Source organism: Mycobacterium heckeshornense, from assembly GCF_016592155.1.
Lineage (GTDB): Bacteria > Actinomycetota > Actinomycetes > Mycobacteriales > Mycobacteriaceae > Mycobacterium > Mycobacterium heckeshornense.
In genome coordinates this window covers 570975-628248 of sequence record NZ_AP024237.1, presented here as the reverse complement: position 1 = coordinate 628248, position 57274 = coordinate 570975, and the positions used below count along the sequence as shown (strand labels likewise).

Genomic DNA, 57274 nt, shown 5'->3' with positions numbered 1-57274 from the left:
CGAAACCGGCCGCTTCACCGGCCGCATACAACCCGTCGAGTGGGGTGCCGTCGGCTTTGAGCACCCGGGAATCCAGGTCGGTTTCCAATCCGCCCAATGTCTTTCGGGTCAAGATGTGAAGTTTGACCGCTATCAACGGGCCCGCCTTCGGATCGGTGAGACGGTGGGGCGCCACCACCCGCCCCAGCCGGTCACCCCAATAGCCGCGGGCGGCGCGGATCGCGGTGATCTGGCTGTCCTTGCTGAACCGGTTGGCCACTTCGCGGTCGCGGGCGGTGACCTCCGCGGCCACCGTCGCATAATCCAGCGGCACCACATCGGGAACGGTGTTCATGGCAGTGACCAACTCGCGCAATGAATGAGCGGTGACGAAGTCCACGCCGCGGTCGACGAACGCCTGCACCGGACCCGGCGGGCCGGATCCGGCGCGCGAGCGTAACAGCTGGCGCACACTGCGTCCGGTGAGGTCGGGATTTTGCTCTTGGCCCGACAGCGCGAATTCCTTTTCGATGATCTTGGCGTTGAGCACGAACCAGGTGTAGTCGTAGCCCGACCGGGCGATGTACTCCAGCGTGCCGAGCGTGTCGAATCCCGGATACAGCGGTGCCGGCAGCCGCTTGCCGGTGGCGTCCAGCCACAACGACGACGGTCCGGGGATGATCCGGATACCGTGCCGCGGCCAGATCGGGTCGTAGTTGGTGATGCCCTCGGTGTAGTGCCACATCCGGTCCCGGTTGATCACCCGGGCGCCCGCCTTCTCGGCGATACCGATCATCCTGCCGTCGACGTGTGCGGGCACACCGCTGAGCAGTTGCTCGGGCACCCGGCCCATCCGCTGGGGCCAGTTCTGCCGCACCAGGTCATGATTGCCGCCAATGCCGCCGCTGGCGACGATGACCGCAGGCGCGCGAAATTCGAAGTCATGTATCACCTTTCGGGACGACGGCACCCCTCGCGGTTGATCGGAGGGCTCCAGCACGCTGCCCCGCACCCCGGTCACCGCGCCATTCTCGACGATCAGCTCGTCGACCCGGTGGCGATGCGCGAAGCGCACCGCCGAGCGGTCCCGCAGTTGGCGGGCGAAGATCTCGACCAGCGCCGGCCCTGTGCCCCAGGTGATGTGGAAACGGGGCACCGAGTTGCCGTGCCCGCGAGCGTCATACCCGCCGCGTTCGGCCCAGCCCACCAGCGGGAAAATCCGCAAGCCCCGAGCGCGCAACCAGCTGCGCTTCTCCCCTGCCGCGAAATCGACGTAGGCATAGGCCCATTGGCGCGGCCAATAGTCCTCCGGCCGGTCGAAGCCCGCCGTACCCAGCCAATCCTGCAGCGCCAGCTCGTGACTGTCGTGCACCCCGAGGCGGCGTTGCTCGGGACTGTTGACGAAGAACAGCCCGCCGAATGACCAGAAGGCCTGCCCACCGAGGTTGGCGGCGTTTTCCTGGTCGAGGATCAACACCCGCAGGCCCCGGTCCGCGACTTCGCAGGCGGCGACCAGCCCGGCCAGCCCTGCCCCGACGATGATGACGTCAGCGACTTGCCCCGCCGACCCGGCCGCGGTTTCGCTCATGCCGCTACAGGGTAGTGACCGGGGCGGTCAGGCGGCGTCCGGAACCGCCTGATCGGGCCGCCACTCGTACACGGTGGGCGTGCAGCGGTGCAGCAACGCCAGGTCCACGGCGTCGAGCATCGCCTGCAACGGCCCGGGCTTGCGCAGATGACGGGCGGCAACAGCGACCCGGACAATGCCGCCGCGGCGAGCAACACGCTCGGCCGAAAGCACCAACATCCGACACCACCACGGCTCGGTCAAAAAGCCCTCCCCGATGCCGAGCACCCGGGCGCGCACCGTGGTGTGACGGACCAAGTCGGTGATCCCGTGCAGCTCCGCTAACAATCGAAAACCATTGCGAGGCAAAGCCTTGACTGTACCCGGTGAAGCCAGCCAGCGCGGCGGTGCGAATAGTCTGGTGCGTAGCCCGAGGTGCTCGAGCACCCGGTCGGCCGCCATCAACCGCAGGTTGGCTTCGTGGGCCGGCAACGTGGCGAACTCGCCGCGGCGCTTTTTGGTGGCGGCCTCGTCGTAGCCGTGCAACACGATCGCGGCACCACCGGCGCGGCGGGTGGCCAGCCACTCAACGGTTCCCGGATCGCGGTCGAGCCGGTAGCCGCCCTTGAGCCGCGGTGCCACCAGCAACGACACCGGCACGCCCCGGGAATCCATCTGTGCGCAGAACGCGTCGACGTCGGCCAGGGTGTGCTCGCCGATCCCGGAAACCGAGACGATCAATTTGCCAGACACGCCACCAGTCTGACGATTCCAGGTTTCTGGATGGTGACGAACACGCAGACAACCGGCGTCGAAGCGGCCACACCGCGCGCTGGTGTGCCAACACGGTCCCGATTGCCGCGGGCCACCGGCGGGCAACCCAGCGCAAACTAGCTTGATCAGCTAAGTGCCGCTACGCTCGTCTGGTGCATCGCGCCGTCATGCCCAACCGCCAGCCGACCACCGGCGAACGGACCGATCCGGACAAGCTCGACGCCGGGCTCCTGCGGACCGCTGGCGTGTGCGCGATGGCCGTGGTGATGGCGATCCTGGACACCACGGTCGTCGGTGTCGCGCAACGCACCTTCATCACCGAATTCCACTCCACCCAGGCCGTCGTGGCATGGACGATGACCGGCTACACACTCGCGCTGGCCACCGTGATCCCGCTGGCGGGTTGGGCCGCCGACCGGTTTGGCACCAAGCGACTGTTCATCGGCTCGGTGCTGGCGTTCACGCTCGGCTCGTTGCTGTGCGCGATGGCACCAAACGTCGCGATGCTCATCACCTTTCGGGTGCTACAGGGCCTGGGCGGCGGCATGCTCATGCCGCTGACTGTCACCATCCTGACGCGCGAGGCCGGGCCTGCGCGCATCGGCCGGCTGATGGCACTGCTCGGCATCCCGATGATGCTCGGCCCGATCGCGGGGCCGATACTGGGCGGCTGGCTGATCGACGCTTACAGCTGGGAGTGGATCTTCCGGATCAACCTGCCGATCGGGGTGAGCGCGGTTGTCCTTGCGGCGCTGACCTTTCCCAGGGATCGCACAACGCCGTCCGAGACGTTCGACTTCGTCGGCATGTTGTTGCTGTCGCCCGGCGTGGCCGCGTTCCTCTATGGGGTGTCATCCCTGCCGGCGTACGGCACGATCGCCGAGCCTCACGTGTGGGTACCCGTGGCCGCCGGGCTTGCGCTGATCGGCGGATTCGTGCGGCACGCCCTGGGCACGGACAACCCGCTGATCGACCTGCGGCTGTTCACGAATTCGGAGGTCACCACCGCTAACTCGACGCTATTGCTTTTCGCGGCTGCGTTTTTCGGTGCGGTGCTGCTCATTCCGAGTTGCTTTCAGCAACTGCTGCAGCAGACCGCGCTGCAGTCCGGGTTGCACATGATGCCCGAGCGGCTCGGGGCGCTGCTGACGATGCCGATCGCCGGTATCCTGCTCGACAAGCGCGGCCCGAGCAAGGTGGTCCTGGCCGGTATTACGCTGATCGGCGCCGGCATGGCCACCTTTGCCTACGGTGTGGCAACACACGCGGGATATCTGCCGGTGCTGTTGGCGGCGCTGCTGCTGATGGGTATGGGCCTGGGTTGCACGACGATGCCGTTGGTAGCCGCCGCGGTGCAGTCGCTTGCGCCGCATCAAATCGCCCGCGGCTCGGCGCTGGTCCATGTCAACCTGCAAATCGCGGCGTCGATCAGCACCGCGGTGATGTCGGTGCTCTTGACCAGCCAGCTCGACCACAGCAAAGAGCATGCCTACACAACGGTGTTCGTGGTGGCTGCCGTCTTGGCGGTGCTGGCCTACATCCCCGCGGCGTTTCTGCCGAAGAAACCGGTAACCGCGGCGCCGGGCCTGCCGCCGATGGTGACGCCCTAACCTTGTTGAGCTTCGAAGAGCATCCGCGCGATCCGCTCAACGGTCGTCATCGGATCGACGACCTTCACCCGGGCGCTCACCGCGTCGTTGAGCCACAGCATCGAGAACCCGTGCACCAGTGACCACGCGGCCAGTTCGGCACCGCCCGGGTCGGCACGGGCCTTGGGATCGCGCAAGCTGGCCACGCCGCGGGAAAGTTCTTCTGCCGCCGCGGCCTCCGCAACGGCCAGCCTTGGGTCGGAAGCATCCACCAACGACTTGTCGAACATCACCCGGTAGTGGCCCGGATGCTCCAAGGCAAAACGCACATAGGCCAAGGCCGCATCGACGAAGCTGTGCCGGGCGCCGATTAATGCTGCGGCCAGCATTTCGAACCCCTCGGCGGCCAGCGCGGTAAACAGGCCACGCCGATCGGCGAAGTGGTGCGCGGGCGCGGCGTGCGACACCCCCGCTGCGCGGGCCAGCTCGCGCAGCGACACCCGATCCGCGCCCCGCTCGGCCACCAGTCGGGCTGCCTGAGTCAAGATCACGGCCCTCAAGTCGCCGTGGTGATACGTCGGCCGGCTCACGGCGACCACCCTACCGAACTATCTTGACAGTGACTAGATGGCGACCGTATGCTCAGCTCCGACCCCGAACTTGTCAGTGTCTAGATTGGAGCGACGAGATGGCCCCGTTGATCACGCTGCTGGTGGCCGCGGTCGCGGCCCGGGTCGTCGGCTGGTTCGGCGCCGAGTATCTCGACAGCTGGCCCACGGCGCTCGCGGTCGGCCTGGCCGCGATGTTCCTGTTGACGGGTGTGGCGCACTTCGTGCCGCCGCTGCGCCGCGACCTCATCGCGATCGTGCCGCCCCGCCTGCCTGCGCCTCGACTGCTGGTGACGGTGACCGGGGTGCTGGAGTTTGCCGGCGCCGCAGGCCTGCTGGTGCCCGCTACCCGGGCGGCTGCTGCGGTGTGCCTGCTGGTGCTGATGCTGGCGATGTTCCCGGCCAACGTCTACGCAGCCCGGATGCCCAACCCGCCCAAGTCGATGACGACGCGGCTATCCCTGCGCATCGCTCACGAGATCGTCTACCTGGGTGCTGCCGTAGTGGTCGCGATCGGCGGCAGCTAGCAGCCACGCGTACTGGAACGCCACCTCTTTCCACCGCTCGTAGCGCCCGCTGATACCGCCGTGGCCGGCGCTCATCTGCGTCTTCAATAGCACCGGGTTGGTGTCGGTTTTGGTGTGCCGCAACGCCGCTGCCCACTTCGCGGGCTCGACGTAATACACCCTGGTGTCGTGCAGCGACGTCATCGCCAGAATCGGGGGATAGTCCTGCGCAGTGATGTTTTCGTACGGCGAATACGATTTGATGTAGAAGTAGACGTCACTGTCGCGCAAGGGGTTTCCCCACTCGTCCCACTCGGTGACGGTCAACGGCAGGGACGGGTCGAGCAGGGTGGTCAGCGGATCGACGAACGGTACCTGCGCCAGGATGCCGGCGAAGAGCTCGGGCGCCATATTGGCCACCGCGCCCACCAGCAGTCCACCGGCGCTGCCGCCCAATGCCACCAGGTTCTGCGGTCGGGTTACGCCCGCCTCCACCAGATGCCGCGCCACCGCCACGAAGTCGGTGAAGGTGTTCTTTTTTTGCAGTAGCTTGCCGTGCTCGTACCACAGCCGGCCCATCTCACCGCCGCCGCGGACATGGGCGATAACGAACACCATTCCACGGTCCAGCAGGGACAGCCGCGCGATGGAAAAGCGCGGGTCCTCACAGATCTCGTAGGCGCCGTAGCCGTATAGCAGTGTAGGAGCCGGCAATTCGATGCCCTTGCGGTGGACGATCGACACCGGGATCCGGGCTCCGTCGGCGGCGTAGGCCCAGTCCCGGCGTTCGACATAGTCCTCGCGGCGGTAGTCACCGAGCACCGGCTGCTCGCGCAACAGGGTGCGCTCGCCGGTGACGAAGTCGACGTCGTAGATCTGTACCGGGGTCAGAAACGACCCCGCTCCGATCCGAAGTTTTGGTGAATCCCAGCTCGGGTTGGGACCCAGCCCGGCCGACATCAGCTCAGAGTCGAACCTGATCTCTTCCGGCCGCCCGTAGCCCCCGTCGGGCTGCACGGGCCACAGCTGGATGCGCGGCAACGCCGCGCGCCGGTAGCTGACCACCAGATGGCTCGCGAAGGCGTCGACCGCGTCAAGCCGCACATCGTCGCGGTGCGCGATCAATGTGCGCTGGGCGGTGGGATCGTCGACCGGAGCCTCGGCGAGGGTGAAGTTGATCGCACCGTCGTTGTGCAGGATCAAAAACCGGTCCTGGCCACCGACCACCGCATGCTCCACCGAATACTCGACGCCGTCGCGTCGTGGCAGCACGGTGGTGAACTGCGCATGCGGGTCGGCGGCGTCGGCATAGCGCACCTCCGAGGTGATGGCGGAGCCGGACACGATCAGCACATAGGCGTCGCTGCGCGTGCGCCCCACCGCCAGCCAAAACCGTTCGTCGGCTTCGTGATACACCTTCTCACTCGGCAAACCCGAGTTGAGCCGATGCCGCCACACGGTGTCGGGCCGCCACGCCGCGTCCACCGTCACGTAGTACACCGTGCGATTGTCGGTGGCCCAGGTCACCCCCGCGCCGATGCCGGTAATCTCGTCGGGGTATCGCTCGCCTGTGCGTAGGTCCTTGAACCGCAGGGTGTATCGCTCGTCACCGACGTGGTCGACGGAGTATGCGAGCACGTTGCCGTCCGGGCTGACGGCGGCGGCGCCGAGCGCAAAGAAGTCGTGACCCTCGGCTTCGACGTTCTCGTCCAGCAGCACCTGCTCGCCGGGGATCTCGGTGTGTTCGTCAAAGATCGGCGGATTCCAGTCATGCCGATCACGCACGGGGCAACGGCAGTGGACACCATACTGCTTGCCTTCGTAGCTGCGGACGTAATACCACCAGTCACCGCGACGGGTCGGCACCGACAGGTCGGTTTCTTTGGTGCGCGCCTTGATCTCGTCGAAAATCTGTTGGCGCAGCGGCTCGAGGTGCGCCGTCATCGCGTCGGCGTAGGCATTTTCCGCTTCGAGGTGCGCGACGACTTCAGGGCTGGATTTGTCGCGCAGCCACTCGTAGGGATCAATGAAGACGTCGCCGTGATACACGCGGCGAGTCTCAACCCGTTTGGCCACTGGGGGCAGCGCAGGTGGGCGAGCCATATTGCGCCGCTCCTCCTCATCGCTGCGCTCTGCATCGTCGCCGGCGCTCATGCCGCGGGGCCAATCCAGTCGTCGAAGCGCAGGCCCGAAATTCGTTCGTAGGCGTCGATGTAGCGGGCACGGGTCGCATCGATAATATGCTCCGGCAACGCAGGCGGAGGCTTCGAGCCGGTCCGGTCCCAGCCCGATTCCGGGCTGGTGAGCCAATTGCGGACGAACTGCTTGTCGAAGCTGTGCTGCACCACCCCTTCTCGGTAATTTTCGGCCAGCCAGTACCGCGACGAATCCGGTGTGAACACTTCGTCGGCCAGCACGAGGTTGCCATGATCGTCAACGCCAAACTCGAACTTGGTGTCCGCGATGATGATTCCCCTCTTCAGTGCATGGTCGGCGGCCTGAACGTAGGTTTGCAGCGTACGATCACGCAGCTGATTGGCGCGCACCGCTCCGACCATCTCGATTACCCGTGCGAACGGAATGTTTTCATCGTGCTGTCCCAGTTCGGCTTTCGTCGCCGGAGTAAACAATGGGGTCGGAAACCTGCTGGCCTCAACCAAGCCTGGTGGCAACGGGATGCCGCAGAGTTTGCCGGTCCTTTGGTAGTCCACCAGCCCCGAGCCGGTCAGGTAGCCGCGGGCCACGCACTCTACCGGAACCATCTCCAGCTCCCGCACCACCAGCGCGCGTCCGAGCACCTCGTCGGGAATCCGCGGGTCGTCAGGTGGCCCGGCCAGATGATTGGGGGCGTCAACCAGGTTGAAGAAGAACACACTCATCGCGGTCAAAACACGGCCCTTGTCCGGGATCGTGCTGTCCAAGACATAGTCGAAGGCCGAGATCCGGTCGGTCGCGACGAACAGCAGGTGCTTGTCGTCGATGCGGTACAGCTCACGAACCTTGCCGCTGGCCAGGTGCTGGTAGTCGGACAAAGCGGGACGCATCGCGCCAGCCTATCCGGCAGCTGCGCGAACCAACACTGTGCTGGGATCGAGATTATGAGATTGCGCTACCTGCCCTACGCCACCAGACCCGGCCGGTTGCTGGCCCAACTGTGCAGCGATATCTTCGTCGTCCTGTGGACGGCCGCATGGGTGCTTGTCGGCGTGGCAGTGCACGCCGCCGTGGCGGCCATCGCTGGAGTGGGCCGGCAGGTCAACAGCGGCGCGCACGGCATCGCCACCAATCTGCAGTCGGCGGGCCATAGCGCGGAACGTATCCCGCTGGTGGGCGGCGCGGTCAGCAAGCCGCTCACCGCAGCCAGCGACGCGGCCCTCGACATCGCCGGCGCCGGCCACAACCTGGACACCACTGCCAGCTGGTTGGCCGTGCTGCTGGCGCTGGCGGTGGCCGCCCCGCCGATCCTGGCGGTGGTGATGCCGTGGCTATTCCTGCGGCTGCGGTTTTTCCGGCGCAAATGGACCGTGACCGCGCTGGCCGCCACGCCCGCCGGCGAACAGCTGCTCGCGCTGCGGGCCTTGGCCAACCGGCCGCTGCGCCGGCTGACCGCGGTCGACGCCGATCCGGTCGGCGCATGGCGCCGCGAGGATCCGGTCACGATCGCCGGCCTGGCGGCCCTCGAGCTGCGGTCCGCGGGACTGCAAACCCGCTAGGACGGCGGTCGGCAAGCCGCTGTCGATCCGCACCTGCTGCCGTGGCATCGCATACGACCCCATGGCCAAAAGCCAGGAATCCCGCACCGATTAACGCCGTCAGCGCCGCAGCAGCACGCGCGGCACGTGTAGCAGCCCGGCGACCACCACGACCAGCCACGCCGCCAAGGCGTTCCAGAAGAAGACCAGCGAAACCGTTTGCAGCGAGCGCACACCAAGCTCGAGCGCCATGGCATAGGTGGCCGCTGAGTACATGCCCAGCGGAAACACCATCGCCCACCACACACCGGCAAACTGTAGTGCCGCCGGCCGCCGGCTGATGTGGTGCAGCCCGAAGTAGATCAGCGGAGGAATCCACAAGGTGGCCACCAGCCAGCTCACTTGCGTGATTGCACGTACGCTTCCGGCCAGCCAGCCGGTGGCCAGCTGGTGGATGTAGTCGCCGGCCAGTGTCGCAATGGCCAACGCGCCCATCAGGATCCAGCTATCCGGCTCGAATCCGTCGCGTTGTCGTCGCTCCCCGACAGCACGCCGCAGGATCAGCGCAGTCATCACACCGTAGAGGCACATCGCCGCAACCCACAACGGTATGGCGATCACCAGCCACCAGCGGTGACCGGTGTAATCGGCAAGCAGCACCATCATGATCACCAAGCCTGAGGTGGCCACGCTGGCCAGTTCCCAGGCGCCGTGCGAGCGGTCCCGCAGTGCAGGCCACGCAGTGCCCCACATGTTGCGCGCGGTGATCAGGACCAGCGCCAGCCAAGCCGACAACGCCACTGCGCCAAGAATCTGGGCAACCGTCACATGGGCAGCCACCCGGCTGCCCACTACCGCACATGCGGCGACGAAGCTAAACAACCGCAGCGTCACATCAGGATCGGCAACGTCCCAAACGGCGATCCGTCGTTTGACGGCGGCGGTGGCGAGCACCAAGGCGACAAGCACCAGCAAGGCGAGCGTGGCCAGCACGTCGAGCGTCTCACTGAGCAACCGATACTGATGGCTGCGTGCGGCGATCGACAAGACACCGGTCGCCATCACCGCCGCGAAAACGTCTGGTGTCAGCTCGATGTTGCTGAACCGCAGCGTCACGACGGGGCGAGCAGTTCCACGACCAGATGCCGGATGCCGGTGTGCCGGTTGCTGCGAGCCCATTCGACCGGTGCCGCGACGCGCACCGCCTCGAAGCGCGCCAGCAGCTCCTCGAATAGCACCCGTAGCTCCAGCCGGGCCAGATTTGCGCCCAGGCAGTAGTGCACGCCTTGGCCGAATCCTAAGTGCGGATTGGGTTTTCGAGTGATATCAAATTCGTCGGGTTGGTCGAATACATTGGGGTCGCGGTTGGCCGAGCCTTCCCACACCAGGACTTTCTGACCGGCGTTGATCGGCTGGCCGCCCAGGGTGACTGCCCGGGTGGCGGTGCGCCGCTTCGACGGCGACGGCGACGTCCACCGCACCATCTCTTCGATCGCCGTCGCCAACAACTCGCCGTCGCTGCGCAAGCGGCGCCACTGCTCGGGGCGTTCGGCCAACGCGAGCAGCCCGCCGGCGATGGCGTTGCGGGTGGTCTCCGCGCCCGCGCTGAACAACAGGTGGAAGAACAGGTACAGCTCGGCGTCGGACAGGCAGGGCGCCGCAGGGTCATCGATGGTGGCGGTCACGACCGTGGAGAGCATGTCGTCGGCGGGTTGGGCGCGTTTGCGCGCGATCAGCTCCTGCCCGTAGGCATACAACTGCGACCCGGCGTCTTCGACATTCAGCCGCGGCATGGACGCGGTGCGCGAAGCGCCGAAATCGAATCCGGGCTCGACCGCCTCGAACAGCCAGTGCCGGTCGGCCTCCGGCACTCCCAGCAGAATGCAGATCATCTGCATCGGCAGCTCGGCGGCGATATCGACGACGAAATCGAACGCCACACCCGGGGTAACACGGTCGAGCAGCCGGCGCGCCCGCCCCCGCAGATCGTCTTCGACGCGCCGGATCATCCGCGGCGTCAGCCCCGAGCTGACCAGGCGGCGGATGTGCGTGTGCCGTGGGTCGTCCATCATGTTGAGCACTTGGCCAGCGATGGGCAGGTCTTGCAGCACCGTGCCGCCGTACGGTCGCTCACCGCCGGTCACCGACGAGAAGGTCGAAGGATCACGCAGCACCGCAAGGGTTTCTGCGTACGTGGCCACTGACCAGAAACCCTCTCCGTCGGGTGTGTGCTCGGTCGGCTCATGCCAGAACACCGGCGCTTCGCGGCGATGGATCGCGAACAGGTGATGGGGAAAACCGTTGGCGAAGTTGTCCAGGTCGGTGAAGTCGATCTGGGAGAGCGCAACCGAGACGGTCATGGCCTACAGAATCGCACCCGGAGTGTACTTGGCGGCATCCGGGTAGCGGCTGACCAGCGCATCGACCTGCGCCACCACCGCGTCGACCTGGTCGTCGGCGGCGCCGACGAAGGTCTGCCGGTCGGCCAGCACCGCTTCCAGCGCGCGGCGGTCCAGCGGCAACCGGGGGTCGGCGGCCAGCCGCTCCAGCAGCTCGGGCTCACCGCCGTCGCGCATGGCCAGTGCGGCCGCGACGGCGTGCTCGCCGATCACCTCGTGCGCCGACTCCCGGCCCATGCCGGCGCGCACCGCGGCGATCAAAACCTTGGTAGTGGCCAAAAACGGCAGATAGCGGTCCAGCTCGCGCTGGATCACCGCGGGGTAGGCCCCGAACTCGTCGAGCACCGTCAAAAAGGTCTCGATCTGCCCGTCGACGGCAAAGAAGCTGTCCGGCAACGCTACTCGGCGCACCACCGAGCACGACACGTCACCCTCGTTCCACTGTGCACCGGCCAGTTCGGCGGTCATCGCCGCGTAACCGCGCAGCACCACTTGCAGACCGTTGACCCGTTCGCAGCTGCGGGTGTTCATTTTGTGTGGCATCGCCGAGGATCCGACTTGTCCGGGCGCAAAACCCTCAGTGACCAGCTCGTGCCCGGCCATCAGCCGAATGGTATGCGCCAGCGACGACGCGCCGGCGCCCAACTGCACCAGCGCAGATACCACGTCGTGATCCAGCGAGCGCGGATACACCTGCCCGACGCTGGTCAAAACCGTTGAAAAACCCAAAGATTCAGCGACGCGCCGCTCGAGTTCGGCCAGCTTCGCCGCATCCCCGTCCAACAGGTCGAGCATGTCCTGCGCGGTGCCCATCGGGCCCTTGATGCCGCGCAGCGGATAGCGGTCGATCAGCTCACGCAGCCGGGTCAACGCGATCAGCGTCTCCTGCGCCGCCGAGGCGAACCGCTTACCCAAGGTGGTGGCCTGGGCGACGACGTTGTGGCTGCGCCCGGCCATCACCACATCGCGATAGGTCAGGGCCCGTTCGGCCAGCCTCGCCGCGACGGCCACGCCGTGGCTGAACACCAATTCCAACGACCTGCGGATCTGCAGCTGCTCGACGTTCTCGGTGAGGTCGCGGCTGGTCATGCCCTTGTGGATGTGCTCGTGACCGGCCAGCGTGTTGAACTCTTCGATGCGTGCCTTGACGTCGTGGCGCAACACCCGCTCGCGCGCCGCGATAGAGGCCAGGTCGACGTCTTCGAGCACCCGTTCGTAATCGGCGATCACCTGCTCCGGCACGTCGACGCCGAGCTCCGCCTGTGCCCGCAGCACCGCCAGCCACAGCCGCCGTTCCGCGACGACCTTGGCCTGCGGCGACCAGATCGCGACCATGTCGGCGCTGGCGTAGCGGCCGGCCAGCACGTCGGGGATGCTCACAACGACACAGCTTACGGTCGTGATGCGGCAAGCTGGGCGAATGTACTTCGTCGGCGTCGATCTTGCATGGGGCGAAATCAGCCAAAGCGGTGTCGCGGTGGTCGACGCCGCCGGCCGGCTGGTGCATGTCGGTACGGCGCTCGACGACGCGAGCATCGAGAACGCGCTGTCGCCCTACATCCGTGACGACTGCCTGGTCGCGTTCGACGCGCCGCTGATCGTGACGAACCCGACTGGGTATCGGCCCTGCGAGAAGGCGCTCAACCGCGATTTCGGCAGGTTCGAGGCTGGCGCGCGCCCGGCCTATACCGGCAGGCCTGAATTTGCGGACGTTCCGCGCGGGGCGAGACTGGCCGGCGCGCTGGGCCTCGACATCGACCCGCACTCGCAGGCCCAGCGACGAGCCATCGAGGTGTATCCACATCCGGCCACCGTGGTGCTGTTCGGCCTGGATCGCACATTGAAGTACAAGCGCGGCCCGCTCGGCACCCGCCAGCGCGAGTTGCTGCAGCTGATGACGCTGATCGAGCGGCTGGATGAGGCGACGCCCCGACTTCGGGTTAACCACAACGTGGCCTGGGTCGAGTTGCGCAACAGGGTCACCGCGGCGACCCGCCCGGTGCAGTTAGACGGCGCCGAAGATCCTGTCGACGCCGTGCTGTGCGCCTACGTCGCGCTGTACTGGTATCACCGCCCGGAAGACGTCGCCATTTACGGTGACGGCGCGACCGGCTACATCGTCACCCCGTCGCTTGCCAGCGATACCCACAACGCGAAAGCGCACGACCCCGACGACGTCGAGCAGCGGCTCGCCCGCCTCGCCGCACTCCTCGAGGACGCCCAGCTCGAATTGGAAGCGCTTCGGCGGCAACTTTCGCCACCGCCAGACGGGCGCTGATCCGACGGTTTCCACGGCAGCCGCGGCCGTCAAATAGCAACCGGAGGCTGCTCGAAAGGCGCGAAGACGTCGATGATTTCGAGCAGCGTCGCCCGCGCGGCGGCGCGCGGGTCCTGCCGGTCGTCGACGAGTGCGCAGATCACCGCGCCGTCGACCGCGCAGATCATCGTGGAGACCAGGCCGATGCGCACCGAGCGACCGGATCGTTCGACCGCTTCGGCGATGGCGTCGGCGCGCTGTCGCAGGATCCGGCGCTGGATGTCGCGCAACGCGGGCAGGCGCGCGCAGGCGATGTAGCGCTCGTAGCGCGAGGTCAGCTGGTCTTTGAGCCCGGGATCCGACGCGCCGCTGACCAGCAGGTCGACCAACACGTCAGCGGTGGTTTCGGGGCCGCGGCGGCGCCGCGACAGCGCGGCCACCCGGGCCCGCAGCTGCGCAACCTCCAGCATCCCGATGTGTTCGACGGCGCTGGCGATGAGCTCGTCCAAAGACGAGAAATAGTAGGTGGTCGACGCCAACGGCAGCCCCGCCCGGTGCGCGACGGCCCGGTGCCGCACCGCCTCGAACCCACCCTCACACAGCAACTCAGCGGCTGCGGTGACCAGCGCGTACCGCCGGCGTTCTCCCTTGGGGGTAACAGCTGCGGTCACCCCCGTCATGCTGCCAGTTCAGTAGGTGCCGCATCGGCCTTTCGGATAAACGGCCATGCGGCTGCACTTATGATGGCCCGCATGCCCGAGGTGACCCGTCGGGCCGTGCTGCGCCTGGGTGTCAGCGCGGCGGCCGGAGCTGTGAGCGCTTATGCGCTGGGCGCGCAGCTGCATTCACGGCGCGCGGTTGCCGTGCCGGTGTCGATGGCGGCCACCGGCGTTCCGCTGGCGCCGGCCCCACCACTGGAACCAGCACCGGCTGCGGCGCCGACAATGTCAACCGGCTCGTTTGTGTCGGCCGCGCGCGGCGGGATCTCGACCAACTGGGCTATCGCCCGCCCGCCTGGTCAGACCAAAGCCTTGCGACCGGTCATCGCGTTGCACGGCAAGGGCTCTGACGCGGCCACGGTAATGGCCGGCGGCGTCGAGCAGGGGCTCGCTCAGGCGGTCCGGGCCGGTCTGCCGCCGTTCGCGGTGGTCGCCGTCGACGGCGGCGGAAGCTATTGGCACAAAAGGGTTTCCGGCGAGGACTCGGGTGCCATGGTGCTAAACGAGTTGATACCGATGCTGAGCACCCAGGGCCTGGACACGTCGCGGGTGGCGTTTTTGGGCTGGTCGATGGGTGGCTACGGCGCACTGCTGCTCGGCAGCCGGCTGGGTCCGGCCCGCACCGCGGCGATCTGCGCGGTGAGCCCGGCGCTGTGGCTGTCGCCCGGGGCGACTGCGCCGGGAGCGTTCGACGGCGCCGACGACTGGTCGGCGAATTCGGTGTTCGGCCAGCCTGCGCTGGCGGCCATCCCGATCCGGGTGGACTGTGGCAACAGTGACCCGTTCTATGCAGCGACCCGGCAATTCGTGGCGCAGCTGCCCAATCCGCCGGCGGGCGGCTTCTCACCGGGCGGACACGACGCCGGTTTCTGGAGTTCGCAGCTGCCCGCCGAGCTCACCTGGATCGCCCCGCTGCTCGTCGCTTAGCGATCCTCCCGGTGTGCGGCCCCGCCCGGCAGGGGTGTACAACTGTTCACCAAGAGCGTGTATGACGTTTTGCGGCCAGGTACCACCACTGGGCAAGCACATGACAGACAAGGACCAACGCGATGGCGTTTTCACTTGAGCTTTCCGAGGACGTGATCCAGGTTCGGGACTGGGTTCACGAGTTCGCCGCCGATGTGGTTCGGCCGGCTGCCGCCGAGTGGGACGAACGCGAAGAGACTCCCTGGCCGATCATCCAGGAAGCCGCCAAGGTGGGCCTCTACTCCATCGACCTGTTCTCGGCGCAGGCCGCGGAACCGACCGGGTTGGGCATGCTGACGGTGTTCGAGGAGATGTTCTGGGGTGACGCGGGAATCGCGTTGTCGATCCTCGGCACCGGGCTGGCCGCGGCGTCGCTGGCCGCCACCGGCACTCGCGAGCAGCTCACCGAGTGGCTGCCGCAGATGTTCGGCACCGTCGACGACCCTAAGCTGGCGTCATTCTGCTCCTCGGAACCCGACGCGGGATCTGACGTCGGCGCGATCGCGACCCGCGCTCGTTACGTGGAGGCGACCGACGAGTGGGTGCTCAACGGCACGAAAACCTGGGCCACCAACGGCGGTATCGCCAACGTGCACATCGTGGTCGCCTCCGTCTATCCCGAGCTGGGCACACGGGGGCAGGCCACGTTCATCATCCCGCCGGACACTCCGGGTTTTCGGCAGGGACAGAAGTTTTCCAAGCACGGCATCCGCGCCTCGCACACCGCCGAAGTGATATTGGATGACGTGCGGATCCCCGGCCGGTTAATCGTCGGCGGGCGGGACAAGTTCGAGGAACGAATCGCACGCGTGCGGGAAGGAAAGAGCGCGGGCGGCCAGGCGGCCTTGACGACATTCGAGCGGACCCGGCCCGCAGTCGGGGCGATGGCGTTGGGCGTGGCGCGCGCAGCCTACGAATACGCGCTGGAGTATGCCCAACAGCGCGAGCAGTTCGGCCGCAAGATCGGCGATTTCCAGGCGATCGCATTCAAGCTCGCGGATATGAAGGCCCGGATCGACGCCTCGCGGCTGCTGGTGTGGCGGGCCGGGTGGATGGCCCGCAACAACAAGCCGTTTGTCGCCGCCGAGGGTTCGATGGCCAAGCTCGTCGCCAGCGAAACCGCCGTCTACGTCACCGATGAGGCAGTCCAAATACTCGGCGGCAACGGGTATACCCGGGAATATCCCGTGGAGCGGATGCGCCGAGACGCCAAGATTTTCACCATCTTCGAGGGCACCAGCGAGATCCAGCGCCTGGTCATCAGCAGGGCGATCACCGGCTTACCGCTGCGATAAACCGCAGGGGGAGACTTTACCAGAAGGCTTACGATAGCTGATACTATAGCGATTCGCCGCGAACGTGCGTCACGAAGGTTACCGAATTGGCTAAACAGGCAGCCGCCGAGAAACGACAGCGGCGCGAACGCGGATCGATCAGCGTCGACGAAATCCTCAACGGCGCTTTCGAAGTGGCCGAGCAGGTGTCGATCGACAACCTCAGCATGCCGCTGCTGGCCAAGCACCTTGACGTCGGCGTCACAAGCATCTACTGGTACTTCCGCAAGAAAGACGACCTGTTGAATGCGATGACCGACCGCGCGCTCGGTCAATACGACTTCGCCACCCCGTTCGTCGAAGGCCGGGACTGGCGTGAGTCGCTCCACAACCACGCACATAAGATGCGCCAAACGTTCCGCGCCAACCCCGTCCTGTGCGACCTGATCCTGATCCGGGGCACGTTTGGCAGGGAAGCCACCCAGGCGGCCTTCCAGAAGCTGGAGAAAGCCGTCGCTACCCTGGTCGAGGCCGGGCTGTCACCGCAGGACGCGTTCGACACCTACGGTTCGATCTCGGTGCACGTCCGCGGTTCGGTGGTCCTCGAACGCCTGCAAGCCAAATCCGGCGGCGACGGGCCGCACACCGACGGTGCGGCACGCATCATCGACCCCGCCACCATGCCGCTAATCGCCGAACTGACCGGCAAAGGCCACCGTATCGGCGTGGCCGACGACATCAATTTCGAATACGGCCTCAACTGCATTCTTGACCACGCCAGCCGGCTCATCGAGCAGAACACCAAATCGACTGCAGACCAGGCAAATTCGAAGCCTTAAACCTCGATGACGACCGCCCCGCCCTGACCGCCGCCAGCACACATCGCAGCCACCCCGATCCCGCCGCCGCGGCGGCCCAACTCGTGTACGAGCGTGGTGAGCATGCGGGCCCCGGTGGCCGCGATGGGGTGGCCGAGGCTGCACCCGCTGCCGTAGATGTTCACTCGGTCCTCGTCGAGCCCGTACTCACGGCATGCGGCGATCGGCACCGACGCGAACGCCTCGTTGATCTCCCACAACGTGACATCGTTGGCGGACAAACCGGCTCGGTCTAGCACCTTGCCGATCACCCGGACCGCTCCCAGCCCGGTGTCCCGCGGTTCGACGCCGACGGCCGCCCAGGTTTTGACGCTGCCCATCACGGTGAGTCCCGCTGAGCGGGCAAAGCCCTCGTCGGCCAAGGTCAGGGCAGCGGCAGCGTCGTTGGTGCCGCTGCTGTTGCCCGCGGTGATGGAAAACCCCTCGATTTCGGGATGTAACACCTTCAGCGAAGCCAGCTTCTCCATGCTGGTGTCGCGGCGTGGATGTTCGTCCACGCTGAAGTCGGTCAGCGCGCCGTCGGCGCCCTGGATCTTCAGTGGGACGATCTCGTCGACGAACTTGCCGGCATCGATTGCCGCGACGGCGCGTTGATGTGACCGCAACGCCCAGGCGTCCATTTCTTCGCGGCTGATGCCGAGCGCCTTGGCGGTGTTCCAGCCAACGGTAATCGACATGTCGCGGGTGGGAGCATCCGGTGTTTCCGGGTGCGAGGGCGGCATCCATCGCTCCTCGAACTCCAGGCTCGGTCCCGGGATGCGCCAGTTCATCAGCGGCCCGGTCGACAGTGACTGCACGCCCCCGGCGACGACCACTTGTTCGACGCCGCAGCCGATCTGGGCGGCCGCATCGGCGACCGCGGTCAGGCTGCCCGCGCAATGCCGGTTGACCGCCTGTCCCGGTACCGACACCAGACCTGACGCCGCGGCCGCGTAGCGGGCCAGATCGCCACCACCGTAATGAGATTCGGCAAGGATGATGTCGTCGATCACCGCGGGGTCGATGCCGGATCGCCGGACCGTTTCTTCGAGCACGGTGGTCGCCAGCACCTCGGCGGGTGTGTTGACCAGCGAGCCTTTGAATGAGGTCCCGATTGCGGTCCGCGCGGCGCTGACGATGACAGGCTTGGGCATGGCCAGCAATAGTAACAACTACCGTAACCGTGACGATAAGCGGGTCGGCCGCTCAGGCAGACGGTGTGGCCGCGCTCTTCGGGTTGAGGTCGGCGAGGTGTCCGCTTTCCGTGCCGGCCGCCGGGTCCAGCTGGCAGTCGACGATCGCCGGACCATGGGATGCCAGCGCCTCGCTTAACGCGGACTGCAACTCGGCGGGGGTGGTGACGTGATAGCCCCTGCCGCCGAATGCGTGTGCGATCAGCTCGTGACGCGCCTGCGCGCTCAGGACGGTGGGCGCGGGGTCGCTCCCGCGTGCCGAGATCTCGTCGCCGCGGTAAACCCCGCCGTTGTTGAGCACGACGACGGTAATCGGCAGGCGGTAGCGGCACACGGTCTCGAATTCCATGGCGCTGAAGCCGAACGCGCTGTCACCCTCGATGGCGACCACACGTTGTCCGGTCTCGACCGCGGCCGCGATCGCATATCCCATGCCGATGCCCATCACTGCCCACGTGCCGCTGTCGAGCCGGTGCCGCGGCGCATGCATGTCGATGACATTGCGGGCGATGTCTAACGCGTTGGCGCCCTCGTTGACCACGTAGACGTCTGGATGGTGCGCAAGCACGTCGCGCACAGCGCGCAGCGCGTTGTGGAATCGCATCGGGTGCGGGTCGTCGGCCAGGCGCTGGCGCATCGCGGCGTCATTGCTGGCGCGGCGCTCGGCGAGTTCACCCGTCCACGCCGTCGGTGCGGCGACCGGAAGCTCGCGCATGCGGTCGAGCAGGGCAGTGATCACCGAGCCGATGTCACCGGCCAGGGGCGCCGCGATCGGCCGGTTGCTGTCGAATTCGGACGCCTCGATGTCGACCTGGATGAACTTTGCGTCGGCGGACCATCGTGGCGGCTCGCCGTGGCCCAGCAGCCAATTCAGCCGGGCGCCGACCAGCATCACCACATCCGCGCGGCCCAGCGCCAGCGAACGCGCGGCCGCCGCCGACTGTGGATGGGAATCGGGCAGCAGCCCCTTGGCCATCGACATCGGCAGGAACGGAATCCCCGTGGACTCCACGAATTGCCGAATCTCGTTGTCGGCCCTGGCGTATGCCGCACCTTTTCCCAGGACGATCAGCGGCCGCTGTGCCTGTGCCAGGAGCCGAACCGCGCGGTCGACCGCCTCGGGTGCCGGCAGCTGGCGCGGCGCGGGGTCGACGACGCGCCATAGCGTCTCAGCGGCGGCGGCAGCGTCCATGGCTTGGCCGAGCACCGCGCCCGGGACGTCGAGATAGACGCCGCCCGGTCGGCCCGAGACCGCAGCGCGAATGGCGCGGGCCACGCCCAGCCCGATGTCTTGTACCCGCCCGATCCGGTACGCCGCCTTGGCGAATGGCCGGGCGGCGGCCAGCTGGTCGAGCTCCTCGTAGTCGCCGCGTTGCAGGTCGACCAGCTGCCGTTCGCTCGATCCCGAGATTTGGATCATCGGGAAGCAGTTCGTGGTGGCATTCGCCAGCGCGACGAGGCCGTTGAGGAATCCGGGCCCCGACACCGTCAGACAGATACCCGGGCGTCGGGTGAGAAACCCGGCGGCGGCCGCGGCATTGCCGGCGGAAGTCTCGTGCCGGAACCCGATGAAGCGAATTCCCGACGCCTGCGCGAGGCGGGCCAGATCGGTGATCGGGATACCCACCAGCCCATAGATCGTCTCGACCCCGTTGAGCGTGAGCGCGTCGACAAGCACGTGGAAGCCGTCGGTCAAGTCAGCCGATGTAGAGTGCGTCGTCATCGCTCCACTGTCGCATCCGGGTCAACGACTAGCGTGTGATCGATGACTTCGACCGCCGAAACGTCGAGCCCGCGCGTCGCGGATCTGGTCCGGGCCGCTGCACGGCGCTGCCCGCAGGCGCGCGCGCTCGTCGTCACCGCCGATCGGACCCCGATCAGCTATCGGGGCCTGCTTGGATTGGTCGACGATTTGGCCGCACAGCTGGCGCGCGGGGGGCTGCGGCCCGGCGACCGGGTGGCGTTGCGCGCCCCCAGCAGCGCCGAGTTCGTGTCCGGGTTATTGGCGGGTTCCCGGGCCGGCCTCGTGGTTGTCCCGGTGGATCCTGCGCTGCCTCTGGCCGAGCAGCACGCCAGGATCGCCGCGGCGGGAGCGCGGGTTGTGTTGACCGACGCCGACGATCCCGGAGACGCCCCGTTCCCGTGTTGGTCCATCTCGCTGGGCAACGGCGCGGTGAGCCTGCACCCCGCCGGGGCGCCGTTGGGACCCTCCGCACCCCTGGAGGGATTGCGGCCCGATGACGCGATGATCATGTTCACCGGCGGCACGACCGGCTCGCCGAAGATGGTGCCCTGGACTCACGACAACATCGCCTGCTCGGTGCGCGGCATCATCGCGACCTATGGGCTCGGCCCGCAGGACGCGACCGTCGCGGTGATGCCGCTTTTTCACGGTCACGGTTTAGTGGCCGCGCTGCTGTCGACGCTGGTATCGGGGGGCACGGTGTTGCTTCCGGCTGCCGGGCGGTTTTCTGCGCACACGTTCTGGGACGACGTGCGCGCAGCCGGGGCCACGTGGTTCACCGCGGTGCCGACCATTCACCGTATCCTGTTGGAACGCAGTGGGATTGACCGGCCGCGAGACGGTGTCGCGCTGCGGTTTATCCGCAGCTGCAGCGCAGCGCTCAGTGCCGAGACCGCGCAGGCGTTGCGCGCGGAGTTCGGCGCGCCGGTGTTGAGCGCCTACGGCATGACCGAGGCGACCCACCAGGTCGCCAGCACCAGAGACGACCAGACCGTGACCACCGGTTTGGTCGGCCGGTCCAGCGGAGCCGAAATCCGGGTTGTCGGCGAGGACGGCCGGCCCTGCCCGCCGGAGATGGTGGGCGAGGTCTGGCTGCGCGGCCCGACGGTGGTGCGCGGCTATTTGGCGAATCCGCAAGCAACCGCTCAGACGTTCACCGACGGGTGGCTGCACACCGGTGATCTGGGGATGCTGTCGGAGACGGGAGAGCTGACCCTTCGCGGTCGGATCAAAGAGCTCATCAACCGGGGCGGGGAGAAGATCTCACCCGAGCGTGTCGAGGCGGTGCTGTCCAGCCACCCCGATGTCGCGGAGGCGGCCGTGTACGGCGTCGCCGACCCGCTCTACGGCGAGACGGTCGCCGCGGCGGTGGTGGCGGCGTCCTCCGCCGCGCCAAGCGCCGCCGAGCTGACCGAGTTCTGCCGGGAATGGCTGGCGCCCTTCGAGGTTCCCGCCAGCATTTGGGTGGCCGACGAACTGCCGCACACGGCGAAAGGTTCGGTGGACCGCCGGGCCGTGGCCGAGCGGTTCCGACCATGACCGCACCCTTTGACTGGGACCTTCCTTACGGTTGGCCGCGAAAGCCGATCCTGGCCCGCAACGTGGTGTGCACCTCGCAACCGCTTGCCGCCCAAGCGGGTCTGCAGATGCTCGCCGACGGCGGCAGCGCAGTCGACGCGGCCGTCGCCGCTGCCGTCACCCTCACGGTGGTGGAACCGGTCTCCAACGGGATCGGCTCGGACGCCTTCGCCATCGTCTGGGATGGCCACCGTCTGCACGGGCTCAACGCGTCGGGCCGATCCCCCACCGCTTGGACACCCGAATACTTCGGCAACCGCGGTGTCCCGCCGTTTGGCTGGGATTCGGTCACCGTGCCCGGCGCGGTGTCGGGCTGGGTGGAGCTGCACGCCAACTTCGGTCGACTGCCCTTTGCGCGGCTTTTTGAGCCAGCAATTGCCTACGCCCGCAATGGTTTTCTCGTTTCGCCGACAGTCGCCGCGCAGTGGGCAGGTCAGGTGCCACTGTTCCGGGACCAGCCGGGGTTCGCCGACGTGTTCATGCCCGGCGGCCGCGCCCCGAAGGCCGGTGAGCTCGTGACGTTTCCCGATCATGCCGCCACGCTTGAGAAGATCGCCGCCACCACCGGTGCGGCGTTTTATCGTGGAGAGCTGGCGGCGCAGCTGGAGGCCCATGCGGCGGCCAACAGCGCCGCCATGCGGGCCAGCGACCTCGCCGCTCACCGCGCCGACTGGGTCGGCACAATCAGCGGTTCCTACCGCGGCTACACCATCCACGAGATCCCACCCAACGGCCAGGGAATCGTCGCCTTAATCGCGTTGGGCATTCTCGAACAGTTCGAGATGGATTCTGCTCCAGTAGATTCCGCTGACAGTCTGCATCTGCAGATCGAAGCACTCAAGCTGGCCTTCGCCGACGCGCACGCCTATGTCGCCGACATCGACCACATGCCGCTGCGCCCGGAGAAGCTGCTCGACCGCGAGTACCTGAAGCACCGTGCGGCGCTGATCGACCCGAAACGGGCCAAGCCGGCGTTCGCGGGAACGCCGAGCGGCGGCACAGTGTATCTCACCGCGGCCGACGCGTCCGGCGTCATGGTGTCGATGATTCAGTCGAACTACCTGGGCTTCGGCTCCGGTGTGGTGGTGCCGGGAACGGGAATCGCGTTGCACAACCGCGGCGCGAATTTCGCTGCGACACCCGGGCATCCGAATCAGGTGGGCCCGCGTAAACGGCCGTACCACACGATCATTCCGGGCTTCGTCACCAAAGACGCCGCGCCGGTGATGAGCTTTGGGGTGATGGGCGGACCCATGCAGCCCCAAGGCCACGTGCAGGTGATGGTCCGCATCGTCGACCATGGCCAAAATCCGCAGGCCGCCTGTGATGGTCCCCGGGTCCGCTGGGTGCAGGGCATGCAGGTCTGCTGCGAACGCGGTTTTCCGCCGGCGACTCTCGACGAGCTGCGGCAGCGCGGCCACCAGCTGGTTGTGGCAGACGACTACGACCAGTTCGGCAGCTGCCAGGCGATCTGGCGGCTTGACGACGGCTATCTCGCGGTGAGCGATCCCCGCCGGGACGGTCAGGCCGCGGGCTTCTAGACGTGGATCTTGTCCTCCGCGGCGAGCAATGCGATGTCGCTGCGAAAGTGCCCGCCGGGCAACTTGATTGAATCGATGATGCGATAGGCCACCGAGCGCGCACCGGACAGGTCGGGACCGGTGCCCACCACCGAGAGCACCCGGCCGCCTGAAGACACGATCGCGCCGTCGTCGCGGCGGGCCGTCCCGGCGTGCAACACGCCATCGGCCTCCGCGCCGACGACCACGTCGCCGAGCCGAGGCCGCCCCGGATAGTTTTCCGCCGCCAGCACCACAGTCACCGCGGCCCCGTCGCGCCAGCGCAGATCTCCGAAGCTCGCCAACCCACCGGTGGCTGTCGCGTACAGCAGTTGGCCCAGCGGCGATTCCAGCAACGCCAGCACCGACTGGGTTTCCGGATCCCCGAAGCGGCAGTTGAATTCGACCACCGCCGGCCCCGCGGCGGTGATCGCCAGACCGGCGTAGAGCAGCCCGCAAAACGGACTGCCGCGCCGGACCAGTTCGGCGGCAACGGGTTCGACGATCTCGCCGACGATCTGCTGGCAGGTCTCGGCGGGCAGCCAGGGCAACGGTGCGTAGGCACCCATGCCACCGGTGTTGGGTCCGGTATCGCCGTCGCCGACCCGCTTGAAGTCCTGCGCGGCCAGCATCGGCACTACCGTGCGGCCGTCAACCAGGCTGAACAGCGACACCTCCGGGCCGTCGAGGTAAGACTCCAACACCACCGGGTGCCCGGCTTCGAGCAGCCCCGCGGCGTGCGCGCGGGCGACCTCGCGGTCGGGCGTCACCACCACGCCCTTGCCCGCCGCCAGCCGGTCGTCTTTCACGACCCATGCCGGGTCACCCGCGGCCACCCCGAACCGCGCCAGCGCCGCATCCAAGTGCGCAGGGTTATCCACGATCTCGCTGGCAGCGGTGCGCACCCCGGCCGCGGCCATCACCTCCTTGGCGAACGCCTTCGAACCTTCGATCCGCGCGGCGTCTTCGGAGGGCCCGAAGCAGGCGACGCCGGCGTCGCGCAGCGCGTCGGCCACGCCGAGCACCAGCGGTATCTCGGGACCGATGACCACCAGATCGGAGCGCACCCGCTGGGCCAGCTCGACAACCTCTTCCGCCGAGGTGATGTCGACCGGGTGCTGCTCGGCGATCAGCGCGGTCCCGGCGTTGCCGGGGGCAACAAAAAGCGCATCGACTTCAGGATCGTCGCGCAAAGCCAACAACAGAGCATGCTCACGGGCACCGGAACCGATTACCAGGACGCGCACAACACGTCACCCTAATGGGGAGTGCCGGTTAGTCGAGCGTCTTACCCGTGTGCATCTTGACCGCCGCGTTGACGTTGGCCTTCTTGTCGTCGGCGGTTCCTTCGGCGGCGGCCTTCTTACGCCTGGCCGTTACCCGTTCGATCACGCCGTTCAGCCCCGAGCCGAGCGGGAACCCGACGTAGTGGGTCAAAAAGATGGCCACTTCGCGCAGTTCGTCCTCGGTCAACTCCCCGTTCTGCAATGCGGCGTTGACCTGAACCTCGGCGAGGTCCTGCTGCCCGAGCGCGGTGACAACCGATAACGTCATCAGTCGCTTGTCACGCATGGACAATCCGGGACGCGTCCAGATCCGCCCGAAGAGGTGATCGACGGTCAACGCGAAATACTCGCCCGGCATATCCGGCATATCCCAGGCGTAGACCTCGTTCATCTTCTCGAGGCCTTTGCGACGCAGTTCGTCCATCGCCTCTCCAATCACTTCGACGGGGCCGTGTGCGGCAGGCCAAGGCCGTCCGCTAGCCGCTGTAACGCCACTTCGGCAAGCGGCAGCTCAACCGATAACACCTCACCCAGCGCTAGCGCCAGGCTCAGGTCCTTCTCGCCCAGCCCGCGCGTGTGCAGGAACGGCTCGTACAAGAAGTGGCCCGGCTCAAGGGGTTTCATGTCGTCGCGGACCATGATGGCACCCGGCCCGCCGGTGAGGGCGTCGGTGTGACGCACCACTCGACCCAGGGCCTGCAGGTCAAGCCCGGCCGCCTCGGCGAGCTTCATCGCCTCGCACGCAGCAGCATAGGACGTAAACGTCAACATGTTGCGGGCCAGCTTCATCCGGGTTCCCGCGCCGGGTGGTCCGGCGTGGATGACCAGCGACGCCCACCGTCGGAACGTCGGCTTGACTCGCTCGTACACGTCACGCTCGGCGCCCACCATGGTGGCCAATTCACCCTTGTCGGCAGCCCGCCCCCCACCGCTGACCGGGGCGTCGACGATGTGGATGCCTTGCGGTTTCAGCTCGTTGGCCAGGTCGGCAGCCGTGGTGTCGCTGATCGTGGAGTGGATCGCGATGACGGTGCCGGGCTTGGCGTGGGTGGCCAGCTCGCCGACCACCTGCCGCACCTGGTCGTCGTCGAGCACAGTGACGCTGATGATGTCGGCCCCGGCGACGTCGGCGACCGTGTCGGCCAGGGTGGCGCCGGCTTCGGCCAGCGGCGTCATGGCCTCGGTACGGATGTCGAACACGATGAGACCGCCGGGCCAGTCGACCAGCCGCTTGGCCATCGGGGCACCCATGTTGCCCAGCCCGATGTAGCCGAGCTTCACCTGTTGAGTCATGACCGGATGATCTGTCCGCCGTCGACGTTGAAGATCTGCCCGGTGATCCACGACGCCGCGTCCGACAACAGGAACAGGCACATGCCGACGAGGTCCTCTGGTGTCCCCATGCGCGACAACGGGATCTGCTTGACCATGTCGGCGACGATCTCGCCGGGTGTGACAGTTCTGGTGGCCTCGGTGTCGATCGGCCCGGGGGCGATCGCGTTGATGCGGATGTTCATACCGCCGAGCTCGCGGGCCAGCTGCTGGGTCAGCCCGTTGATGCCGACCTTGGCCAGGCCGTAGAAGTTGGAGTACAGCCACGCCGCGGTCGAGGATTGGTTGACGATCGCGCCGCCACCACGTTTGGCCATCTGCTGGTACACGGCCCGGGTGCAGATCAGCGCCCCGTCGAGGTTGACGCTCATGAACTTCTTGTAGTAGTCGAGCGGAACGGTAAGCAGCAGGTCGAGTTTCATGCCGCCGTAGATCGCGGCGTTGTTGACCAGGTAGTCGATGCCGCCGAACTCGGCGACGGTGGCGTCGGCCATGGCCGTGGCCGAATCCGGATCCGAGACGTCGACCGGCACGTGGATCGCCGAGCCGCCGTCGGCGACAATCTGTTTGGCGGCGGCCCCGGCGGCGTCGGTATTGATGTCGGCGACCACCACCGACGCGCCTTCGCGGGCCAACGCCTGCGCATACGCCAGGCCGATGCCCTGCCCCGCCCCGGTGACGATGGCAACCTTGTTGACGAATTGCATTGTCTTCCTCTCCGCCGGGTGGCGACTTGCTGCACGCTTCTGGCCACTCGCGACTCAAACCGCTGTCGCAATGAGTTTGGTCTCGAGGTACTCCTCGAAACCGGCCAGCCCCATCTCGCGGCCGATGCCGGATTGCTTGTAGCCGCCGAATGGCGCGTCCGCCGAATACCACACGCCGCCGTTGACGTTGACGGTACCGACCCGCAGCCGCGCCGCCACAGCGGCGGCACGTTCGGGATCACCGTAGACGGTGCCGGACAAGCCATAGGGCGAGTCGTTGGCGATGCGCACGGCGTCGTCGTCGCCGTCGTGGGCGATCACCGTGAGCACCGGGCCGAAGATCTCCTCGCGGGCGGGCCGCGCGTCGTTGGTGAGCCCGGCGATCACGGTCGGCTCGATGAAAAAGCCGCGCTCTTTGTCTGCCGGCCGACCGCCGCCGCAGGCGAACGAACCGCCTTCTGCCACAGCCAAATCCAGATACCCCTGAACCCGATCACGCTGCCGCGCCGAGATCAGCGGCCCGCACACGGTGCCGGGATCGTTGGGGTCGCCGGGTTTGATCGAGCCCATGGTGGCGGCCGCAATGCCCACCGCCTCGTCGTAGCGGGCCCGCGGCACCACCAGCCGGGTGGTGATCGCGCAGCCCTGCCCGGCATGCATCGCCGCCGCGAACGCAGACACCGAGCAGGCGCCCGCCAGATCAGCATCGTCGAGCACCACGAACGCCGACTTGCCGCCCAGCTCCAGAAACACTTTCTTGATGGTGGCGGCCGCATCTGTCATCACGCTGCGGCCGGTAGCGGTCGACCCGGTAAACGAAACCATGTCCACCCGAGGGTCTTTGGCCAGCATCGCGCCCAGACTGTGATCGCTGGAGGTGACGATGTTGACCACACCGGGCGGAAAGTCGGTGTGCTCGACGATGATCTCCGCGAGCGCACCCGCGCACCACGGCGTATCGGGTGCCGGTTTCAAAACCACGGTATTGCCCGCGGCCAGCGCCGGGCCCAGCTTGGCCAGATTGATCTGGTGCGGGAAGTTCCACGGGGTGATCGCGCCGACCACGCCGACGGGTTCGCGGGCGATCGTGCGCCTGGTCGCGATGCCCAGCGGAGAAGCCTCACCGAGATCGGCGTTCCACTGGTAGGACTCCGCGGTGTCGGCGGAGAACGCCAGGTCGTCGATCGGCCCCTCGAGCTGGGCGCTGGCGGTGAGCATCCGCGGCGCGCCGACCTCGGCGATGGTGATCTCGCGCAGCTCCTCGACATGCGCGCGCAGCGCGTCGCGAAGCTGGCGCACACAACGCACCCGCAGTTCGGTGTTGCGGGACCAGTCGGTGTCGTCGAAAGCCCGCCGCGCCGCGTCGATAGCGCGGCTCATGTCCTCGGCGTTGGCGTCCGCGGCCGCGCCCAGCACGTCCTCGGTGGCCGGATTGACGGTCGGAAAGGTGCCCGCACTGCCGGCGCACAATTTCCCGTCGATGAGTAGCGCGCTTACGCCGTCCGCCAATAGCGCCATCGCCTGCTCCTGCCCCAGGATAATAGACAACTGTCCGAATTGCCCAGTCGAACCATAGCTGGCCAATCGCCAACGATGCAAGGACCGCCGCGGGCCAGCCCAGCTTTTAGCGCAGTTGTCCTGCATTTATGGTACAAGGACTTGATTCGGCTGGTCCCGGTCAGATAACTTGGACATGTGTCCAGTGATGCAGTGGTCGCGATCACTTCGCAGCCCGATGGCCAACCCGGCGAGGGTCTGCGTAACCGCCGCCAGGAGGAGACCTTCCGCAAGGTGCTGACCGCCGGCATGGAGACGCTGCGGGAAAAGTCCTACGCCGGCCTGACGGTGCGCGCGGTGGCCGCCCGCGCCAAGGTGGCCCCGGCGACCGCGTACACCTACTTCTCCTCGAAGAACCACCTGATCGCCGAGGTGTATCTGGACTTGGTCCGACAGGTGCCGTATTTCACCGACGTCAACGAGCCGATGGCGGCCCGGGTCGACAAGGCGTTGCGGCACCTGGCACTGGTGGTTGCCGACGAGCCCGAGGTCGCCGCCGCGTGCACAACGGCGCTGCTCGGCGGTGGCGCTGACCCGGCGGTGCGCAAGGTGCGCGACCGGATCGGCGCGGAGATCCATCGCCGGATCACGTCGGCGATCGGACCCGATGCCGACCCGCGCACCGTGGCCGCCCTCGAGATGGCTTTCTTCGGCGCGCTGGTGCAAGCCGGCAGCGGCGCTTTCACCTACCACCAGATCGCCGACCGGCTCGCCTACGTGGTCGGCCTGATCCTGCCCGGGGCCGAGAACGGAGAGCAGCGCTGATGACCGCAGAGACGCCGGGACTGGTGCTCGACCCCTACGACTACGACTTTCACGAAGATCCGTACCCGTACTACCGACGGCTGCGTGACGAGGCCCCGCTGTACCGCAACGACGAGCTGCAGTTCTGGGCCTTGTCGCGTCATCAGGACGTGCTGCAAGGCTTCCGCAACAGCACCGCGCTGTCCAACGCGTATGGCGTGTCGCTTGATCCGGTTTCCCGCAGCCCCGATGCGCACAAGGTGATGTCGTTTCTGGCCATGGACGACCCCGGCCATCTGCGACTGCGCACCTTGGTGTCCAAGGGCTTTACCCCGCGGCGGATCCGTGAGCTCGAGCCCCGGGTTCGAGAGCTCGCCCGAACCCATCTCGACGCGGCCCTGCAGTCCGACAGCTTCGACTTCATCGCCGAATTCGCCGGCAAGCTGCCGATGGACGTGATCTCGGAACTGATGGGCGTGCCTGAGCCGGACCGGCCGCGGATCCGTGCGCTGGCCGACGGGGTGCTGCACCGCGAGGACGGCCTGGCCGACGTGCCCCAGACCGCAGTGCAGGCGTCGATCGATCTGATGGCCTACTACACCGAGCTCATCGACGAATTCAAGAGAACCCCTGCCGACAACCTGACTTCCGCGCTGCTGCAAGCCGAAATCGACGGCGACCGGCTTACCGACGAGGAGATCCTGGCGTTCTTGTTCCTGATGGTGATCGCCGGCAACGAGACCACCACCAAGCTGCTCGGTAACGCTGTTTTTTGGGCGGCGCGAAACCCCGACCAGTTGGCGCGGGTCGTCGCCGACCGCTCCCTGATACCGGCGTGGGTAGAGGAAACGCTGCGCTACGACACTTCCAGCCAGATTCTGGCCCGCACTGTCGCGCACGACATCACGATGTATGGCACCACGGTGCCCGAAGGCGACGTGCTGTTGTTGCTGCCGGGCTCGGCGAACCGCGACGACCGGGTTTTTCCTGACGCCGACGACTATCGCATCGGACGCGAGATCGGGTCAAAACTGGTCAGTTTCGGCAGCGGGGCACATTTTTGTTTGGGAGCACATCTCGCCCGGATGGAAGGCCGTGTGGCGCTGAATGAGCTGCTCAGCCGTATCCGCGGGTACGCGGTGGACGAAGACAACGCAGTACGGGTGCATTCCAGCAATGTGCGGGGATTCGCCTACCTGCCAATCAGCGTGGAGGTCGCCTAATGCCTCGCTTCCAACCACATCCGGCGCGGCGACCCGCCATCGTGGCCGGCGCGTCGTCGGGCATCGGGGCCGCCACAGCCATCGAGCTTGCGGCTCGGGGGGTTCCCCGTCGCGCTGGGCGCCAGACGGGTCGAGAAATGCGACGAGATCGCCGTCCAGATCCGCGAGCACGGCGGCGAGGCGGTCGCACTTCACCTTGACGTCACAGATCCGGAGTCGGTCAAGGGTTTTGTGCACCGCGCGACCGAACTACTCGGCGATATCGAGCTGCTCGTCGCCGGCGCCGGAGACACCTACTTCGGCCGCCTGCATGAAATCAGCACCGACATCTTCGAATCCCAGGTGCAGATCCACCTCATCGGCGCCAACCGGTTGGCCACCGCGGTGCTGCCCGGCATGTTGGAACGCCAGCGTGGCGACCTCATCTTCGTCGGATCCGATGTGGCGCTGCGGCAGCGGCCGCACATGGGCGCCTACGGCGCGGCCAAGGCAGCGCTGGTCGCGATGGTGACCAATCTACAAATGGAGCTCGAGGGCACTGGTGTGCGTGCTTCGATCGTTCATCCCGGCCCCACCAAGACCGGCATGGGCTGGAGCCTGCCGCCTGAATCGATCGGGCCGATGCTCGAAGACTGGGCCAAGTGGGGCCAGGCCCGCCACAACTACTTCCTGCGGCCGTCCGATTTGGCCCGCGCGATCGCGTTCGTCGCCGAAACGCCTCGCGGGGGGGTTCATCACGTCGATGGAGATCCAACCCGAGGCGCCGCTGGCGGACGCGCCGGCCGAACGCAAGCAACTGAAGTACCCGGAGGAGTCGTGACAAGTCAAGGACTAAAGGATGTTCCGCGTGTCTCCGGCGGTCACGAGGAACACGGGCACCTAGAGGAGTTCCGCACCGATCCGATCGGGCTGATGAAACGGGTCCGCGACGAATGCGGTGACGTCGGCTGGTTCCAGTTGGCCGGCAAGCAGGTGGTGTTGTTGTCGGGTGCGCAGGCCAACGAGTTCTTCTTCCGCGCCAGCGACGACGACCTCGACCAGGCTGAGGCGTACCCGTTCATGACACCGATTTTCGGCAAAGGTGTGGTTTTCGACGCCAGCCCCGAGCGGCGAAAGGAAATGCTGCACAACGCGGCGCTGCGCGGCGAGCAGATGAAAGGTCACGCCACCACCATCGAAGGTGAAGTGCGCCGGATGATCGCCGGCTGGGGGGAAACCGGCGAGATCGACCTGTTGGACTTCTTCGCCGAGCTGACCATCTACACCTCTTCGGCCTGCTTGATCGGAAAGAAGTTCCGCGACGAGCTCGACCGGCGGTTCGCCCGGCTCTACCACGAGCTGGAGCGCGGCACCGACCCGCTGGCCTATGTCGACCCGTACCTGCCGATCGAAAGCTTCCGCCGGCGCGACCAGGCTCGAAAAGGATTGGTGGCGCTGGTCCAAGCGATCATGGACAACCGGATCGCCAACCCGCCGGCAGACAAAAGCGACCGCGACATGCTCGACGTGCTGATCACCGTCAAAGACGAGCACGGCAATCCCCGGTTCAGTGCCGACGAGATCACCGGCATGTTCATCTCGATGATGTTCGCCGGCCATCACACCAGCTCAGGCACCGCGGCGTGGACGCTGATCGAGTTGATGCGCCACCCTGACATCTACGCCGGCGTAATCAAGGAGCTCGACGAGCTTTACGCCGATGGTCAGCCGGTGAGTTTCCACGCGCTGCGCCAGATTCCGCGGCTGGAGAACGTGCTCAAGGAGACGCTGCGGTTGCACCCGCCGCTGATCATCCTGATGCGGGTGGCCAAGGGCGAGTTCGAGGTGGAAGGCTATCCCATCCACAAGGGTGACCTGGTGGCGGCATCGCCGGCCGTCTCCAACCGCATCCCGGAGGACTTCCCGGACCCCGACGAGTTCGTACCGCAACGCTACGACGAGCCGCGTCAGGAAGACCTGATCAACCGGTGGACGTGGATTCCGTTCGGCGCCGGTCGGCATCGTTGCGTAGGAGCCGCGTTCGCCACCATGCAGATCAAGGCTATCTTCTCGGTGCTGTTGCGGGAATACGAGTTCGAGATGACGCAACCGCCCGAAAGTTACCGCAACGACCATTCCAAGATGGTGGTGCAGCTGGCCCAACCGGCCAAGGTGCGCTACCGCCGCCGCAATGGAGGTCGATGATGGGTTACAAGGTGCATGCCGACCTGGATCTGTGCCAGGGCCATGCGATGTGTGAGCTGGAGGCCCCCGACTACTTCCGGGTGCCCAAACGCGGCCAAGTCGAAATCCTCGACGACGCGCCGCCCGCGGAGGCCCGCAAACAGATAGAGCAAGCCGTGTGGGCCTGTCCCACCCAGGCACTGTCGATCGAAGAGACAGGAGACTAAACCATGGCCGGATTCCCACGCGGGGAGCTCGAAGACGTCGTGCAGCGCTGGCTGGATGCCAACCGGGAGGCCGAAAGAACCGGTGACTGGCGCATTCTCGCCGACTTCTACACCGACGACGCTACCTACGGATGGAACATCGGCCCCAAGGAAGATGTGATGTGCATTGGGATCGACGAGATCCGCGACATCGCGCTGGGCCAGGAGATGGAAGGTCTGCAGGGGTGGCGCTACCCCTACCAGCGGGTCGTCATCGACGACAAGCTCGGTGAAGTAGTCGGATTCTGGAAGCAGGTCGCAACCGACGCCGACGGCACCGAGCAGGAGGTGTACGGCATCGGCGGCAGCTGGTTCCGGTATGCCGGTGGCGGCAAATGGAACTGGCAGCGCGACTTTTTCGACTTCGGGCATGTGTCAGCGCTCTACGCGGATCTGATCAAGGCAGGCAAGCTGTCGGCCGGTATGCAAAAGCGCATCGAACGCAGCATGGCCGGCGAAAAAATACCCGGCTACTACCCGCTCGGAAAAGCACCGGTCCCGTTATGGTGAGCCCAGTCGTCGCGCTGCCACCCGGATTCGATGTCACCGATCCGGATCTGCACGCCGAGCGCATCCCGTTCGAGGAATACGCGCTGCTGCGCCGCAGTGCACCGGTGTGGTGGAATCCGCAACCGCGCAGCGCGGGCGGTTTCGACGACGACGGCTTTTGGGTGGTGTCCAAGCACCGCGACGTCCGCGACGTCTCCCGGCGCTCGGACGTGTTCTCCTCGGCCTGCAAGGGCGCGATCCCGCGGCTGGAGGACAACATCAGCCCCGAGGAGTTCCAAGCGACGTTGTCGGTGCTGATCAACAAGGATGCCCCCGAACACACCAAGCTGCGCGGCCTGGTGTCGCGGCTGTTCACTCCCCGCGCGATCGACGCGCTGCGCCCCACCCTCGAGCAGCGTGCTGAGCGCATCGTGGCGGCGGCCATCGAAGGCGGGCAGGGCGAATTCGTCCGCGAGGTCGCAAGCGAACTGCCGATGCAGGCCATCGCCGAACTCATCGGCGTCCCCGAAGAGGACCGGGTCAAACTCTTCGAGTGGAGCAACCAGATGACCGGCTATGACGACGCCGACGTAACTGTGGACTCACGGGTCGGTGCCGCCGAAATCCTCGGCTACTCTTACCAGCTCGCCGAAACCCGCCGTCAGACGCCGGGCAACGACGTGGTTTCGCGGCTGCTGAGCGCCACCATCGACGGCGAGCGGCTCACCCCGGAGCAATTCGGCTTCTTCGTGGTCATGCTGGCCGTCGCCGGCAACGAGACCACCCGCAACGCCACCACGCTGGGGATGATGGCGTTTCTGGAAAACCCACAGCAGTGGGAGCTGTTCAAGGCACAGCGCCCCGCCACCGCCGTCGACGAAATCGTCAGATACACGACGCCGCTGATTTGCCTGCAACGAACCGCGCTGACCGACACCGTCATCGGTGACACCGAGATCAAGGCCGGCCAGCGGGTGGTGATGCTTTACGCCTCCGCCAATTTCGACGAGGACGTGTTTGACAATCCCGAGCGATTCGACATCACCCGGGATCCCAATCCACACTTGGGTTTTGGCGGTACCGGTGCCCACTACTGCCTTGGCGCCAATCTTGCCCGGCTCGAGTTGGAGATCATTTTCAACAAGATTGCGGACAAGATGCCGGATATTAGCCGCCTTGGTGATCCTGCTAGGTTGCGGTCCGGTTGGATCAACGGCATCAAGCGGTTTCACACCAACTACCGAAGCGGTTGCCCGGTCACACACTAAGGGAGGCTCGGCTTCTTCGATGGCGCACGTGTTGGGCTCGGTGACCAGCGACGGCGGTTTGCCGGCAGGCCGCCATGGCGGGTGCGCGCCCGATAGGCTGCGGCGCAGTGCGTGCCCGGTGGATGAGATCCGCGGTTCCCCGCCGGCAAGCCGGCACGTAGGCTCACCCAATCGGTCGCTTCGACGCAGGCTCGGAGCCAGTCCCTGGCAGGAGGTTCACGGTGAAGACAAAGGGCGCGCTGATCTGGGAGTTCAATCAACCGTGGTCGGTCGAGGAAATCGAAATCGGCGACCCGCGCAAAGACGAGGTCAAGATCCAGATGGAAGCGTCGGGCATGTGCCACTCCGACCACCATCTGGTGACCGGTGGGATCCCGATGGCGGGGTTTCCGGTGCTCGGCGGCCACGAGGGCGCGGGCATCGTCACCGAGGTCGGGCCGGGTGTCGAGGAGTTCGCCGAGGGCGACCATGTGGTGCTGTCGTTCATCCCGTCGTGCGGGAAATGTCAGTCTTGCCAGGCGGGGATGCGTAATCTGTGCGACCTCGGGGCCGGGCTGCTCAACGGTGCCGCGGTCTCCGATGGCACGTTTCGCATCCGGGCCCGCGGCCAAAACGTCTACCCGATGACGCTGCTGGGCACCTTTTCACCGTACATGGTGGTGCACAAGACCTCGGTGGTGAAAATCGATCCGTCGATCCCCTTCGAGGTTGCGTGCCTGGTGGGCTGCGGGGTGACCACGGGCTACGGCTCGGCAACCCGCACCGCCGACATCAGACCGGGTGATGACGTCGCGATCGTGGGCGTCGGCGGGGTCGGCATGGCGGCCCTGCAGGGAGCGGTCAACGCCGGTGCCCGCTATATCTTCGCAGTCGAGCCGGTGGAGTGGAAGCGCGACCAGGCTCTGAAATTCGGTGCCACCCATGTATATCCGGACGTGGAAGCTGCGTTGGTGGGCATCGCCGAGGTGACCTACGGCCTGATGGCCAAGAAGGTGATCATCACCGTGGGTGAGCTGCACGGCGCCGATATCGAGAACTACATGAACCTCACCGCGAAAGGCGGCACCTGCGTGCTGACCGCAATCGGCAGCCTGCTGGACACCGAGGTGACACTGAACCTCGCGATGTTGACCCTGATGCAGAAGAACTTGCAGGGCACCATCTTCGGTGGCGGCAACCCGCAGTATGACATCCCGCAGCTGTTGTCGATGTATAAGGCCGGCAAGCTCAACCTCGACGACATGATCACCCGTCAGTACAGGCTGGAGCAGATCAACGAGGGTTACCAAGACATGCTGGACGGCAAGAACATTCGTGGAATCATCCGCTACACCGACGCCGACAGGTAGCCACCTGTGACCAGGCCGATACGGGTGTTCCAGGTCGCTTCCGGCAATGTCGGCAGCGAGATGATAAAACGGATCACACGGCATCGTGACCTAAAACTGGTTGGGCTGCACTGCTATTCACCGGACAAGGTAGGCCGTGACGCCGGTGAAATCGCTGGTATCGGGCCGATCGGTGTCCTGGCCACGGGAACGGTGGACGAGATCATCGCAGCCGCACCGGATTGTGTGACCTTCCACGGGGTGTGGCCCGACCTCGGTCTGTACGTGCCGGTGCTGGAGGCCGGCATCAATATCGTCACCACCGCCGACTGGGTCACCGGCCGCCACCGCGACACCAATCACCGGCTATCAGACGGCCGCACCGAATCCGAAGTGCTCCAAGCCGCCTGCCTACGTGGAAATTCGACGTTCTACGGGACCGGGATGAATCCCGGACTGGCGCAGATCCTCACCATCGTGCACAGCGCCGACGTGGCCGATATCGAAAACGTCACCTGTATCGAATCTGTCGACGTCTCATGCCACCACTCGGCTCCGACGTGGGCCAATTGTGGCTTCGGGCGTCCGGTCGACGATCCCGAGGTGCCGCACCTGCTGGAGCTGGGCACCCGGGTGTTCGAGGACGGTGTGCGGATGATGGCCAACTGCCTCGACATCGCACTGGACGAGGTCACTTTCTCCTACCAGCTTGGCGCCTGCACCAAGGACGTGGACCTCGGGTGGTACGCCTTGCCCGTCGGCTCGGTGGGCGGGGCGGCGTTTCAGTACATCGGCGTCACCGGCGGAGTGCCCAGGGTGGAGTTGCATCTGGAATGGCAGATGACGCCGCACACCAAGCCGCACTGGGATATTCAGGGCTGCTACATCACCAAGATCCAGGGCGACCCCTGCATCTATAGCAAGCACCTCATCCTGCCCAAGCCCGGCACCGACTTTTCCAGCCCGGAGTCGTTCGCGGCCATCGGCATGACGGTGACCGGAATGCCGGCCCTCAACGCAATCCGCGCGGTGGTCGACGCCCCACCGGGCATCGTCACCAGCGCCGATCTGCCGCTACGCGCGTTCGCCGGGCGCTTCGCCGGCCCAGTCGGTGACGACCCGCCACGGTGAACGCGTTTCCTCATCTGCTGCAGCCCGGCCGGATCGGCGCCATGTCGGTGCGCAACCGGTTGGTGATGTCGCCGATGGAAACCATGTACGGCACACCGGATGGGCTTCCGTCGGCGCGCACCCGCGACTATTTCGCTGCCCGCGCCAAGGGCGGGGTGGGCCTGATCACCCTGGGCGCCACCGGAATCGACCCTCACCATCTCGAGACGCCCGGAAGTCTGCACCTGGGCACTGACGCGGCTGTCGACGCGCATCGGGCGCTGGTGGAGGTGGTGCACGAGCACGGCGCCAAGATCCAGCCGCAGATCGTGCACGCCGGACCCGATAGCCTGGGACCAGAGATCCACGGCGTGACATCGCTGGGCCCCTCGGTGATTCCGTCGTATCTCACCGGGCGCCCGTCGGCGGAGATCACCAAAGATCAACTCATCGAGGTGTTCGACTTGTTCAAGGCGGCGGTGCGCCGCGCCGCCGAGGCCGGATACGACGGCATCGAGCTGCACGCCGCCCATGGTTACATGTTGCTGGGATCTTTCCTTGCCCCGCAGCGCAACCGGCGCACCGACGAATACCGGGGCAACTCGGTGCGGGGCCGAATCCGCATCGTGCTCGATGTGCTGGCCGCGATCCGCTCGGAGATCGGTGACGCGCTGCCTATCACCTTACGGATTTCCGGCTATGAGCGGGTTGCCGGAGGCCGTCCCATATACGAAACCGCACAGGTGGCAACGGATCTGGTGGCCGCCGGAGTGGACGCTTTTCATGTGAGCGGCGGGGTGATCGATCGGCTGGTCACCCGGATGGTCAACGGCGCCGACGACGGCGACGCGCTCAACGTCGGTGCCGCGGCTGCGGTCAAGGAAGTGGTCGACGTGCCGGTAATCGCCGTCGGGCGCATCCACGATCCGGAACTTGCCGAACAAATCCTGGCCGACGGCCGCGCCGACTTCATCGCCATGGGCCGACCGCTTTTGGCCGACCCTGACCTGCCGCGCAAACTGCTTTCCGGGCAGGCGCACCGGGTGCGCAAATGCATCTCGTGTGAAAACTGCATCGACGCCATGGAACTGCGCTTCGCCGTCGACTGCGCGGTCAATCCGCGCACCGGCAAGGAAAGCGAGCTGGCCGCAGGTCGCACCACGCATCCGAAGCAGGTCCTGGTGATCGGCGGCGGCCCGGCCGGCCTGGAAGCCGCTCGGGTGGCCGCCGAACGCGGGCATCACGTCCGGCTGTTCGAACGCAATACCCAACTGGGCGGCGCGTTGCGCTGGGCGTCGGTTCTGCATCGGGAGAACGAACCGTTCCTGCGTTACCTGTGCGCTGAGATCAATCGGAGTGCCGTGGAAGTGAATCTGGGCCAAGCTGTTTCGGCTGAGGATGTCGTTGCCCTGGATCCCGACGTCGTAGTGGTCGCCACCGGAGCCCGCATCGCCATCCCCGCCATCGCCGGCGCCGAACTTCCCCATGTTCGCACCGGCCCGGGGTTGCGAGAGTTGCTCGGCGGACATGCCGATCCGGCAGCTCCGGCTTGGCAACGGCTTGGTGCCGGGCTGCTGTCGGGCTGGCGCCAGCGGCTCGTCAAACCCGCCGCGGTGCGGTTGGCCACCCGCGCATGGATGCCGCTGGGCCGGCGCGTCGCCATCATCGGAGGTGACCTGGTCGCAGTTGAGCTTGCCGAGTTCCTGGCCAGCCGTGGCCGGTTCGTGTCGATCCTGGAGTCCGGCAAGGACCTTGCACCGGAGGTGGGCAACAAGCGTAAGGCCGAGCATATGGATCGGCTGGACCGGCTCGGCGTCACCGTTCATGTGCAGGCCGGCGTCGAACGGATCACCGCAGAGGGTGTGCTGTTCACGCCCGCCGGCGGCGCAACCCGCCAACTGCTCGCCGACAGTGTTGTCATCGCCGGAACACCCGAACCCGACACAGCGCTGTTCGACACGCTGGCGGCCGGCATGCCCGATGCCCAGGTGTATGCCGCCGGGGACTGTAACGGTGTTGGCTTGATCCGCAAAGCCACCGAGGACGGCGCCCGCGTCGCGTGTGCCATCTAATGAGAGGAAGTGAGAAACCGTGTCGCAGGAAACGATTCAACAGTCACCAGCGCTCCGCGCGTCGCAGTCGTCGTGGCGGTGTGTGCAGGCCCACGACCGGGAGGGCTGGCTGGCCCTGATGGCCGACGACGTCGTCATCGAAGACCCGATCGGCGACGCGCCCACCAACCCGGGCGGCACCGGGGTGCGTGGCAAAGACGGCGTCGCGGCGTTTTACGACGCAAACATCGCCGCCAACCAGCTCACCATCACCTGTGAGGAGACATTCCCGTCCAGCTCGCCCAACGAGATCGCGCATATCCTGGTGCTGCGCAGCAAGTTCGACAACGGCGTCACCAGCACGGTGCGCGGCGTGTTCACCTACCGTGTTAACGACGCAGGGCTGATCACCAACATGCGCGGCTACTGGAACCTCGATGCGATGACATTCGGCAGACAAGAGTGACCCCCCTGCTGGCAGGCCGCGGAGCCGTCGTCGTCGGTGGCTCCCGGGGCATCGGGGCGGCCGTCGCCGGCGAGTTGGCGCGCCACGGTGCGGGTGTCGTGGTGAACGGCCGCGATCGACATGCCGCCGAGCAGACCACCGCCGCCATCACGGCGGGCGGGTGTGCGGCAGTCTCCCATCCGGGTTCACCCGCTGACCCCGCGATCGCAGAATCGTTGATTCGCAGATGCATCGGCGAATTCGGCGGCATTCACATCCTGGTGAACTGCGCCGGAATCGCCGAGCCGGCAGGTTCGTCGATTCTCGACATCAGCCCGGAGCAGTTTCGCGAACTGATCGATTCGCACCTGGGTACCGTGGTCGCGACCTGTCGCGCGGCCGCGCCGAGAATGGTCGAGCAGGGCGGAGGCAGCATCGTCAACACCGGATCGGTCGCGTTTTTGGGGGATTACGGCGGCACCGGCTACCCGGCCGGCAAAGGTGCGGTCACCAGCCTTACGCTCGCCATCGCCGCCGAACTCAAACAGCATCGAGTCCGCGCCAATGTGGTGTGCCCCGGCGCGAAAACCCGGTTGTCCAGCGGACCGGATTATGAGGCCCACATCGCCGATCTGAACCGGCGCGGGTTGCTCGACGACGCCAGCGTGCAAGCGTCACTGGATGCCGCGCCACCGGAGTACGTAGCGCCGATGTACGCCTATCTGGCGAGCCATCTCGCCGAAAACGTAACCGGCGAAATCTTTGTTGCCGCAGGCGGATTCGTCGGACGATTCCCGCGGCCCAGTCCCGCCCTCATCGGCTATCGCGACCACCACGATTCACCGCCGTGGTCGGTGATCGAGCTGAGCGAGTTGATGCGGCGGGTGTGAGCGTCACGCCAGCGGCGCCAGGCCGGAGCGAACCACATTCACACTGGTCGTGACGATCTCACCCAGATCACCGGTGCAGCCTTGCCGTCCCCAATACTCCACCGCCGCAACGAGTGCAGCCGCCAGCGCAGCCCCGGCCACCTCCGAGACCAGATCGACGTCGGGCACGTGTGAGTAGCGCTTCCTGATGAAGTCGGTCAGCACCGCGGCAAACGAGGACTGCACGACCCGAAGATGGCTGGCGATGCGCTCAGCGCTGATCAACTCCGCGCGGGCAATCGCGGCCTGGCGGACTACCTCGACGTCGTGCGGGAAGCTGACCACACCGGCCAATACCGCGTCGAACAGCGACTCCGAGGTGGGCCGTCGCGCCAGCGCTTCGGCCAACCACTCCAGCTGGGTCTCGTAGTCCTGGAACAGCACGGCTTCCTTGGTCGGGAAGTGCCGGAAGAAGGTGCGCTCGGTGACGCCGGCCTCCTCGGCCAGCTCGGCCACCGTCACGTTGGCAAAGCCTTTACTGGCAAATCTCTTCAGCGCCGCTCGCCGCAACGCCTCCCGCGTCGTTCTGCGGCGTAGCTCATGAAGATTGGCGGTCGCTGCCATAGTTGTCTCGATCGTACGGGGTATTCGCGCCTGTCGGTAATGACATCTTTCAATTATGTCAGGACTGACATATTCTTGCGGTGACCGATCCCTGCGACGAGGGCTGACCGATGAGTGACTATGACGCGATCGTCGTCGGTGCCGGACACAACGGCTTGACCGCGGCGGCAATTTTGCAGCGCGCCGGCCTGTGCACCGTGTGCCTGGAGGCCAACTCCTACGCCGGTGGCATGGCCGCCACCGTCGAGCTGATCGATGGGTTTCGCTACGAGATTGCCGGTTCGGTGCAGTTTCCGACTGCGCCGCAGATCACCAAGGACCTTGGGCTGGACACCCTGCCCACCGTTGACGCCGACGTGCAGTCGGTCAACCTCGGCGACAACGGCGAAGAACCGATGATTTTCTACCGCGATCCGGTGAAGCTGATGACCCACCTCGCCGAAAAGCTCGGCGCCGACGCTGTCACGGGCATGGCGGAGATGATCGCGTGGAGCCGAGGTCCCGCAAAAGCGTTGGGGCGCTTCGAAGTGCAGACGCCGCCCAAGACCCTAGACGAGATGTATGCCTGCGCCGCAGATGAATCCGAGCGCAGGGCGATCCACGAAGTGCTGTTCGGCTCGGCGATGGACGCCATCGACCGCTACCTGCCGGACAGGGATAAACACGCGGTGCTGCGGGGGATGCTCGCTTTCCTGGCGATCAACTCCACCTAATGGGAACCGATCAGCGCGCCGTTGACTAGGTAATGGCCTGGATCGGGGAGGCTGGTCACCGAGCCGCCGGTAGGTGAGCACTGGCTCACCCGGGAGTGTGTTCGTCGATTCCTAGCGATAGATCGTGCCCCTGCCGGTTGGTGAGGGTCGCCTGTAGCGCTGATGGGGTGTCGTGCCGTTCGAGCACTGAATCCATTAGGTCGCCGCCGGGTGTCCCTTGGGCTCAATGGGAAACAGCAAGACTTCGGACAAAGGAGGCGATTTCACTGATCTTCATTGGAGACGACTGGGCCGAAGACCACCACGACATTTACCTGATGAACACCGACGGCGCTCGGCTGGCCTCGCGGCGACTGCCCGAAGGACTGGCCGGTATCCGCGGGTTTCACGAGCTGGTGGCCACCCACGCTGAAGAACCCGGCCACGTCGTGGTCGGCATCGAAACCGACCGCGGCTTATGGGTCGAGGCGCTGACCGCGGCCGGCTACCAGGTGTATGCGGTCAACCCGCTCGCAGTGGCCCGCTACCGCGACCGCCACCACGTCTCCGGGGCGAAATCTGATGCCGGCGACGCCAAGCTGCTGGCCGATCTGGTGCGCACCGATCGGCACAATCACCGCATGGTCGCGGGTGACACCCCCATTGCCGAAGCGGTCAAGGTATTGGCACGCGGACACCAAAACCTGATCTGGGCCCGTATTCGACAGACCAACGCGCTGCGCAGCGCTTTGCGTGAGTATTACCCGGCGGCACTGGAGGCATTCGACGACCTGTCAGACCGTGATGCCCTTGCCATTTTGGGCCGCGCTCCAACTCCCGCTGAAGCCGCACATCTGAGCCTGTCAAAAATCCGTTCGGCCCTCAAAGCCGCTGGGCGCCAACGTAACCTCGACACCCGCGCCCAACAGATCGCAGCCCTGCTGCGCACCGAACAGCTCACCGCCCCCGCCGCGGTCACCGCAGCCTTCGGAGCGACCACCCGCGCCGCGGTGGGCATCATCGTCGAACTCAACTGCCAGATCGCCGAGCTCGAAACCGAACTGGCCGCACATTTTGAGAAACACCCGGACGCCGACATCTACCTCTCCCTGCCAGGACTCGGTGTTGTGCTCGGCGCCCGGGTGCTCGGTGAGTTCGGGGATGACCCGAACCGCTACACCGACGCCAAGTCTCGCAAGAACTACGCCGGAACGTCACCCTTGACCGTAGCCTCAGGCAAGAAACGCGCCGTGCTGGCCCGCCACGTTCGCAACCGCCGCCTGTATGACGCGATCGACCAATGGGCGTTCTGCGCCCTATCAACCAGCCCCGGCGCACGCTCCTACTACGACCATCGCCGCGCCGCAGGAGACCTGCACCACCAAGCACTACGCGCCCTGGGCAACCGCCTCGTCGGCATCCTCCACGGCTGCCTACGACACCGCACCATCTACAACGAACACAAGGCCTGGGCACACCGCCAAACCACCCACGACACCCAAGCCGCTTGACAACTTACGACCCTGGGATGTCTATCGCGGTCCCTACACGCCGGGCAGCGCCACCTGCCTGGCCTTCGCGCTGTCCGTGCCCGACGACAGCGCGGTGATGATGACGAAACTGCGCTGTGGCATCGGCGCACTCAGCCAGCATCTGCACGACCTGTTCGTCGCACACGGAGGCGAAATCCGCTACCGCAGCAGGGTGGAGAAGATTCTCGTCGAAAGCGGTCGTGTCACCGGCGTGCGCCTGCGCGACGGCTCGCAAATCAGCGCGCCGCTCGTCGTGTCCAACCTGGCACCGGACCTTACCCTCATCGACCTGGTCGGCGCCGAGCACCTGCCGGCCAACCTTGTCGCCCGTGTCGGCGGCCGCGACCACCGGGCGTCATTCGTACAGATCCACTTCGCACTCGACGGGCTGCCGCAGTTCGCCCCACCCTACGAATTCCTCAACGAACCGGGCATGCAGGCATCGATCGGCATTTTCGGTTCACCCGAAGAACAGCAACGCCAATGGGAAGACTGCAGGCGCGGCATCGTTCCCGACAATCCGTCGATGGGAATGCAGATCCCGTCGGTACACGATCCCGGCATGGCGCCGCCCGGCAAGCACGCGGCCAGCGCCTTCGCCTACGCGTTTCCGGTTGAAACCAGCCGCGAGCTGCGCGGCAAGCTCAAGAAGGTGATGGCGGAGAGGGTGATCGACAAGATCACCCGGTATGCCCCCAACTTCCGTGACATCCTGATACGCCACATCACCTTTGCGCCGTACCACATGCAGACCATGTTCGCGGCTCCGTCCGGGGACTTCTGCCACGGCTTGCTGCATCCGGATCTGATGGGGCCCAACCGGCCTGGCCCGAAAGGGTTTACCGACCTGCCCGTTCCAATCGAAGGCCTCTATCTCGGCGGTGCGGGATGCCATGGGGGACCGGGCATCACCTTCACGCCCGGCTACAACGCGGCCTACCAGGCGCTCGACGACATCTCGCGATGACCGCGGATCGCCCGACGGCCGGTCCGCTTGACGGGCCACACCGCAGACCACCATGCTCGGGCGCATGGCCACTGTCTTCACCAAGATCATCAACCGGGAATTGCCGGGCCGGTTCGTGTACGAAGACGACGAGATCGTCGCGTTCCTGTCCATCGAGCCGATGACCCAGGGACACACGCTGGTGGTACCCCGCGCCGAGATCGACCAGTGGCAAGACGTCGACCACGCGGTGTTCAGCCGTGTCATGGGTGTGGCGCAGCTCATCGGTAAAGCGGTGTGCCGGGCATTTCAAACACAGCGCGCCGGGTTGATCATCGCCGGCCTGGAGGTGCCGCACCTCCATGTCCACGTATTTCCCACCCGTCATCTCCGCGACTTCGGCTTCGCCAACGTCGATCGCCACCCGTCGCCGCAATCACTCGACGAGGCGCAGGCCAAGATCAAGACTGCTCTGGCCGAATTGACTTGACGCTAAACTGATTCCGTCACATGGGCAGGCACGTCGGTGATCCGGGGCAGGCTGACATGAAAGCAGCAGCCCTCCCCCGGCGCCGTGGCCACGGTCACCTTGCCGCCGTGGGCATAGACCAGGGAGTCAACGATCGATAGCCCCAGCCCGGTGCCGCCGCTGCTTCGGGTCCGCGACGAGTCGGTGCGGTAGAACCGCTCGAACACGCGCAGCGCGTCATGCTGGCTCATGCCCGGGCCCTTGTCGGCGACCTCCAGCACGGCGCTGTCGCCGTCGGTGCCGACCCGCACGGTGATGTCGGCGGTTTCCGGGGTGTGCTGCAGCGCGTTGGACACCAGATTGCTCAGCACCTGGCGCAGGCGGGCCTCGTCACCGAGCACCTCGGGCGTACCCGGGCCGTCGAGCACTTCCATGGTGATCGTGCGCTTGGGGGCGATCGACTGCGCGTCGTGCACCGCGTCGGTAGCGAGGGCGAGCAGGTCCACTCGGTGGCGTTCGAGCGGGCGTTGCGCGTCCAACCGGGCCAGCAGCAGCAGGTCGTCAACCAGCAGGCCCATTCGGCGCGACTCGCTTTCGATCCGCGACATCAGCATCTCCACGTCGCGGGCGGCGCCCTGGCGGTATAACTCCGCGAACCCCCGGATCGTGGTCAGCGGGGTGCGCAGCTCGTGGCTGGCGTCGGTGATGAAGCGCCGCATCCGGTCTTCGGAAGTGCGGGCCTTTTCCGCCGAGGACTCGGAGGCGGCCAACGCCTGCTGAATTTGCGCGAGCATTCCGTTGAGCGCCAGCGAAAGTCGTCCCACTTCGGTCCGCGGATCACGCTCGGGGACACGGCGATCGAGCTGTCCGGCGGCGATGGCCGCGGCGGTTCGTTCGACTTCGACCAGCGGCCGCAGGCTGCGGTGCACGACCGCGTAGCCGGCGACGCCGAGGACCAGCAGCACCGCCGCCCCGATACCGACCTGCAGCCAGATCAGGGAGCGCAGGGTGTGCTGGACGTCGGAGAGGTCGAACGCGACCGTGATCAGGCGGCCTTGCGGTCCGCGCACCGACACCGCCCGCCACTGCACATTGGACCCGTTGACCGAGCCCACGGTGACCGGCTCAGACCCGACATCGTTGTCGGCGGGCAGCGCCGGCTCGGCGTGGGAGTCGTTGATGGCCTGCCAGCTGCGGCCGTCCCGTGCGATGACGCGGACGTAGAACTTCGACGGCGGGCGGTCGGCGTTCGGGCCTTCGTAAGGCAACTGCGAGATCCGTCGCGGGGCCTGAACCCAGCTTCGAGACGCGTCGAGCAAAGTCTGGTCGGCCCGGTTAAGCAGGCTGTGCCGCAGGATCGAGGTGACCGCAACCCCCGAGGCGGCAAGCCCGCACGCCACCAGCACCAAGGTGGCGGCCACCAGGCCGACCCGCAGCGGCAGCCCTCGTCGGTGGTATCGCGCCATCCCCGTATTCTTCGCCTACCGGGTGCTCGTTGGCCGCGGAACCGGGTTCATGGCTAGCGGGGCTCCCGCAGCACATATCCCACTCCGCGCAGTGTGTGCAGCAACCGCTTCTCGCCGGTGTCGATCTTGCGGCGCAGATACGAAACGTAGGACTCGACGACGTTGACGTCACCGCCGAAGTCGTAACGCCAGACGTGGTCGAGAATTTTCGGTTTGCTCAGCACCGTGCCGGCGTTGATCACGAAATAACGCAGCAGGGTGAACTCCGTGGGAGACAGCGACACCGGCTCGCCGGCCTTCCACACCTCATGGGTGTCCTCGTCGAGTTCGATGTCGGCGAACTTCAGACGGGAAGTTCGCGGTTGGGTTTTGCCCTTGCCGGCCCGTCGCAAGATGACTCGCAGCCGGGCCACGACTTCCTCCAGACTGAACGGCTTGGTGACGTAGTCGTCACCACCGAGGGTCAGGCCCGCGATCTTGTCTTGAAGCGAGTCACGCGCGGTCAAAAACAGTGCCGGAGCGTCGATTCCGTCAGCGCGCATCCGTCGCAGCACCCCGAAGCCGTCCATCCCCGGCATCATCACATCGAGGATCACCGCGTCCGGGCGGACTTCCCGGGCGCGGTCCAGCGCCGCCGGTCCATTGGTTGCCGTATAAACCTCGAAGCCTTGGAATTTCAGGCTCACCGACAGAAGTTCGACGATATTGTCCTCGTCGTCGACGACGAGGACGCGCGCTTCCGGTGCGGTTTCCTGTGTGGCTCCCGATGCCATACCATCAATTGCCTCGCACGTAATTGAGCGTAACCTCCATAGCAACTGTGTACTTCCTGTGAGTTTGGTAGCAGGCGTTATTTTGCCGTCGGCGTCGCAGCACGCACAGCCCGCATACACTCGGGGAATGAACCTCGGCAAAAGCCTGGTCGCAATCGCCACCGCACCGGTACGAGTCGGGTTGGCGGCGGCCGACGCCGGGCTCGACGTAGCGACCTCGGCAGTTGGCCTGGCGAAACGAGTAGTGGGGCAGGCCGGCGGGCCGGCCGGTTCGGTGACCCACATGCTTGGGATCGACGACGCGATCGTGCGGGCGAACCGGCTGGCCCGGTTGTTGGACGAGGATGCCCCGTTGGGCCGCGCCTTAGCGCCCGACGGGCCGCTGGAGCGGCTGCTGCGCCCGGGCGGGGTGGTCGACCGGCTGACGGCGCCCGGCGGTTTGCTTGACCGTCTGACCGCCGAGGACGGCGGGCTGGAGCGTGCGCTGAAACCAGGTGGGCTGGTCGATCAGCTGCTCGCCGACGACGGGCCGATCGAACGGCTGTTGGCTGAGGACGGGCTGATCGACCGGCTGCTTGCCGAGGGAGGCGTGGTCGACAAGCTGACCGCCAAGCATGGGCCACTCGAGCAGCTCGCTGACGTCGCCGATACCCTCAGCCGCCTGGCCCCGGGGATGGAGGCGCTGGAACCGGCGATCGCCACGCTGCAGGAAGCCGTGATCTCGCTGACCATGGTGGTCAACCCGCTGTCTAACATCGCCGAGCGCATCCCGCTGCCCGGGCGCCGGCCGCCGCGCCGTTCGCCGCCGCGCACCGTGCGTTAAAGCGTGTCGCCAAGAGGCATCGGTGAGCGGCTACGCTGACTGTCGCCACCCGGCCTCCTTAGCTCAGTGGTAGAGCACTCGCCTTGTAAGCGAGCGGTCGTCAGTTCGATCCTGACAGGAGGCTCCGTCTCGTGCCCATGGGGCCGGCGGGCAAGCGTCAGGTTTGCGCCGCGTACGCACGACTGAGCAGCCAGGCGACAAGGCCCACCGCTAGAGCCAATCCCCCGTAGCTCAGCACCGAGGGCCACCACGGTTCGCTGGGTCGGGTGGGCTCTTCGTAACCGGCCAGTGCCACCAAGAAGCCGCCGTCGTCGGTTGGGCCTGCGCCCGGCAGCGGCTGAGTCTTGGTCACCTTGATCTGGGCACTGCTGCTGGGATCGTTGATCTGACCCCAGGCCAACGTGGAGTCGTCGAGCAAGAAGGTGTCCCGGCTGTCCGCGGGCTGGCTATCGTCGCGGCCCACCAGCTGCACCTGGCCGATTTTGACGATCTGGTCGCGGGCGGAAACGTCAGCCAAGACGTCGTGGTAAACCTCCGGGGGCGGCGGCGGGGTGTAGTCCGGCGGTGGCGGGCCGTCCCAGCCGTCCGGCGGTATCCAGGCCCCGCCGTAAAAGCTGCCCGACGCCAGATAGCTCTCACCGACCGCGGTGAACGGGAAAAGCCCAACTGTGGCGACGTCGAGCACAATCCGGCCACCGGCCGGCACGTAAGCCTCCCGGTAGGCGCCCTGGTAGGAGTAGCGGAAGGTCATCGCCTGGTCGAGCGGGTTGTACAGGCTGGGGCGGTGGTAGGCGTCGTAGTCGATGAAGTCCCAGTGCCGGGGGCGCGCCAGCGTCTCATTGCCGGCCTTGATGACGTCGACGTTGCCGTTGTGGGCGTTGATCACGTTCCGCACCTGCTGCTTGAAGTCCACCACCTGCAGCATCGGGTGAATCGTGCCGAAATTGATCCGCGTCGCCGGCGCTGCCTTGGCAGCCGCGACCGCCTGCGGTGACGCCTCCAGCCCCTTCGGCGGTGTCACCAGCGGGGCATTTCTTGGCGCCCCCGAAGCCGGCGGGTTGATCTTCGGGCCCTGCACCCCAACCGTGCTCGGCGGCGGGGGACCGGGCGAAATCACTTCCGGCGTTTGCGCCGCCGTCATGCTCGGCGGTGGGAGCTCCGGCGGAACCGGTGGCATCGGCACCGTGGCAGTGCTTGAGGGCGCTCGAGCCGGGCGGGGCGACGGTTCTTCATAGCAGGACCGTGGCGACGGAAGACGATACTCCGAGACCCAGAACAGGCACTCGTCGCAGAAATTGGGGTTGGCCCCGGCACCGACGCATGGAGCCGCCTCTGCCACATCGGTCGTGGCCACCAGTACCGAAACCGGTGCGAAAGCCACGGCAACGGCGGCAACGATCCCGAGAGCTTTCATCTGGCGACCTTTCGGGAACCGCACTGGCGGGGCTACGACCACCGAGAGTAGTGCGGTTGGCCGTCCGACGCTTTGCCGTCAGCCGAAACCGTGTCGCGCTTTCCGCCCCGGCTCCGCTGCCGCCCTGGTGGGCCATCGTGGGCACGCTGGGTCGTACCGGTCTTAGATGTAGTAGGTTTCGCGCCCGGTCGGGTATCCGCCGCCGTCTGTGGCGATATGAACGTGATCGTAGTGGTTGGCAGTTTCTGAGCCGTAGTCCGCGGTCCAACTGGGCGCGCCGATGCCCGGGTAGAAGGCCTGCCGCCAGATCACGTGCACCACTCCCCATCGTTTCGCATTCGCCAGGGCAAGCCCGGCGATCTGGTTGCCGAGCTCGATCCCCTCGGGGCTGTGATAGTTCGGGATCATCACATCGATGGCCAACCCGCTCGGATGCCATTTCAGTGGATCCTGCCGGAATCCGCCGATGGTGGTGATCTCGGGAAACAGCACGCTGATGGCACGGGCCGCCCGGACGGTGTGCACCTGCAGCCCCACCTCCGGTGCGACGCCGGGTGGCAATGCGAACTGGAATTGCTGGGCGGTGGTGGGCGCGCTTGCCGCCAGCGATTCCGCCTCGGCACGGCTGGCAAGCCGGGGCGCGGCGGCGGGAACGGCTTGGACCTGCGCCGCACCGGTCGGCCCGGATTGTTGTGCCGGGGGGCCTGCTGCCGGGATCTGAGCGCAGCAGGCGTGTCGGGTGGCTTGGGCGTGAAATATGGCGGCGGAGACGGCGATCGAGGCGGCGAATGCCAGCCAGCGCCCTCGACCGTTGGCGAACAGGGCTCTGCTCACGAGCAGCACCTTACTGTCATGTCCGCTGTGGTGTAGCAATTTTCGTCAGCACGTCGTTCGGTTGCGCGACCCGCAAAACCTGATCAACGGCTCAAATCCCACTGCCCGAAATCGGTTGCCAGAATCTCGTCCACGTCGACGTGAGTGCCCGCCAGCAACGGCCCCGGACTCGACGGGGTGTTGACCACCGCCTGATACAGCACCGCCCTGGGCTCGCGCTCCCCATGAGACCATGCGCTGGTCTGCCACGCCCACCGGTGCCCAGCCGTGGAGGAGCGCCCGATGACGCCGTCTTCGGTCGCCCACCGACAGGCTGCGGCATGCCCATAGATGCCGGTCCGGTCCACACCGAGTACCGAGTTGATTCCCCGAAACCACTCTAGCGCAACACTTTTCCAGGTTTTCTGATCGATATCCTCGTCGATACTGAAGAATATCGGGGCCGAATCAGCTCCCCCCGCCGCGGCGTGGAACCACTGGGCTGTGCGGGCATCGGCCACACCGCCGTCATATCCGCGGGTGAAATCTGATGGGTCAGGCCAGCCGGGCTTGCCGTACTGGTAGTTGCTGACGACGTGAAGCCCGGCCGCGCGCAGCGCGTCGGCGTACTCGCGGGTGACGGGCTTGAAATCGAAATTTGCACCCGGCCGCGACTCAGCGACATAGACCACTGCCCCGTCGTAGCCCGCCGATTTGATGTGCTCGGCCGCCACCAAGCGCTCGGTGAAATCGATCAGCCTACCGCCGGCCGCTGAGGCCTTCTGCCCGCCGGATGTCGCGGCCAGCGTCCCTAGGCTGAGCAAAACCGGTGCGGCGGAGGCATATGTCAGAACTTCGCGTCGGGAAATCGATCGCGGTCCGCCGCGACCGGATGGTGCGGCCGAATGGTGCACCGCGCGATGGTAACAAAATCAGACCCTGACTCGGCCACCGCTCGTCAGTGATAGCAAGCTGCAGCCTATGCGACGATATGCGCCGGGGTTGGCCACCGCAAACATCGGCCTCGGCGCGGGCAGCACATCCATGGCAGAGTCGAAGTTGTGATGGCCACCCGATCAAGCGGTAAGCCCCGCCATCGTGCGACCCCGGTGCGCTCGCACGTGGGCCGGAGGCTCGCCCGCGGCTGCGCGGCGCTGGTGTCGGTGGCAGCCCTGCTGCTGACCGGCGCGGGTTGGTGGGTGGCCCACGGCGCACTGGGCGGCATCACCGTTTCTCAGGCGCTGCGTTCCGACGACCCCCACTCCAGCGGCGGGTCGATGAACATCCTGCTGATCGGACTGGACTCGCGGAAAGACCAGAACGGCAACGATTTACCGTGGGCGATCCTGAAGCACTTGCACGCCGGAGATTCCGATGCCGGCGGATACAACACCAACACCCTGATATTGGTTCACGTCGGCGCCGACGACCGGGTGGTTGCCTTCTCCATCCCCCGCGACGACTGGGTGCCGTTTCGCGGGGTGCCGGGATACCACCACATCAAGATCAAAGAGGCGTACGGGCTGACCAAGCAATACGTCGAGCAGAAGCTCATCGACAAAGGGGTTGGCGACCAGAAGGAACTGGAGACCAAGGGCCGCGAAGCCGGCCGGGCGGCGACCCTACGGGTGGTGCGCAACCTGACCGGAGTTCCGATCGACTACTTCGCCGAGGTCAACCTGGCCGGCTTCTACGACCTCACCCAGAGCCTGGGCGGCGTGCAGGTCTGCCTCAAGCACGCCGTCTACGACGAGTATTCCGGCGCGGACTTCCCGGCCGGCCGCCAGACTCTCAACGCCGAGCAGGCACTGTCGTTCGTCCGGCAGCGTCATGGCCTGGAAAACGGTGACCTCGACCGCACACATCGCCAGCAGGCATTCCTGTCCGCGGTTGTGCGCCAACTGCAGGATTCGGGCACCTTCACAGACCTCAGCAAGCTCAAGAGCCTGATCGCGGTGGCCCGCAAAGACGTGGTGCTGTCCGCGGGCTGGGACGAGAATCAGTTCCGCCGGATGGCCGCGCTTGCCGGCGGCAACGTCGAATACCGAACGCTGCCCGTGGTGCGCTACGAAAACATCGACGGCCAAGACGTCAACATCGTCGACCCCGCCGCGATCAAGCGCGAGGTGGCGGCGGCGTTCGGCACCCGCGAGTCCACCACCGCCACGACCAGCACGCGCAACCCTGCCACGGTGGTCGACGTCGTCAACGCCAGCAGCGTCGCCGGAATCGCCGGCAAGGTGTCACGCACCTTGCGCGAACATGGCTATACCCCTGGTGAGGTACGTGACCGGATGCGCGGTGAACCCACCGTAACGGCAATCGACTACGGCACGGGCGCTGCCACCGACGCCAGCGACATAGCCGCCCTGCTGGGCATCGATGCCTCAGATCATCCTGATAGCGCCTTGCGCCCCAACCGGATCCGCGTTGTGGTGGGAGACGACTACACCCCACCGCTCTCGTCGTCTCTCAACGAAACTACCACCACCTCAACGGTTTCCGGCTCGTACCATAAGTCAGGCACCGCCACTTCCACCGAGCCCACGCCCGACCGAGGGGCACCTATCGACGGCGGTGGCGTGCCCTGCGTCAACTAAGCCGCCGTGCGGGCTAGGAAGGCCAAGACCACGCTGACGAACGCGTCTTTGGCTTCGATCATCGTCCAGTGCCCGCAGTTGGGGAACACATGTAGTTCTGCGTTGGGAATGGTGCGCATCGGGATGAGGGCCATGTCCAGTGGGCTCACCCGGTCATCGCGGCCCCAGGTGATCAACGTCGGCGCCTTGACCCGATGCATCACCGCCCACGGTTGGGGCGCTTCGGACGCGTCCATCGCCTTGGTCATCTGCGCGAAGGCCTCCTTGGCATACATCCGGCGCGCGGCCGCCAACGTCTTGGGGTCGGTGGCGTGCCGCCAGCGCTCCTCGATCAGGTCCTCGGTGACCACTGCCGGGTCGTAGACCATCGAATGCAACCAGCGGATCAGCCGTTCCCGGGTGGGATCCTCGGTGAACTCCTGCAGCAGCCGGATGCCTTCGGGTGGACCGGGACTGAAGATATTGCGGCCGATGCCGCCGATGGTCACCAGCCGCCGCACCCGTTCGGGGTGCGCGATTGCATAGTTGATCGCGACCGCGCCGCCCATGGAGTTGCCAATGATATCGACAGCAGCCAAACCGAGCGTGTCGACGAATCGCACCACCGCATCGAACGCGGTGAGCATGGGATGCCCGCCGAAGTCGTCGCTGACACCGAAGCCTGGGAATTCCAGTACCAGGCAACGGTATTGCTCGGCGAACGTGCCGAGCACGCCGCGGAAGTTGCGCCACCCCGTCACACCGGGACCCGAGCCGTGCAGCATCACCAGCGGCGGCCCGTCGCCGGCCTCGTGATAGCGCAGCACACCTGCATCGGTCTCGATTTCGCGAAAGGTATTCTCGTAGCTGATATCTTGCGTCATGCGTGAGTACCGCCGTCGATGCGGATTTCGGTGCCGGTGATAAACGCGCCGTCTTCGGACACCAGCATCGCCACCACCCCGGCCACTGCGGCAGGATCGGCCATCCCCGCTCCGCTGGCTTCCAGTGTGGTGGGCAGGATCGGTGAAAGCCGGGCGAACAACGACCAGTCGGCATCGGCGGGAATGTATCCTGCTGTGGCGTCGGTGATTCCAGACTTGATACTGCCGGGTGCGACGCACACGGCGCGCAGTCCCTGGCTCGCGTATTCGAGGGCGATCGCATGGGTAAAGGACTGGATGCCGCCCTTGCTCGCGGCGTAGGCCGCCATGTAGGGGTGCGCGAATGCGGCCGATGTGGAACTGAAGTTGACGATGGTGCTGCGCGGGTGCTTCAGCAGCGCCGGAAGCGACTCGCGCACAACAAGGAAGGTTCCCGTCAGGTTGACATTGATGATCTGGTTCCACAGCTGTGTGGTGGTCTGGTGAGTGTGTGCGGCCCGCAGCACGCCGGCCGCGTTGACCAGAGAGTCCAGGCCGCCCAGTGCATCGACGGCCGCCCGCACACCGTCGGCCACCGACGTCTCATCGCCAACGTTCATCTCCAGGGTGGTGATGCGATCGCCCGACCCCGCTTCGCGGGCCCGGCCGCGGGTCTTGTCCAAACCGTCCACCGCGATGTCGGCGGCTACCACCGCCGCACCCTCGTCCAGCAGCCGCAGCGCGGTGGCCTGGCCGATGCCTGACGCGGCACCGGTCACCAGGATGCGGTTGCCCTCAAGTCGCTTCATCTGCTCTCCCGTCCGGGTTACCGGCACATAACGTATTTGACGGTTGGCCCCCCGGTCCAGCCTCCGGCCGGGTTGGACATCAGGATGCCTTGATTAGCTGGAAACCCTTGTAGCCGGCCCCGGCCACCTCGGCGCAGATGTCGCCCGAGACGATGAACAGGTTGGGGAATCCGTCCACGCCGAGGCCCAGATACGTGCGCGGACCTTCCTTCCAGTCCTCACGTAGCAGCTGCCCGCCGCGGCCGACGATGTCGAGCTTGGCTAGCGCGCCCGTCATTGCGTCGAAACCGGTAGCCAAGACGATCGTGTCGACGTCGTAATGCGCATCGGTGGTGTTGATTCCGGTCGCGTCAATCGACTCGATCGGCGTATTCCGCACGCTGACGAGCTTGACGTGCGGTTTGTTGAAGGTCTGAAAGTAGTTGGTGTCAGTGCAGATACGCTTTGTTCCGATGGGGTGATCGTTCGGAATCAGCAGGTCGGCGACCTCAGGGTCATGGATGACCGCGCGGACTTTCTCCTCGTAAAACTTGCGTGCCTCCTCGTTGGCGGCCGGGTCAATCATCTGATCTGGGAAGGTCTTGGAGAACAAGACACCCCCTAGCTGCCAACGCTTCTCGAAGGCTGCCCGACGCTCCTCGGGCGATGCGTCCATCGTTCTTTTGGGGTGTGGAAAATGCGGCGAGCCGCCGCCGCTGCGCCATGAAAGGTTCCGCCGTTCAATGTAATTCGCTTTGATCTCAGCTATGTCGTCGGCGGTCAGCGGCTTGTTGCCGGCTGGAACGCTGAAGTTGGGCGTGCGCTGAAAAACGTAGAGTCGCGCGGCCTGTTCGGCAATGACTGGAATTGATTGGATGCCCGAGGAACCGGTGCCGATCACCGCGACGCGCTTCCCCACGAAATCGACAGGTTCATGCGGCCAATGCGCGGTGTGGTACACCTCGCCGGCAAAGCAGTCCAATCCGGGGAAATTGGGCATCAGCGCAGCCGACAGCGAGCCGGTGGCCATCAGGCAGAACCGAGCGGTGACGACCTCGCCGCTGTCGGTGGTCACCGTCCAGTGCAGCGTTTCCTCGTCCAGGACCGCCGAGACGACCCGGGTGTTGAAAGTGATGTCCCTGCGCAGGTCGAGCTTGTCGGCGACCCAGTTGATGTAGCGCAGGATCTCGGCCTGGGTGGCGTACTTCTCGGTCCAGTTCCACTCCTGCTGCAGCTCATCGGAGAACGAGTAGCAGTAGTCGACACTTTCCACATCGCAGCGACAACCGGGATACCGGTTGAAGTACCAGGTGCCACCGACGTCAGGAGCGGCTTCGAACACCCGCACCGACAACCCCTGGGAGCGCAGTTTGTGCAAGGCATACAGCCCGGCAAATCCGGCGCCGACAACGACAGCATCAAGGGTCACGACGGGACAGTAGGCCATGTCGTCCATGCGCAGGAACTAGCCTTCCCGGTCATCGGACGCTCGCCCTCAGAGCCGGTCACCCAAGAACGAATCGAATCCCGGTGTGCTCTCCACGCGTAGTCGGGTCAGTCTTCGCGCGCTGATGAGCCATCGACCGTCGACCTTCCGATATTCCTCGTGGTAGTGGCCGTAGCCGTGCAAGGTCTCCTCGCGGTTGCCGTTGGTCCACCACAACCGATCCTCCATCGCCCAAACGCCGCGGGCGGTGGTGTCCGAGGTGAGCGCAATTTCAGGCGTATGTCCGTGGTGGACGCTGGTGATTCGCACCGGGCCATCGAGCAACGCGCGGATTGTCGCCGTCAGTCGTTGCCGCCCGACGACGACGTTCTTGCCGTCGGTGACGGGCTGCTTGTCGTCGGGCAGTCCGCGCCACGTGTCGCTCACGATGTCCTCGGTGTGGAAGTCGCCGTAGTGATCCCAGTCCTTGGTGTCCATGCAGCGCAGACGACCGGCGAAAACCTTCTTGATCTCCTCGATCGCGAGCAGCTGCTCGGCTGGCGTCAAGGTGAGTTGGTTCGTGGATCGGCTCATGCGGCAACGATACTGTGGAGTGCCGCGTGGAAGCGCTCACAACTTTTCCACTCACCGGGATCGCCGACGGTGCCATCATCACCGGCAGGAGACCATCGTTTGAGCCCACGACCTAAGGACGAGAGCATGACCGAGCGGGTAATCGACCGGCTGATGAACATGGCCGACCAGCTACGCGAGCAGGCGGCTGAGGCGGAGAAGATCGGGCGACTGACCGATCAGACCACCAAGGCGATGAAGGAGGCGGGCTCGATACGACTCCTGCAAACCGCCAAGTACGGCGGCTACGAGGTGCATCCGCGGGAGTTCGCCGAGACGGTCATGGCCACCGCGTCGCTTGACCCCGCCGCCGGCTGGATCACCGGCGTGGTGGCCGTGCATCCTTACCAGCTGGCCTACGCCGACCCGAGGGTGGCCGAGGAGATCTGGGCCCAAGACTTCGACACCTGGGTGGCCTCCCCGTATGCGCCACAGGGCCTGGCCAAGCCCGTGGACGGTGGCTACATGTTCACTGGCCACTGGCAATTCAGCTCCGGCACCGACCAGTGCGACTGGATCATCCTGGGCGCCATGCTCGCAGACGCCGACGGCAAGCCGAGCATGCCGCCGCGGATGCTTCACATGATCCTGCCGCGCAAGGACTACGAGATCGTCGAGGACTCGTGGAACGTCGTGGGGCTGCGTGGAACCGGATCCAAGGACATCATCGTGCGCGACGCGTTCGTGCCCGCCTACCGAACGATGGACGCCACGGAAGTGATGGACGGCACCGCCCAGCGCAAGGCGGGCATGACCAAGCCGCTGTACCTGATGCCGTGGTCGACGATGTTCCCGCTGGGGATCACCGCGGCGGTGGTCGGCATCGCCGAAGGTGCGCTCGCCGCGCACCTGGATTACCAACGGGACCGGGTGGCGGCGACCGGAACGGCGATCAAGGACGATCCGTACGTCATGTACGCCATCGGCGAGGCCGCCGCCGACATCAACGCCGCCCGCCAGGAGCTGCTGGCCAATGTGGACCGCATCTACGACATCGTCGACGCGGGCAGGGAGGTGTCGTTCCATGACCGCGCGGTCGGGCGTCGCACCCAGATCCGCGCCGCGTGGCGCGCGGTCATGGCTGTCGATCAGATCTTCGCCCGCTCAGGAGGCAATGCCTTGCGGATGGACAAGCCGCTGCAACGGTACTGGCGCGACGCGCACGCCGGTCTTAACCACGCCATCCACATGCCCGGCACGGTCTTTCACGCATCTGCACTGAGTTCGCTGGGAATCGATCCGCCTGAGGGTCCGCTGCGGGCGTTGATTTAGAGGGACCGCGATGACTGAGCTCAAAAGCCTGGGTTATATCACCGTTGCCGCCACCGATATAT

General features: G+C 66.1%; 51 protein-coding genes, 1 tRNA gene and 4 pseudogenes (2 of these 56 only partly in view). 30 read left to right on the top strand and 26 right to left on the bottom strand.

The window, feature by feature from the left end:
* Both MHEC_RS02930 and MHEC_RS02925 read right to left on the bottom strand, forming a co-directional pair.
* Positions 1-1567 carry the 5' portion of an FAD-binding dehydrogenase gene (locus MHEC_RS02930; protein ID WP_048889719.1) on the bottom strand. It extends 107 nt beyond the left edge of the window, so 1567 of the gene's 1674 nt are visible here — the first part of the coding sequence; it begins with the start codon at positions 1565-1567; its stop codon lies beyond the left edge, outside the window.
* A gap of 27 nt (positions 1568-1594) precedes the next feature.
* A complete protein-coding gene (locus tag MHEC_RS02925) occupies positions 1595-2299 on the bottom strand; it encodes a DUF2334 domain-containing protein (RefSeq protein ID WP_048889718.1) in 705 nt (234 codons plus the stop codon).
* Between the two features lie 188 nt (positions 2300-2487).
* Between MHEC_RS02925 and MHEC_RS02920 the strand changes: the two genes are divergently transcribed.
* Complete coding sequence (locus tag MHEC_RS02920) at positions 2488-3930, top strand: DHA2 family efflux MFS transporter permease subunit (RefSeq protein WP_048889891.1); 1443 nt, start codon at positions 2488-2490, stop codon at positions 3928-3930.
* On the opposite strand, the gene MHEC_RS02915 is transcribed toward MHEC_RS02920, so the two are convergent.
* Entirely contained in the window at positions 3927-4499 is a 573-nt protein-coding gene (locus MHEC_RS02915; RefSeq protein WP_048889890.1) for a TetR/AcrR family transcriptional regulator, read from the bottom strand. The two genes, MHEC_RS02920 and MHEC_RS02915, sit on opposite strands and share 4 nt — an antisense overlap.
* A 98-nt stretch (positions 4500-4597) precedes the next feature.
* Here MHEC_RS02915 and MHEC_RS02910 point away from each other — a divergent pair, with 98 nt between their 5' ends.
* On the top strand, positions 4598-5044 hold the full coding sequence (locus MHEC_RS02910; protein WP_048889717.1) for a DoxX family protein: 447 nt from the start codon (positions 4598-4600) through the stop codon (positions 5042-5044).
* Here the strand turns inward: MHEC_RS02910 and MHEC_RS02905 are convergent.
* Both MHEC_RS02905 and MHEC_RS02900 read right to left on the bottom strand, forming a co-directional pair.
* On the bottom strand, positions 4973-7126 hold the full coding sequence (locus tag MHEC_RS02905; RefSeq protein WP_048889889.1) for a S9 family peptidase: 2154 nt from the start codon (positions 7124-7126) through the stop codon (positions 4973-4975). The genes MHEC_RS02910 and MHEC_RS02905 overlap by 72 nt on opposite strands.
* Before the next feature lie 47 nt (positions 7127-7173).
* Positions 7174-8067, bottom strand: coding sequence for a phosphoribosylaminoimidazolesuccinocarboxamide synthase (locus tag MHEC_RS02900; protein WP_048889716.1), 894 nt, complete (start codon positions 8065-8067; stop codon positions 7174-7176).
* Between the two features lie 54 nt (positions 8068-8121).
* On the opposite strand from MHEC_RS02900, the gene MHEC_RS02895 reads away from it, so the two are divergent.
* Positions 8122-8736, top strand: a complete 615-nt coding sequence (locus MHEC_RS02895; RefSeq protein ID WP_048889715.1) for a hypothetical protein — start codon at positions 8122-8124, stop codon at positions 8734-8736.
* A gap of 99 nt (positions 8737-8835) precedes the next feature.
* Here the strand turns inward: MHEC_RS02895 and MHEC_RS02890 are convergent, their stop codons facing one another.
* The 3 genes from MHEC_RS02890 to purB are packed head-to-tail and all read right to left on the bottom strand — an operon-like array spanning position 8836 to position 12494.
* Positions 8836-9831, bottom strand: coding sequence for a tellurite resistance/C4-dicarboxylate transporter family protein (locus tag MHEC_RS02890; protein WP_048889714.1), 996 nt, complete (start codon positions 9829-9831; stop codon positions 8836-8838).
* Positions 9828-11075: a cytochrome P450 gene (locus MHEC_RS02885; protein ID WP_048889713.1), complete on the bottom strand. Its 1248-nt coding sequence runs from the start codon at positions 11073-11075 to the stop codon at positions 9828-9830. Before MHEC_RS02885 ends, MHEC_RS02890 begins: the two co-directional genes overlap by 4 nt.
* A 3-nt stretch (positions 11076-11078) precedes the next feature.
* Positions 11079-12494 carry an adenylosuccinate lyase gene (gene purB / locus MHEC_RS02880; protein WP_048889712.1) on the bottom strand — a complete coding sequence of 472 codons (1416 nt, stop codon included), beginning with the start codon at positions 12492-12494 and terminating at the stop codon, positions 11079-11081.
* A gap of 40 nt (positions 12495-12534) precedes the next feature.
* Between purB and MHEC_RS02875 the strand changes: the two genes are divergently transcribed.
* Entirely contained in the window at positions 12535-13392 is an 858-nt protein-coding gene (locus tag MHEC_RS02875; protein WP_048889888.1) for a DUF429 domain-containing protein, read from the top strand.
* Positions 13393-13421: 29 nt separating this feature from the next.
* On the opposite strand, the gene MHEC_RS02870 is transcribed toward MHEC_RS02875, so the two are convergent.
* Positions 13422-14051 carry a TetR/AcrR family transcriptional regulator gene (locus MHEC_RS02870; RefSeq protein ID WP_099868918.1) on the bottom strand — a complete coding sequence of 210 codons (630 nt, stop codon included), beginning with the start codon at positions 14049-14051 and terminating at the stop codon, positions 13422-13424.
* A gap of 60 nt (positions 14052-14111) precedes the next feature.
* Here MHEC_RS02870 and MHEC_RS02865 point away from each other — a divergent pair, with 60 nt between their 5' ends.
* From MHEC_RS02865 to MHEC_RS02855, 3 genes are all read left to right on the top strand, one after another.
* Positions 14112-15017: an alpha/beta hydrolase gene (locus tag MHEC_RS02865; RefSeq protein WP_048889710.1), complete on the top strand. Its 906-nt coding sequence runs from the start codon at positions 14112-14114 to the stop codon at positions 15015-15017.
* Between the two features lie 122 nt (positions 15018-15139).
* Positions 15140-16351 (top strand): acyl-CoA dehydrogenase family protein, encoded by a 1212-nt coding sequence (locus MHEC_RS02860; protein WP_048889709.1) that lies wholly within the window; start codon positions 15140-15142, stop codon positions 16349-16351.
* An 86-nt stretch (positions 16352-16437) separates the two neighbouring features.
* The gene (locus MHEC_RS02855; protein WP_048889708.1) at positions 16438-17169 is read left to right on the top strand and encodes a TetR/AcrR family transcriptional regulator; all 732 of its coding nucleotides are present in this window, start codon (positions 16438-16440) and stop codon (positions 17167-17169) included.
* Here the strand turns inward: MHEC_RS02855 and MHEC_RS02850 are convergent.
* The gene (locus tag MHEC_RS02850; RefSeq protein ID WP_048889707.1) at positions 17166-18341 is read right to left on the bottom strand and encodes a thiolase family protein; all 1176 of its coding nucleotides are present in this window, start codon (positions 18339-18341) and stop codon (positions 17166-17168) included. The genes MHEC_RS02855 and MHEC_RS02850 overlap by 4 nt on opposite strands.
* Positions 18342-18393: 52 nt before the next feature.
* Positions 18394-20103 (bottom strand): oxalyl-CoA decarboxylase, encoded by a 1710-nt coding sequence (gene oxc / locus MHEC_RS02845; protein WP_048889706.1) that lies wholly within the window; start codon positions 20101-20103, stop codon positions 18394-18396.
* Between the two features lie 42 nt (positions 20104-20145).
* Between oxc and MHEC_RS02840 the strand changes: the two genes are divergently transcribed.
* Positions 20146-21663 carry a FadD7 family fatty acid--CoA ligase gene (locus MHEC_RS02840; protein WP_048889705.1) on the top strand — a complete coding sequence of 506 codons (1518 nt, stop codon included), beginning with the start codon at positions 20146-20148 and terminating at the stop codon, positions 21661-21663.
* A complete protein-coding gene (locus MHEC_RS02835; protein WP_048889704.1) occupies positions 21660-23243 on the top strand; it encodes a gamma-glutamyltransferase family protein in 1584 nt (527 codons plus the stop codon). The genes MHEC_RS02840 and MHEC_RS02835 overlap by 4 nt, the downstream gene beginning before the upstream one ends.
* Here MHEC_RS02835 and purD read toward each other — a convergent pair.
* From purD to MHEC_RS02810, 5 genes are read right to left on the bottom strand one after another with little or no spacing between them, the layout of a single operon-like run.
* A complete protein-coding gene (gene purD, locus MHEC_RS02830) occupies positions 23240-24508 on the bottom strand; it encodes a phosphoribosylamine--glycine ligase (RefSeq protein WP_048889703.1) in 1269 nt (422 codons plus the stop codon). The two genes, MHEC_RS02835 and purD, sit on opposite strands and share 4 nt — an antisense overlap.
* Positions 24509-24536: 28 nt before the next feature.
* Entirely contained in the window at positions 24537-24971 is a 435-nt protein-coding gene (locus tag MHEC_RS02825; protein WP_048889702.1) for a carboxymuconolactone decarboxylase family protein, read from the bottom strand.
* A gap of 11 nt (positions 24972-24982) precedes the next feature.
* A complete protein-coding gene (locus tag MHEC_RS02820; protein ID WP_048889701.1) occupies positions 24983-25840 on the bottom strand; it encodes an NAD(P)-dependent oxidoreductase in 858 nt (285 codons plus the stop codon).
* A complete protein-coding gene (locus tag MHEC_RS02815) occupies positions 25837-26586 on the bottom strand; it encodes an SDR family oxidoreductase (protein WP_048889700.1) in 750 nt (249 codons plus the stop codon). The genes MHEC_RS02820 and MHEC_RS02815 overlap by 4 nt, the downstream gene beginning before the upstream one ends.
* Positions 26587-26640: 54 nt before the next feature.
* Positions 26641-28104 (bottom strand): aldehyde dehydrogenase, encoded by a 1464-nt coding sequence (locus MHEC_RS02810; RefSeq protein WP_048889699.1) that lies wholly within the window; start codon positions 28102-28104, stop codon positions 26641-26643.
* A 177-nt stretch (positions 28105-28281) separates the two neighbouring features.
* Here MHEC_RS02810 and MHEC_RS02805 point away from each other — a divergent pair, with 177 nt between their 5' ends.
* The 12 genes and pseudogenes from MHEC_RS02805 (at position 28282) to MHEC_RS02750 (ending at position 40120) form a co-directional block, all read left to right on the top strand.
* The gene (locus tag MHEC_RS02805) at positions 28282-28908 is read left to right on the top strand and encodes a TetR/AcrR family transcriptional regulator (RefSeq protein WP_048889698.1); all 627 of its coding nucleotides are present in this window, start codon (positions 28282-28284) and stop codon (positions 28906-28908) included.
* Positions 28908-30110: a cytochrome P450 gene (locus tag MHEC_RS02800; RefSeq protein WP_048889697.1), complete on the top strand. Its 1203-nt coding sequence runs from the start codon at positions 28908-28910 to the stop codon at positions 30108-30110. Before MHEC_RS02805 ends, MHEC_RS02800 begins: the two co-directional genes overlap by 1 nt.
* Positions 30110-30930, top strand: a pseudogene (locus MHEC_RS02795) (SDR family oxidoreductase). Before MHEC_RS02800 ends, MHEC_RS02795 begins: the two are co-directional and overlap by 1 nt.
* Positions 30927-32294: a cytochrome P450 gene (locus MHEC_RS02790; RefSeq protein ID WP_048889695.1), complete on the top strand. Its 1368-nt coding sequence runs from the start codon at positions 30927-30929 to the stop codon at positions 32292-32294. Before MHEC_RS02795 ends, MHEC_RS02790 begins: the two are co-directional and overlap by 4 nt.
* The gene (locus MHEC_RS02785) at positions 32294-32500 is read left to right on the top strand and encodes a ferredoxin (protein ID WP_048889694.1); all 207 of its coding nucleotides are present in this window, start codon (positions 32294-32296) and stop codon (positions 32498-32500) included. The genes MHEC_RS02790 and MHEC_RS02785 overlap by 1 nt, the downstream gene beginning before the upstream one ends.
* Before the next feature lie 3 nt (positions 32501-32503).
* On the top strand, positions 32504-33049 hold the full coding sequence (locus MHEC_RS02780; RefSeq protein WP_048889693.1) for a Cif family virulence factor: 546 nt from the start codon (positions 32504-32506) through the stop codon (positions 33047-33049).
* Complete coding sequence (locus MHEC_RS02775; RefSeq protein ID WP_048889692.1) at positions 33043-34296, top strand: cytochrome P450; 1254 nt, start codon at positions 33043-33045, stop codon at positions 34294-34296. Before MHEC_RS02780 ends, MHEC_RS02775 begins: the two co-directional genes overlap by 7 nt.
* A 221-nt stretch (positions 34297-34517) precedes the next feature.
* Positions 34518-35645: an NDMA-dependent alcohol dehydrogenase gene (locus MHEC_RS02770; protein WP_048889691.1), complete on the top strand. Its 1128-nt coding sequence runs from the start codon at positions 34518-34520 to the stop codon at positions 35643-35645.
* 60 nt (positions 35646-35705) lie between these two features.
* Positions 35706-36755, top strand: a complete 1050-nt coding sequence (locus tag MHEC_RS02765; protein WP_235434727.1) for an NAD(P)H-dependent amine dehydrogenase family protein — start codon at positions 35706-35708, stop codon at positions 36753-36755.
* Entirely contained in the window at positions 36752-38806 is a 2055-nt protein-coding gene (locus MHEC_RS02760; protein WP_071700333.1) for an oxidoreductase, read from the top strand. Before MHEC_RS02765 ends, MHEC_RS02760 begins: the two co-directional genes overlap by 4 nt.
* Before the next feature lie 34 nt (positions 38807-38840).
* Positions 38841-39251, top strand: coding sequence for a nuclear transport factor 2 family protein (locus MHEC_RS02755; RefSeq protein WP_372507389.1), 411 nt, complete (start codon positions 38841-38843; stop codon positions 39249-39251).
* Positions 39248-40120, top strand: coding sequence for an SDR family NAD(P)-dependent oxidoreductase (locus MHEC_RS02750; protein ID WP_235434719.1), 873 nt, complete (start codon positions 39248-39250; stop codon positions 40118-40120). The genes MHEC_RS02755 and MHEC_RS02750 overlap by 4 nt, the downstream gene beginning before the upstream one ends.
* Positions 40121-40123: 3 nt before the next feature.
* On the opposite strand, the gene MHEC_RS02745 is transcribed toward MHEC_RS02750, so the two are convergent.
* Positions 40124-40723, bottom strand: coding sequence for a TetR/AcrR family transcriptional regulator (locus MHEC_RS02745; RefSeq protein WP_048889688.1), 600 nt, complete (start codon positions 40721-40723; stop codon positions 40124-40126).
* Positions 40724-40833: 110 nt separating this feature from the next.
* Between MHEC_RS02745 and MHEC_RS02740 the strand changes: the two are divergent.
* The 4 genes and pseudogenes from MHEC_RS02740 to MHEC_RS02725 all read left to right on the top strand — a co-directional run.
* Positions 40834-41433 (top strand): annotated as a pseudogene (locus tag MHEC_RS02740) (phytoene desaturase family protein); the annotation flags it as partial.
* A 269-nt stretch (positions 41434-41702) separates the two neighbouring features.
* Positions 41703-42926 carry an IS110 family RNA-guided transposase gene (locus MHEC_RS02735; RefSeq protein ID WP_048893892.1) on the top strand — a complete coding sequence of 408 codons (1224 nt, stop codon included), beginning with the start codon at positions 41703-41705 and terminating at the stop codon, positions 42924-42926.
* Between the two features lie 22 nt (positions 42927-42948).
* Positions 42949-43914: pseudogene (locus MHEC_RS02730) on the top strand (phytoene desaturase family protein); the annotation flags it as partial.
* Between the two features lie 64 nt (positions 43915-43978).
* On the top strand, positions 43979-44383 hold the full coding sequence (locus MHEC_RS02725; protein ID WP_048893519.1) for an HIT family protein: 405 nt from the start codon (positions 43979-43981) through the stop codon (positions 44381-44383).
* Positions 44384-44385: 2 nt separating this feature from the next.
* Here the strand turns inward: MHEC_RS02725 and MHEC_RS02720 are convergent, their stop codons facing one another.
* Together MHEC_RS02720 and MHEC_RS02715 are read right to left on the bottom strand one after the other, a co-directional pair.
* Positions 44386-45828 (bottom strand): sensor histidine kinase, encoded by a 1443-nt coding sequence (locus MHEC_RS02720; RefSeq protein WP_048893520.1) that lies wholly within the window; start codon positions 45826-45828, stop codon positions 44386-44388.
* A 53-nt stretch (positions 45829-45881) separates the two neighbouring features.
* On the bottom strand, positions 45882-46601 hold the full coding sequence (locus tag MHEC_RS02715) for a response regulator transcription factor (protein ID WP_048893521.1): 720 nt from the start codon (positions 46599-46601) through the stop codon (positions 45882-45884).
* A 127-nt stretch (positions 46602-46728) separates the two neighbouring features.
* Between MHEC_RS02715 and MHEC_RS02710 the strand changes: the two genes are divergently transcribed.
* Entirely contained in the window at positions 46729-47424 is a 696-nt protein-coding gene (locus MHEC_RS02710; RefSeq protein ID WP_048893522.1) for a hypothetical protein, read from the top strand.
* A 52-nt stretch (positions 47425-47476) separates the two neighbouring features.
* Positions 47477-47548: transfer RNA gene (locus MHEC_RS02705), tRNA-Thr, on the top strand.
* A 33-nt stretch (positions 47549-47581) separates the two neighbouring features.
* Here the strand turns inward: MHEC_RS02705 and MHEC_RS02700 are convergent.
* The 3 genes from MHEC_RS02700 to MHEC_RS02690 form a co-directional block, all read right to left on the bottom strand.
* Complete coding sequence (locus tag MHEC_RS02700; protein WP_048893523.1) at positions 47582-48838, bottom strand: hypothetical protein; 1257 nt, start codon at positions 48836-48838, stop codon at positions 47582-47584.
* Positions 48839-49000: 162 nt separating this feature from the next.
* Positions 49001-49711 (bottom strand): glycoside hydrolase, encoded by a 711-nt coding sequence (locus tag MHEC_RS02695; protein WP_082170019.1) that lies wholly within the window; start codon positions 49709-49711, stop codon positions 49001-49003.
* 44 nt (positions 49712-49755) lie between these two features.
* Entirely contained in the window at positions 49756-50565 is an 810-nt protein-coding gene (locus MHEC_RS02690; protein ID WP_048893525.1) for a DUF1906 domain-containing protein, read from the bottom strand.
* Between the two features lie 150 nt (positions 50566-50715).
* Here MHEC_RS02690 and MHEC_RS02685 point away from each other — a divergent pair, with 150 nt between their 5' ends.
* Positions 50716-52251, top strand: a complete 1536-nt coding sequence (locus MHEC_RS02685; protein WP_048893526.1) for an LCP family protein — start codon at positions 50716-50718, stop codon at positions 52249-52251.
* Here MHEC_RS02685 and MHEC_RS02680 read toward each other — a convergent pair.
* From MHEC_RS02680 to MHEC_RS02665, 4 genes and pseudogenes are all read right to left on the bottom strand, one after another.
* A complete protein-coding gene (locus MHEC_RS02680; RefSeq protein WP_048893527.1) occupies positions 52248-53114 on the bottom strand; it encodes an alpha/beta fold hydrolase in 867 nt (288 codons plus the stop codon). The genes MHEC_RS02685 and MHEC_RS02680 overlap by 4 nt on opposite strands.
* Complete coding sequence (locus tag MHEC_RS02675) at positions 53111-53902, bottom strand: SDR family NAD(P)-dependent oxidoreductase (RefSeq protein ID WP_048893528.1); 792 nt, start codon at positions 53900-53902, stop codon at positions 53111-53113. Before MHEC_RS02675 ends, MHEC_RS02680 begins: the two co-directional genes overlap by 4 nt.
* A 142-nt stretch (positions 53903-54044) precedes the next feature.
* Positions 54045-55328 (bottom strand): annotated as a pseudogene (locus tag MHEC_RS02670) (flavin-containing monooxygenase); the annotation flags it as partial.
* A gap of 48 nt (positions 55329-55376) precedes the next feature.
* Positions 55377-55901 (bottom strand): nuclear transport factor 2 family protein, encoded by a 525-nt coding sequence (locus MHEC_RS02665; protein WP_048893530.1) that lies wholly within the window; start codon positions 55899-55901, stop codon positions 55377-55379.
* Positions 55902-56027: 126 nt separating this feature from the next.
* Between MHEC_RS02665 and MHEC_RS02660 the strand changes: the two genes are divergently transcribed.
* Together MHEC_RS02660 and bphC are read left to right on the top strand one after the other, a co-directional pair.
* Positions 56028-57212 (top strand): acyl-CoA dehydrogenase family protein, encoded by a 1185-nt coding sequence (locus MHEC_RS02660; RefSeq protein WP_048893531.1) that lies wholly within the window; start codon positions 56028-56030, stop codon positions 57210-57212.
* A 10-nt stretch (positions 57213-57222) separates the two neighbouring features.
* Positions 57223-57274: the 5' end (the start) of a biphenyl-2,3-diol 1,2-dioxygenase gene (bphC, locus tag MHEC_RS02655; protein ID WP_048893532.1), read on the top strand. It continues 857 nt past the right edge of the window; the window shows 52 of its 909 coding nt (coding positions 1-52); the start codon lies at positions 57223-57225; its stop codon lies off the right edge, out of view.

Bases quoted from the DNA above. Each gene is read 5' to 3' on its own strand.
- MHEC_RS02775 (WP_048889692.1), top strand. From the start codon at position 33,043: ATGGTGAGCCCAGTCGTCGCGCTGCCACCCGGATTCGATGTCACCGAT.
- MHEC_RS02920 (WP_048889891.1), top strand. From the start codon at position 2,488: ATGCCCAACCGCCAGCCGACCACCGGCGAACGGACCGATCCGGACAAG.
- MHEC_RS02860 (WP_048889709.1), top strand. From the start codon at position 15,140: ATGGCGTTTTCACTTGAGCTTTCCGAGGACGTGATCCAGGTTCGGGAC.
- MHEC_RS02870 (WP_099868918.1), bottom strand. From the start codon at position 14,051: ATGACGGGGGTGACCGCAGCTGTTACCCCCAAGGGAGAACGCCGGCGG.
- MHEC_RS02725 (WP_048893519.1), top strand. From the start codon at position 43,979: ATGGCCACTGTCTTCACCAAGATCATCAACCGGGAATTGCCGGGCCGG.
- MHEC_RS02875 (WP_048889888.1), top strand. From the start codon at position 12,535: ATGTACTTCGTCGGCGTCGATCTTGCATGGGGCGAAATCAGCCAAAGC.
- oxc (WP_048889706.1), bottom strand. From the start codon at position 20,103: ATGACGACGCACTCTACATCGGCTGACTTGACCGACGGCTTCCACGTG.
- MHEC_RS02840 (WP_048889705.1), top strand. From the start codon at position 20,146: ATGACTTCGACCGCCGAAACGTCGAGCCCGCGCGTCGCGGATCTGGTC.
- MHEC_RS02815 (WP_048889700.1), bottom strand. From the start codon at position 26,586: ATGCAATTCGTCAACAAGGTTGCCATCGTCACCGGGGCGGGGCAGGGC.
- MHEC_RS02715 (WP_048893521.1), bottom strand. From the start codon at position 46,601: ATGGCATCGGGAGCCACACAGGAAACCGCACCGGAAGCGCGCGTCCTC.
- MHEC_RS02780 (WP_048889693.1), top strand. From the start codon at position 32,504: ATGGCCGGATTCCCACGCGGGGAGCTCGAAGACGTCGTGCAGCGCTGG.
- MHEC_RS02850 (WP_048889707.1), bottom strand. From the start codon at position 18,341: ATGCCCAAGCCTGTCATCGTCAGCGCCGCGCGGACCGCAATCGGGACC.
- MHEC_RS02765 (WP_235434727.1), top strand. From the start codon at position 35,706: ATGATAAAACGGATCACACGGCATCGTGACCTAAAACTGGTTGGGCTG.
- MHEC_RS02665 (WP_048893530.1), bottom strand. From the start codon at position 55,901: ATGAGCCGATCCACGAACCAACTCACCTTGACGCCAGCCGAGCAGCTG.
- MHEC_RS02885 (WP_048889713.1), bottom strand. From the start codon at position 11,075: ATGACCGTCTCGGTTGCGCTCTCCCAGATCGACTTCACCGACCTGGAC.
- MHEC_RS02710 (WP_048893522.1), top strand. From the start codon at position 46,729: ATGAACCTCGGCAAAAGCCTGGTCGCAATCGCCACCGCACCGGTACGA.
- MHEC_RS02675 (WP_048893528.1), bottom strand. From the start codon at position 53,902: ATGAAGCGACTTGAGGGCAACCGCATCCTGGTGACCGGTGCCGCGTCA.
- MHEC_RS02785 (WP_048889694.1), top strand. From the start codon at position 32,294: ATGGGTTACAAGGTGCATGCCGACCTGGATCTGTGCCAGGGCCATGCG.
- MHEC_RS02825 (WP_048889702.1), bottom strand. From the start codon at position 24,971: ATGGACGAACTGCGTCGCAAAGGCCTCGAGAAGATGAACGAGGTCTAC.
- MHEC_RS02685 (WP_048893526.1), top strand. From the start codon at position 50,716: ATGGCCACCCGATCAAGCGGTAAGCCCCGCCATCGTGCGACCCCGGTG.
- MHEC_RS02810 (WP_048889699.1), bottom strand. From the start codon at position 28,104: ATGGCGCTATTGGCGGACGGCGTAAGCGCGCTACTCATCGACGGGAAA.
- MHEC_RS02865 (WP_048889710.1), top strand. From the start codon at position 14,112: ATGATGGCCCGCATGCCCGAGGTGACCCGTCGGGCCGTGCTGCGCCTG.
- MHEC_RS02700 (WP_048893523.1), bottom strand. From the start codon at position 48,838: ATGAAAGCTCTCGGGATCGTTGCCGCCGTTGCCGTGGCTTTCGCACCG.
- MHEC_RS02820 (WP_048889701.1), bottom strand. From the start codon at position 25,840: ATGACTCAACAGGTGAAGCTCGGCTACATCGGGCTGGGCAACATGGGT.
- MHEC_RS02680 (WP_048893527.1), bottom strand. From the start codon at position 53,114: ATGACGCAAGATATCAGCTACGAGAATACCTTTCGCGAAATCGAGACC.
- MHEC_RS02720 (WP_048893520.1), bottom strand. From the start codon at position 45,828: ATGGCGCGATACCACCGACGAGGGCTGCCGCTGCGGGTCGGCCTGGTG.
- MHEC_RS02905 (WP_048889889.1), bottom strand. From the start codon at position 7,126: ATGGCTCGCCCACCTGCGCTGCCCCCAGTGGCCAAACGGGTTGAGACT.
- MHEC_RS02895 (WP_048889715.1), top strand. From the start codon at position 8,122: ATGAGATTGCGCTACCTGCCCTACGCCACCAGACCCGGCCGGTTGCTG.
- MHEC_RS02900 (WP_048889716.1), bottom strand. From the start codon at position 8,067: ATGCGTCCCGCTTTGTCCGACTACCAGCACCTGGCCAGCGGCAAGGTT.
- MHEC_RS02660 (WP_048893531.1), top strand. From the start codon at position 56,028: ATGACCGAGCGGGTAATCGACCGGCTGATGAACATGGCCGACCAGCTA.
- MHEC_RS02745 (WP_048889688.1), bottom strand. From the start codon at position 40,723: ATGGCAGCGACCGCCAATCTTCATGAGCTACGCCGCAGAACGACGCGG.
- MHEC_RS02910 (WP_048889717.1), top strand. From the start codon at position 4,598: ATGGCCCCGTTGATCACGCTGCTGGTGGCCGCGGTCGCGGCCCGGGTC.
- MHEC_RS02800 (WP_048889697.1), top strand. From the start codon at position 28,908: ATGACCGCAGAGACGCCGGGACTGGTGCTCGACCCCTACGACTACGAC.
- MHEC_RS02835 (WP_048889704.1), top strand. From the start codon at position 21,660: ATGACCGCACCCTTTGACTGGGACCTTCCTTACGGTTGGCCGCGAAAG.